This window comes from Paractinoplanes lichenicola (genome assembly GCF_016785085.1).
Lineage (GTDB): Bacteria > Actinomycetota > Actinomycetes > Mycobacteriales > Micromonosporaceae > Actinoplanes > Actinoplanes lichenicola.
In genome coordinates this window covers 169,253-223,811 of record NZ_JAENHO010000005.1, presented here as the reverse complement: position 1 = coordinate 223,811, position 54,559 = coordinate 169,253, and the positions used below count along the sequence as shown (strand labels likewise).

57 protein-coding genes, 2 tRNA genes and 1 pseudogene (2 of these 60 cut by a window edge) are annotated in these 54,559 nt (G+C 71.0%); 33 read left to right on the top strand and 27 right to left on the bottom strand.

Features of this window, described 5'->3' with window-relative positions; genetic code table 11:
• The 4 genes in view from JKJ07_RS18445 to JKJ07_RS18430 are tightly spaced (at most 56 nt apart) and all read left to right on the top strand, a layout consistent with a single transcriptional unit that may run on beyond the window.
• On the top strand, window positions 1-42 hold the 3' portion of the coding sequence (locus tag JKJ07_RS18445; RefSeq protein ID WP_202992828.1) for an ATP-binding cassette domain-containing protein. 642 nt of this gene lie to the left of the window's left edge; only the last 42 of its 684 coding nucleotides appear in the window; its start codon lies off the left edge, out of view; the stop codon is at window positions 40-42.
• Between the two features lie 56 nt (window positions 43-98).
• Window positions 99-1,775 carry a purine-cytosine permease family protein gene (locus tag JKJ07_RS18440; protein ID WP_202992827.1) on the top strand — a complete coding sequence of 559 codons (1,677 nt, stop codon included), beginning with the start codon at window positions 99-101 and terminating at the stop codon, window positions 1,773-1,775.
• Window positions 1,775-2,341 carry a TetR/AcrR family transcriptional regulator gene (locus JKJ07_RS18435; RefSeq protein ID WP_202992826.1) on the top strand — a complete coding sequence of 189 codons (567 nt, stop codon included), beginning with the start codon at window positions 1,775-1,777 and terminating at the stop codon, window positions 2,339-2,341. The genes JKJ07_RS18440 and JKJ07_RS18435 overlap by 1 nt, the downstream gene beginning before the upstream one ends.
• Window positions 2,338-2,895 (top strand): TetR/AcrR family transcriptional regulator, encoded by a 558-nt coding sequence (locus JKJ07_RS18430; protein ID WP_202992825.1) that lies wholly within the window; start codon window positions 2,338-2,340, stop codon window positions 2,893-2,895. Before JKJ07_RS18435 ends, JKJ07_RS18430 begins: the two co-directional genes overlap by 4 nt.
• Here the strand turns inward: JKJ07_RS18430 and JKJ07_RS18425 are convergent.
• From JKJ07_RS18425 to JKJ07_RS18395, 7 genes are all read right to left on the bottom strand, one after another.
• Window positions 2,892-5,492, bottom strand: coding sequence for an ATP-binding protein (locus JKJ07_RS18425; RefSeq protein WP_202992824.1), 2,601 nt, complete (start codon window positions 5,490-5,492; stop codon window positions 2,892-2,894). The genes JKJ07_RS18430 and JKJ07_RS18425 overlap by 4 nt on opposite strands.
• Window positions 5,493-5,531: 39 nt before the next feature.
• Window positions 5,532-6,653, bottom strand: coding sequence for an FAD-dependent monooxygenase (locus tag JKJ07_RS18420; protein ID WP_202992823.1), 1,122 nt, complete (start codon window positions 6,651-6,653; stop codon window positions 5,532-5,534).
• Between the two features lie 132 nt (window positions 6,654-6,785).
• Window positions 6,786-7,346 (bottom strand): PadR family transcriptional regulator, encoded by a 561-nt coding sequence (locus tag JKJ07_RS18415; protein WP_307834317.1) that lies wholly within the window; start codon window positions 7,344-7,346, stop codon window positions 6,786-6,788.
• 374 nt (window positions 7,347-7,720) lie between these two features.
• Window positions 7,721-9,340: a glycoside hydrolase family 3 protein gene (locus JKJ07_RS18410; protein WP_202992821.1), complete on the bottom strand. Its 1,620-nt coding sequence runs from the start codon at window positions 9,338-9,340 to the stop codon at window positions 7,721-7,723.
• A gap of 32 nt (window positions 9,341-9,372) precedes the next feature.
• Window positions 9,373-9,927, bottom strand: coding sequence for a flavoprotein (locus tag JKJ07_RS18405; protein ID WP_202992820.1), 555 nt, complete (start codon window positions 9,925-9,927; stop codon window positions 9,373-9,375).
• Window positions 9,928-9,930: 3 nt separating this feature from the next.
• Window positions 9,931-10,272 (bottom strand): hypothetical protein, encoded by a 342-nt coding sequence (locus JKJ07_RS18400; protein ID WP_202992819.1) that lies wholly within the window; start codon window positions 10,270-10,272, stop codon window positions 9,931-9,933.
• Window positions 10,269-11,456, bottom strand: coding sequence for an extracellular solute-binding protein (locus JKJ07_RS18395; RefSeq protein WP_202992818.1), 1,188 nt, complete (start codon window positions 11,454-11,456; stop codon window positions 10,269-10,271). Before JKJ07_RS18395 ends, JKJ07_RS18400 begins: the two co-directional genes overlap by 4 nt.
• A gap of 173 nt (window positions 11,457-11,629) precedes the next feature.
• On the opposite strand from JKJ07_RS18395, the gene JKJ07_RS18390 reads away from it, so the two are divergent.
• The 4 genes and pseudogenes from JKJ07_RS18390 (at window position 11,630) to JKJ07_RS18375 (ending at window position 14,364) form a co-directional block, all read left to right on the top strand.
• Complete coding sequence (locus tag JKJ07_RS18390) at window positions 11,630-12,187, top strand: DoxX family protein (RefSeq protein WP_202992817.1); 558 nt, start codon at window positions 11,630-11,632, stop codon at window positions 12,185-12,187.
• Between the two features lie 43 nt (window positions 12,188-12,230).
• Window positions 12,231-12,461, top strand: a pseudogene (locus JKJ07_RS18385) (mycothiol transferase); the annotation flags it as partial.
• Window positions 12,462-12,495: 34 nt separating this feature from the next.
• Window positions 12,496-13,431 carry an acyl-CoA desaturase gene (locus tag JKJ07_RS18380; RefSeq protein WP_438871418.1) on the top strand — a complete coding sequence of 312 codons (936 nt, stop codon included), beginning with the start codon at window positions 12,496-12,498 and terminating at the stop codon, window positions 13,429-13,431.
• Between the two features lie 15 nt (window positions 13,432-13,446).
• Complete coding sequence (locus JKJ07_RS18375) at window positions 13,447-14,364, top strand: lysophospholipid acyltransferase family protein (protein ID WP_202992815.1); 918 nt, start codon at window positions 13,447-13,449, stop codon at window positions 14,362-14,364.
• Here JKJ07_RS18375 and JKJ07_RS18370 read toward each other — a convergent pair.
• On the bottom strand, window positions 14,361-15,083 hold the full coding sequence (locus JKJ07_RS18370) for a PHP-associated domain-containing protein (RefSeq protein WP_202992814.1): 723 nt from the start codon (window positions 15,081-15,083) through the stop codon (window positions 14,361-14,363). The genes JKJ07_RS18375 and JKJ07_RS18370 overlap by 4 nt on opposite strands.
• A gap of 212 nt (window positions 15,084-15,295) precedes the next feature.
• Here JKJ07_RS18370 and JKJ07_RS18365 point away from each other — a divergent pair, with 212 nt between their 5' ends.
• Both JKJ07_RS18365 and JKJ07_RS18360 read left to right on the top strand, forming a co-directional pair.
• Window positions 15,296-16,093 (top strand): hypothetical protein, encoded by a 798-nt coding sequence (locus JKJ07_RS18365; RefSeq protein WP_202992813.1) that lies wholly within the window; start codon window positions 15,296-15,298, stop codon window positions 16,091-16,093.
• Window positions 16,094-16,172: 79 nt separating this feature from the next.
• On the top strand, window positions 16,173-18,473 hold the full coding sequence (locus JKJ07_RS18360) for a S8 family serine peptidase (protein ID WP_202992812.1): 2,301 nt from the start codon (window positions 16,173-16,175) through the stop codon (window positions 18,471-18,473).
• Window positions 18,474-18,634: 161 nt separating this feature from the next.
• Here JKJ07_RS18360 and JKJ07_RS18355 read toward each other — a convergent pair whose 3' ends face one another.
• Genes JKJ07_RS18355 through JKJ07_RS18345 form a run of 3 tightly spaced genes read right to left on the bottom strand, consistent with a single transcriptional unit; the run spans window position 18,635 to window position 22,186 of the window.
• Window positions 18,635-19,591 carry an Acg family FMN-binding oxidoreductase gene (locus JKJ07_RS18355; RefSeq protein ID WP_202992811.1) on the bottom strand — a complete coding sequence of 319 codons (957 nt, stop codon included), beginning with the start codon at window positions 19,589-19,591 and terminating at the stop codon, window positions 18,635-18,637.
• A gap of 3 nt (window positions 19,592-19,594) precedes the next feature.
• Window positions 19,595-20,542 (bottom strand): Acg family FMN-binding oxidoreductase, encoded by a 948-nt coding sequence (locus tag JKJ07_RS18350; protein ID WP_202992810.1) that lies wholly within the window; start codon window positions 20,540-20,542, stop codon window positions 19,595-19,597.
• A gap of 33 nt (window positions 20,543-20,575) precedes the next feature.
• A complete protein-coding gene (locus tag JKJ07_RS18345) occupies window positions 20,576-22,186 on the bottom strand; it encodes a GAF domain-containing sensor histidine kinase (RefSeq protein ID WP_202993296.1) in 1,611 nt (536 codons plus the stop codon).
• A 144-nt stretch (window positions 22,187-22,330) separates the two neighbouring features.
• On the opposite strand from JKJ07_RS18345, the gene JKJ07_RS18340 reads away from it, so the two are divergent.
• From JKJ07_RS18340 to JKJ07_RS18330, 3 genes are all read left to right on the top strand, one after another.
• Window positions 22,331-22,975: a response regulator gene (locus JKJ07_RS18340; protein WP_202992809.1), complete on the top strand. Its 645-nt coding sequence runs from the start codon at window positions 22,331-22,333 to the stop codon at window positions 22,973-22,975.
• Between the two features lie 461 nt (window positions 22,976-23,436).
• Window positions 23,437-24,279 (top strand): TIM barrel protein, encoded by an 843-nt coding sequence (locus JKJ07_RS18335; RefSeq protein WP_307834316.1) that lies wholly within the window; start codon window positions 23,437-23,439, stop codon window positions 24,277-24,279.
• A 158-nt stretch (window positions 24,280-24,437) separates the two neighbouring features.
• Window positions 24,438-25,442 carry a sugar phosphate isomerase/epimerase family protein gene (locus JKJ07_RS18330; RefSeq protein WP_202992807.1) on the top strand — a complete coding sequence of 335 codons (1,005 nt, stop codon included), beginning with the start codon at window positions 24,438-24,440 and terminating at the stop codon, window positions 25,440-25,442.
• 72 nt (window positions 25,443-25,514) lie between these two features.
• Here the strand turns inward: JKJ07_RS18330 and JKJ07_RS18325 are convergent, their stop codons facing one another.
• Complete coding sequence (locus JKJ07_RS18325; RefSeq protein WP_202992806.1) at window positions 25,515-25,802, bottom strand: hypothetical protein; 288 nt, start codon at window positions 25,800-25,802, stop codon at window positions 25,515-25,517.
• Between the two features lie 189 nt (window positions 25,803-25,991).
• Between JKJ07_RS18325 and JKJ07_RS18320 the strand changes: the two genes are divergently transcribed.
• The 13 genes from JKJ07_RS18320 to JKJ07_RS18260 all read left to right on the top strand — a co-directional run bounded on the left by JKJ07_RS18320 (window position 25,992) and on the right by JKJ07_RS18260 (window position 36,821).
• Window positions 25,992-26,064 (top strand) — tRNA-Asn (locus tag JKJ07_RS18320).
• A gap of 444 nt (window positions 26,065-26,508) precedes the next feature.
• On the top strand, window positions 26,509-27,696 hold the full coding sequence (locus JKJ07_RS18315) for a beta-1,3-glucanase family protein (protein WP_202992805.1): 1,188 nt from the start codon (window positions 26,509-26,511) through the stop codon (window positions 27,694-27,696).
• Between the two features lie 44 nt (window positions 27,697-27,740).
• The gene (locus tag JKJ07_RS18310) at window positions 27,741-28,253 is read left to right on the top strand and encodes a lytic polysaccharide monooxygenase auxiliary activity family 9 protein (protein ID WP_202992804.1); all 513 of its coding nucleotides are present in this window, start codon (window positions 27,741-27,743) and stop codon (window positions 28,251-28,253) included.
• Between the two features lie 2 nt (window positions 28,254-28,255).
• A complete protein-coding gene (locus tag JKJ07_RS18305) occupies window positions 28,256-28,972 on the top strand; it encodes a chitinase (protein ID WP_202992803.1) in 717 nt (238 codons plus the stop codon).
• 104 nt (window positions 28,973-29,076) lie between these two features.
• Window positions 29,077-30,225 carry an alpha/beta hydrolase family protein gene (locus tag JKJ07_RS18300; protein WP_202992802.1) on the top strand — a complete coding sequence of 383 codons (1,149 nt, stop codon included), beginning with the start codon at window positions 29,077-29,079 and terminating at the stop codon, window positions 30,223-30,225.
• Between the two features lie 143 nt (window positions 30,226-30,368).
• On the top strand, window positions 30,369-31,631 hold the full coding sequence (locus JKJ07_RS18295) for an NAD(P)/FAD-dependent oxidoreductase (protein ID WP_202992801.1): 1,263 nt from the start codon (window positions 30,369-30,371) through the stop codon (window positions 31,629-31,631).
• 79 nt (window positions 31,632-31,710) lie between these two features.
• Window positions 31,711-31,784 (top strand) — tRNA-Ile (locus JKJ07_RS18290).
• A 229-nt stretch (window positions 31,785-32,013) separates the two neighbouring features.
• A complete protein-coding gene (locus JKJ07_RS18285) occupies window positions 32,014-32,385 on the top strand; it encodes a type II toxin-antitoxin system RelE/ParE family toxin (protein WP_202992800.1) in 372 nt (123 codons plus the stop codon).
• Window positions 32,382-32,714, top strand: a complete 333-nt coding sequence (locus JKJ07_RS18280; RefSeq protein ID WP_202992799.1) for a helix-turn-helix domain-containing protein — start codon at window positions 32,382-32,384, stop codon at window positions 32,712-32,714. The genes JKJ07_RS18285 and JKJ07_RS18280 overlap by 4 nt, the downstream gene beginning before the upstream one ends.
• Window positions 32,715-33,455: 741 nt before the next feature.
• Window positions 33,456-33,878, top strand: a complete 423-nt coding sequence (locus JKJ07_RS18275; RefSeq protein WP_236029308.1) for a Uma2 family endonuclease — start codon at window positions 33,456-33,458, stop codon at window positions 33,876-33,878.
• A gap of 164 nt (window positions 33,879-34,042) precedes the next feature.
• Window positions 34,043-34,918 carry a Sco1979 family transcriptional regulator gene (locus JKJ07_RS18270; protein WP_307834315.1) on the top strand — a complete coding sequence of 292 codons (876 nt, stop codon included), beginning with the start codon at window positions 34,043-34,045 and terminating at the stop codon, window positions 34,916-34,918.
• 48 nt (window positions 34,919-34,966) lie between these two features.
• Entirely contained in the window at window positions 34,967-35,755 is a 789-nt protein-coding gene (locus JKJ07_RS18265; RefSeq protein ID WP_202992798.1) for an SAM-dependent methyltransferase, read from the top strand.
• Between the two features lie 64 nt (window positions 35,756-35,819).
• Entirely contained in the window at window positions 35,820-36,821 is a 1,002-nt protein-coding gene (locus tag JKJ07_RS18260; protein ID WP_202992797.1) for an NAD(P)H-dependent glycerol-3-phosphate dehydrogenase, read from the top strand.
• Between the two features lie 42 nt (window positions 36,822-36,863).
• On the opposite strand, the gene JKJ07_RS18255 is transcribed toward JKJ07_RS18260, so the two are convergent.
• The 7 genes from JKJ07_RS18255 to JKJ07_RS18225 form a co-directional block, all read right to left on the bottom strand.
• Window positions 36,864-37,040 carry a hypothetical protein gene (locus JKJ07_RS18255; RefSeq protein ID WP_202992796.1) on the bottom strand — a complete coding sequence of 59 codons (177 nt, stop codon included), beginning with the start codon at window positions 37,038-37,040 and terminating at the stop codon, window positions 36,864-36,866.
• A gap of 34 nt (window positions 37,041-37,074) precedes the next feature.
• Window positions 37,075-37,260, bottom strand: coding sequence for a DUF5808 domain-containing protein (locus JKJ07_RS18250; RefSeq protein WP_202992795.1), 186 nt, complete (start codon window positions 37,258-37,260; stop codon window positions 37,075-37,077).
• 53 nt (window positions 37,261-37,313) lie between these two features.
• Window positions 37,314-38,357 carry an amidohydrolase family protein gene (locus JKJ07_RS18245; protein WP_202992794.1) on the bottom strand — a complete coding sequence of 348 codons (1,044 nt, stop codon included), beginning with the start codon at window positions 38,355-38,357 and terminating at the stop codon, window positions 37,314-37,316.
• The gene (locus tag JKJ07_RS18240) at window positions 38,354-39,256 is read right to left on the bottom strand and encodes an acyltransferase domain-containing protein (RefSeq protein WP_202992793.1); all 903 of its coding nucleotides are present in this window, start codon (window positions 39,254-39,256) and stop codon (window positions 38,354-38,356) included. The genes JKJ07_RS18245 and JKJ07_RS18240 overlap by 4 nt, the downstream gene beginning before the upstream one ends.
• Window positions 39,243-40,424, bottom strand: coding sequence for a cytochrome P450 (locus tag JKJ07_RS51770; RefSeq protein WP_202992792.1), 1,182 nt, complete (start codon window positions 40,422-40,424; stop codon window positions 39,243-39,245). The genes JKJ07_RS18240 and JKJ07_RS51770 overlap by 14 nt, the downstream gene beginning before the upstream one ends.
• A 24-nt stretch (window positions 40,425-40,448) precedes the next feature.
• Window positions 40,449-41,492, bottom strand: coding sequence for a DUF2293 domain-containing protein (locus JKJ07_RS18230; protein ID WP_202992791.1), 1,044 nt, complete (start codon window positions 41,490-41,492; stop codon window positions 40,449-40,451).
• 129 nt (window positions 41,493-41,621) lie between these two features.
• On the bottom strand, window positions 41,622-42,143 hold the full coding sequence (locus JKJ07_RS18225) for a monooxygenase family protein (RefSeq protein ID WP_202992790.1): 522 nt from the start codon (window positions 42,141-42,143) through the stop codon (window positions 41,622-41,624).
• Window positions 42,144-42,184: 41 nt separating this feature from the next.
• Between JKJ07_RS18225 and JKJ07_RS18220 the strand changes: the two genes are divergently transcribed.
• On the top strand, window positions 42,185-42,577 hold the full coding sequence (locus tag JKJ07_RS18220) for an NUDIX hydrolase (protein ID WP_202992789.1): 393 nt from the start codon (window positions 42,185-42,187) through the stop codon (window positions 42,575-42,577).
• Here the strand turns inward: JKJ07_RS18220 and JKJ07_RS18215 are convergent.
• A complete protein-coding gene (locus tag JKJ07_RS18215) occupies window positions 42,537-43,175 on the bottom strand; it encodes a TetR/AcrR family transcriptional regulator (protein WP_202992788.1) in 639 nt (212 codons plus the stop codon). The genes JKJ07_RS18220 and JKJ07_RS18215 overlap by 41 nt on opposite strands.
• Window positions 43,176-43,277: 102 nt before the next feature.
• Between JKJ07_RS18215 and JKJ07_RS18210 the strand changes: the two genes are divergently transcribed.
• The 3 genes from JKJ07_RS18210 to JKJ07_RS18200 are packed head-to-tail and all read left to right on the top strand — an operon-like array spanning window position 43,278 to window position 46,672.
• Entirely contained in the window at window positions 43,278-44,060 is a 783-nt protein-coding gene (locus tag JKJ07_RS18210; RefSeq protein ID WP_202992787.1) for an SDR family NAD(P)-dependent oxidoreductase, read from the top strand.
• Between the two features lie 2 nt (window positions 44,061-44,062).
• Window positions 44,063-45,190 carry a DUF5938 domain-containing protein gene (locus tag JKJ07_RS18205; protein ID WP_202992786.1) on the top strand — a complete coding sequence of 376 codons (1,128 nt, stop codon included), beginning with the start codon at window positions 44,063-44,065 and terminating at the stop codon, window positions 45,188-45,190.
• 3 nt (window positions 45,191-45,193) lie between these two features.
• Window positions 45,194-46,672: an acyl-CoA synthetase gene (locus tag JKJ07_RS18200; RefSeq protein ID WP_202992785.1), complete on the top strand. Its 1,479-nt coding sequence runs from the start codon at window positions 45,194-45,196 to the stop codon at window positions 46,670-46,672.
• Here the strand turns inward: JKJ07_RS18200 and JKJ07_RS18195 are convergent.
• Window positions 46,666-47,739 carry a Gfo/Idh/MocA family protein gene (locus JKJ07_RS18195; RefSeq protein WP_202992784.1) on the bottom strand — a complete coding sequence of 358 codons (1,074 nt, stop codon included), beginning with the start codon at window positions 47,737-47,739 and terminating at the stop codon, window positions 46,666-46,668. The genes JKJ07_RS18200 and JKJ07_RS18195 overlap by 7 nt on opposite strands.
• 99 nt (window positions 47,740-47,838) lie before the next feature.
• On the opposite strand from JKJ07_RS18195, the gene JKJ07_RS18190 reads away from it, so the two are divergent.
• Both JKJ07_RS18190 and JKJ07_RS18185 read left to right on the top strand, forming a co-directional pair.
• Window positions 47,839-48,993, top strand: a complete 1,155-nt coding sequence (locus JKJ07_RS18190) for an extracellular solute-binding protein (RefSeq protein ID WP_202992783.1) — start codon at window positions 47,839-47,841, stop codon at window positions 48,991-48,993.
• Between the two features lie 49 nt (window positions 48,994-49,042).
• A complete protein-coding gene (locus tag JKJ07_RS18185) occupies window positions 49,043-49,375 on the top strand; it encodes a muconolactone Delta-isomerase (protein WP_202992782.1) in 333 nt (110 codons plus the stop codon).
• Here JKJ07_RS18185 and JKJ07_RS18180 read toward each other — a convergent pair.
• The 5 genes from JKJ07_RS18180 to JKJ07_RS18160 are packed head-to-tail and all read right to left on the bottom strand — an operon-like array spanning window position 49,339 to window position 53,521.
• A complete protein-coding gene (locus tag JKJ07_RS18180) occupies window positions 49,339-50,358 on the bottom strand; it encodes a LacI family DNA-binding transcriptional regulator (protein WP_202992781.1) in 1,020 nt (339 codons plus the stop codon). The two genes, JKJ07_RS18185 and JKJ07_RS18180, sit on opposite strands and share 37 nt — an antisense overlap.
• A complete protein-coding gene (locus tag JKJ07_RS18175) occupies window positions 50,355-50,828 on the bottom strand; it encodes a VOC family protein (protein ID WP_202992780.1) in 474 nt (157 codons plus the stop codon). Before JKJ07_RS18175 ends, JKJ07_RS18180 begins: the two co-directional genes overlap by 4 nt.
• Window positions 50,825-51,796 carry an alpha-ketoacid dehydrogenase subunit beta gene (locus tag JKJ07_RS18170; protein WP_202992779.1) on the bottom strand — a complete coding sequence of 324 codons (972 nt, stop codon included), beginning with the start codon at window positions 51,794-51,796 and terminating at the stop codon, window positions 50,825-50,827. The genes JKJ07_RS18175 and JKJ07_RS18170 overlap by 4 nt, the downstream gene beginning before the upstream one ends.
• Complete coding sequence (locus tag JKJ07_RS18165; RefSeq protein WP_202992778.1) at window positions 51,789-52,718, bottom strand: thiamine pyrophosphate-dependent dehydrogenase E1 component subunit alpha; 930 nt, start codon at window positions 52,716-52,718, stop codon at window positions 51,789-51,791. Before JKJ07_RS18165 ends, JKJ07_RS18170 begins: the two co-directional genes overlap by 8 nt.
• Window positions 52,719-52,750: 32 nt before the next feature.
• On the bottom strand, window positions 52,751-53,521 hold the full coding sequence (locus JKJ07_RS18160; RefSeq protein WP_202992777.1) for an SDR family NAD(P)-dependent oxidoreductase: 771 nt from the start codon (window positions 53,519-53,521) through the stop codon (window positions 52,751-52,753).
• 346 nt (window positions 53,522-53,867) lie between these two features.
• Here JKJ07_RS18160 and JKJ07_RS18155 point away from each other — a divergent pair, with 346 nt between their 5' ends.
• Complete coding sequence (locus JKJ07_RS18155; protein ID WP_236029306.1) at window positions 53,868-54,461, top strand: hypothetical protein; 594 nt, start codon at window positions 53,868-53,870, stop codon at window positions 54,459-54,461.
• On the opposite strand, the gene JKJ07_RS18150 is transcribed toward JKJ07_RS18155, so the two are convergent.
• Window positions 54,442-54,559, bottom strand: the final stretch of a protein-coding gene (locus JKJ07_RS18150; protein WP_202992776.1) for a DEAD/DEAH box helicase. The gene runs 464 nt beyond the window's last position; only the last 118 of its 582 coding nucleotides appear in the window; its start codon lies off the right edge, out of view; its stop codon occupies window positions 54,442-54,444. The two genes, JKJ07_RS18155 and JKJ07_RS18150, sit on opposite strands and share 20 nt — an antisense overlap.

The window sequence follows — 54,559 nt, the reverse complement described above, 5'->3', positions numbered from 1 at the left end:
TCGGCCGCCACCCCCAGCGTGCGAGCCGCCATGGCGATCTGAGCCGCCGTGACCCACGCCCGCAATGCCGTCGTAACACCGGACGGCGACGATGCCCTATGTCGACGGACAACGCACGCGCGGCCGCGGAGGACAGTCTCGAGGACTACGCCTTCCGCTATGTGCCGCGCACCTTCCGGCGCTGGAGTGCGGCGTCCGTCGGGGCGACCGCCCTCGGGTCCATCGCCTTCCTCGCCGACTTCTCGATCGGCGCGAGCATCGGCATCGACCACGGCACCGGCAACGCCGTGCTCGGCATCCTGTTCGCGTCGGTCATCATCCTCGTCGTGGGCGTGCCCGTCGCCTACTACGCCGCCCGCTACAACCTCGACCTCGACCTCATCGCCCGCGGCTCGGGATTCGGCTACTACGGCTCGGTGATCACGACCGTGATCTTCGCCGGCTTCACCTGCATCTTCTTCGCCCTGGAGGGCGCCATCATGGCGCAGGGGCTGCAGGTGGCGACGGAGCTGCCGCTGTGGCTCGGCTACCTCATCTCGACCGTCGTCGTGATCCCGATCGTCATCTACGGCATGCGTGCGCTGGAGCGCCTGCAGTTCTGGACCACACCCCTGTGGCTCGCCCTGGCCCTGCTGCCGCTGCTGTGGATCCTCGTCTCCGACCCCGAGTCGGTGCGCGCCTTCACGTCGTTCACCGGCGACTCCGACGGCTCGGTCAGCTTCGGCGCCGTGGTCTCGAGCGCGGCCGTGTGCTTCGCCCTCACGCCGCAGCTGGCGGAGCAGATCGACTACCTCCGCGCCATGCCGCCGCGTACGCGGTCGAACGCCCGCTCGTGGTGGACGTCGTTCGTGTTCTCCGGCCCGGGCTGGGTCGTCTTCAGCGGCACCAAGCAGGTGATCGGGGTGTTCCTCGCCGTCTACCTGCTGGTGAGAGTCGAACCCGCGCTCGGGGACCGCGCGGCCGAACCGGTGAAGCAGTTCGTCGGGATGTATCAGACCCTGATCCCCGACTGGCTCGCGATCATCCTCGCCGTCGTGCTCATCGTGGTCGCGCAGGTGAAGATCAACGTCACGAACGCCTATTCGGGCTCGCTGGCGTGGTCGAACGTCTTCACCCGGGTGGCCAAGCACTACCCCGGCCGTACGATCTTCGTGCTGTTCAACCTCGTGATCGCGTACGTGTTGATGATGCTGGACGTCTTCACCCTGATCACCTTCGTGCTGAGCCTGTACGCGAACGTCGTCATGGCGTGGCTCGTGACGATCGCCACCGACATCGCCATCAACAAGTGGGTGCTGCGCATCTCGCCGCGCTACCCCGAGTTCCGGCGCGGCATGCTGCACGACTGGAACCCGGTGGGGCCCGTGTCGGTCGGGCTCGCCTCGGTGCTGTCGCTGCTCGCGTTCGCCGGGCTGCTCGGCGCCGCCGTCAAGCCGTTCTCGGTGCTCATCGCGATCGGCGTCGCCGTCGTGGCCACGCCGGTCATGGCCGTCGCCACGCGGGGGCGCTACTACCTGCGCCGCCGCTCCGACGGCATCGACTCCCCCCGGTTCGACGAGGACGGCAACCCCTCGGGCGAGCGACTCCGCTGTCATGTCACCGGCTACACGTTCGAGCGGCCGGATATGCTGGCCTCGGCTGAGAGAGGGCCGCACGGCCAGGTGCAGTACGTCTCGTCGCTGGCACTCACACTCGACGATTCCGACCGCTACGTGCTCCCGCCGGAAGTCACCGGGCCCCCGCGCTGGGCGACCGCCCGGAAGAGGGGAACGTGATGGACGAGCCGGTCGACACCGCGACCGCCATTCTCGCGAGCGCCGCGGTGCTGCTGCGCGAGCGCATGTTCGACGACATCTCCTATCGTGCCCTCGCCGACGAGGTCGGCATCTCGGAGCGCACGATCTACCGCCAGTACCCCACGCGCGCGCACCTGCTCGCCGCGCTCTCGAACTGGATCGAGCAGACCCGTTTCCCGCTGCCGCCGTTCGTGACCGTGGCCGACTTCCGCGCCGCCGTGCACGAGCGCTTCCGGGCGTTCGACACGTTGCCCGCGTACGCGTACGTCGGCGCCCGGGCGTCCGCGATCTCGCCGACGATCGACACCGAGCCGGCCTACATCACCCGGGCGATCGAGGCGATGCTCGACGTGGCGGCGCCGGCGCTCAACCGGCGGGACCGGCGGCGGGTCGCGGCGTCCCTGCGCTACTTCTCGTCGGCGATGTTCTGGGCGCGCCTGCGCACGGGCTTCGACCTGGACGCCGGCGACATCTGCGACGCGTTCGACCGCGCCGTCGACACCGTGCTGGCCAAGATCCCCGACCCGGCGTGGGCGGAAGCGTGACCGTCCCGGAGCTGAGCGGCACGCAGACGGCCATCCTCGCCGCCTACGCCGAGCTGATCGAGGAGGTCGGCAGCGACGACGTGTCGTACCGGGTCATCGCGCGCCGCGCCGGCATCGCCGAGCGCACGGTGTTCCGCAACTATCCCACCCGCGTCGACCTGCTGCTGGCGACCGCGGCGTGGATCGAGGCGACGCTGTTCACCCGCGAGGAGTCGCATTCGATCTTTGACATCCCCCTCGCGATCCGCGACGCGATGCAGCGGTACGACGAGCGGCCGGAGCTCGCGCACGTCGTCGCCGAGACGGCCATGCGCGGCGTGAGCGGCGCGGCGCCCTCGCCCGGCCGGGCACACCTCGAGCGGCTGCTGGACGCCGAGGTTCCTGCGCTTGACCCGGCGCGGCGCACGGCGGTCATCGCGGCGCTGTCGCACCTCGACTCCGCCGGGACGTGGGTGACGTTCCGCCGCGAGTTCGGCATGGATCGGCGCGACATCGCCGACGCCGCCGCGTGGGCGGCCGAAGCGGTGCTCGACAGCATCCGCGCCCGCACCTAAAGCAAACCGCGGGCGCGGGCCTCGGCGGCGGCCTTGCCGCGGGAGGAGACGCCCAGCTTGGCCAGCACGGCCGAGACGTGGTGGTCGACCGTCTTGGCCGACAGGGTGAGGCGGGTCGCGATGTCGGCGTTGCTCTGACCCTCGGCCAGCAGCTTCAGCACCTCGCGCTGGCGGCCGGTCAAACCGGTCGGGTCGGCGGCCGTGGTGGCGCGCGGGCCGCGGGGCACCGGCAGGCCGCGTTCGCGCAGCGAGGCGCGCAGCTGCCGGGCCGGGGCGGTCGCGCCCAGGCGGTCGAAGACGCGCAGGGCCTCGGCCGCCGCGGACCCGTCGCCGTGGGCGAGGGCGCACGCGGCCATGTAATGGCTGCCCAGTTCGGTGAAGCGGGCCGCCGCGCCGGCCCAGTCGCCGGTGATCAGCAGGCGGAACGGCTCGGCCGTGCCCGGCGGGGCGAGGGACGGGTCGCCGCCGCGGTGCGCGGCCGGGCCGGGGCCGGCACCCGCGCGCCACTGCCAGAACGCCAGCTCGCCGATGAACCACGGTTGCTCGGCCCGCAGCGCGACCGTCAGCCCCCGGCGGGCCTCGGCGGCGGCCGCCGCGTGATCGCCGGCCAGCCAGTACGCCTCGGCCAGCACGGCCGCGGGCGGGCAGAAGAACTGGGACTCGCCCGTGGGGTAGCCGCGCTCGGTGGCCCGCCGCGCGTCGTCGAGGGCGCCCGGCTCGTCGCGCCGCACCCGCAGCGACGCCCGCGCGACCAGGGCCGGCACCAGGCCCCCGCCGTGCATGGCCGGGCCGGTCAGGGCCTGCTCGGCGTCGTCGGCGGCCGCCGCCCAGTCGCCGCGGGCCAGCTGCACGCGGGCGCGGTGGCCGAGCAGGTGGCGGGTGTAGCCGTCGAGGTCGCGGGCGATCAGGAACGGGATGATCCGGTCGAGGGTCCGTTCGGCCAGGTCGAGGTCGAACCAGTCGACGGCGCTGCTGGCCAGGTTGGTCAGGGCGCGCCCGGCGTGGTCGTCGAGCCCGGCCGCGACCGCCCGCTCGTGGGCCCGGCGCAGGTCGCCGACGCCGGCCGGGTCGCCCAGGTGCAGCCGGGCCGAGCCGATGTTGATCAGCGCGTGCACCTCGGTGTCGAAGTCGCCCAGCCGCCGGGCCAGCTCGGTCGCGCGCATGCCCCACTCGATCGCCGCGCCGTTCTCGTCGCGCAGCATGAAAAGCTGGGACAGGTTGCTGTAGGCGGCGGCCAGCTCGGGCCCGGGCGGCTGCCGCTCGAGCACCTCGACCGCCCGGAAGCCGATCCCGCGGGCCTCGTCGGGGCGGCCGTTCCACCAGCTCAGCCGGGACACCCAGCGCAGCGCGACCCCGGTCGGCACGGGTTCGCCGAGCTCGGTGCGCAGGGCCAGCGCGGCCCGGCTGGCGTCGAGGGCCTCGGTCAGCCCGCCGTGATAGGCCGCGACCGAATACTCCTCGAGAAGCGCCGCCCGATCCCGTACGGGATGCTCCGCGGCCAGCGGCAGGGCCAGCTCGTAATGGGCGGCGGCCTGCTTGTACGCCCCCAGCGACGCGGCCCGGCGCGCGGCGATCGGCGCCCAGCGCAGCACGGCCCCGGGGTCGCCGGCGTGATGGGCGTGGTGCACGAGCGCGGCCGGGTCGACGCCGGGCCGTCCCTCATAGACGCTCAGGATCTCGGCGTGCAGGGCCTGACGCCGTACGGGGGAAAGGTTTTGCTCGACGGCGCGCCGCAGCAGCTCGTGGCGGAACGCGACGCCGCCGCCGCGCGCGGTGAGCACGCCCCGGGCCAGGCACTCGTCGACCTCGGCCAGCCGGTCGCCGAGCAGCTCCAGGCCCGCGCGCGACGGCACCACCGACACCAGCTGGGCGACCTCGCGAGCGTTCCCGGTCAGCGTGGCCAGACGGCTCAGCACCAGATCCCGTACGGTCGGGGGAACGCCCTCGGCCGGCGCGGCCAGCACCTCCGTCACCAAAAGCGGGTTGCCGCCGGTCATCGCGTGCACACCCGGCGCCGCCCGGCCGGCGTCACGGGCCAGCTCGGCCACCGCGTCCGCGCTGAGCGGGGGCAGGCTGATCCGCCGCACCAGACCCGGCGGCAGCCCGGCCAGGACGGTGCGCAGCCGGTGGTCGGGGCCGATCTCGTCGTCGCGAAAGGTGATCAGCAGCAGGGCCCGGCACAACGCCAGCCGCCGCCCCAGGAACGCCACCATGTCGAGCGTCGCCTCGTCGGCCCAGTGCAGATCCTCCAGGACGACCACCGGCCGCGCGGCCTGCGGCGGCCGGTCGAGCGCCTCCAGCAACAGGTCGAAGACCTCACCGCGGGGCCCGTCGGCGATCCGCTCGCGCAGCCGCCCGCCGAGCCGCCGCGCGATGTCGTGCAGCGGCCCGAGCGCGCGCGGAGTCAGCAACGGATCGCAGGCGCCCCACAACATCTGCGCGCGCGGCCCCACCGCCTCGGCGAACGCGGCCGCCAGCGTGGACTTGCCCGCCCCGGCCTCCCCGCTGACCACGGCGACCCGCCCACCGGCGGCGCAGCCGGCGAGCAGGGCGTCGAGGGCACGCAGCTCGGCCGAGCGCTCCAGAAGCGGAGTCACGCGCCCAGCTAAGCAGCCGCGATCGGCCCCGCCTAGCGCCTATCGGACAGGTTCGGCCCAGTCGATCCGGTAGCGCAGAACCTTGTCGGGCCCGCCGAAGAGCCGGAAGAACACCGGCATCACGTACGGGAGCAGGGCGCGCGCGACCGGGCCGGGCACCTTGGCGTGGTTGACCTTCGCGGCCTGCGCGGCGATCGCCTCCACGCGCGGCCGGCGCAGGGACTCGTACGTGCGGAAGGCTTTTTCGACATCGGCCTCGTCGCGCAGGCAGCGGGCCAGCACGATCGCGCTCTCGATGGCCAGGCTGGCGCCCTGACCCGACGAGTTGGACGGGGCGTGCACGGCGTCGCCGGTCAGCACCAGGCGGCCGCGATGCCAGCGCGGCACCGGCGGCATGATGTGCAGCGGCCCGGTGACCTGCAGCTGGTCGGCGTGCGCGATCAGCTCGGCGCCGGGCGAGTCGTCGCCGTAGACCTCGCGCAGCAGGCCCGGCCAGTCGTCGGTGGTGAAGCCGGCCGGGCGGGGCACGTTGAGCCCGAACGTGGTGCCGCCGCCGGGCGCGGGCCAATACAGGTAATAGGCGCGCCGGCCGAAGGCGAACGTGATCGTGCCCGGCGCCACGTCGACCTCGGCCGTCGAGTGGCCCTCGACCGCGATCATCCCGGTGTAACGCGGGCCGGGCGCGTGCGGGTCGATCAGGCGGCGCACGGTGGAGCGGACCCCGTCGGCGCCGATCAGGATGTCGCCGGTGGCCGTGGTGCCGTCGGCGAAGGCGGCCGTGACCTGTCCATCGTGCTCGGTCGCGGAGACCAGCCGCTTGCCCGCGATCACGCCGGCCCGGTCCCGCAGGATGCGGTGCAGATCGCCGCGCCGGATCACGTGCGGCGCCGCCACCCCGGGCAGGGTGATCGTGCGGCCGCCGACGCTCATCACCTGGCGGTCGGCGGGCTGGGCCACGGCGCGGACAGCGTCGGCGGCCCCGACGAGCTCGAGGGCGGCCAGGCCGTTGGCCGCGACGGCGAGGGTGCCGCCGACGTCGTCGGCCGAGGAGTCGTAGGCCTCGAAGACGGTCGCCTCGAGACCGGCCTTACGCAGCGCGAGCGCGGCGACGGGCCCGGCGATGCCACCGCCGATGACGACGGCGGTGCGGATTGCGGACATGGTGGTTCCTTCCTGCGTCGGTGAACGGTTCACCGCGGAAGGACCCGGATATCCTGTGGTTGCCGCCTTTCGGGCCGGGCCGTTCCGCGGTCGTGCTCGAGGGGTTCCGCCCCGGTGGCCTGTTGCAGCAGGTCACCGGGGCTCGTGATGGCTCTTCCACACCTCCAGTCCGGGAAAGGCGCCGCTCGCGATCTCGTCGCGCAGCGCGCCGGTCCAGGCCGCCTCGGCCGTGGCCATGGCGATGTCGTATTCGAGCTCCACGAGGAAGAGCCGGGGCACGGTCTCGCGCTCCAACTGGTCGCGAAGCTCACCGATGCGGGCCGCCAACGCGTCGACGTGCTGTTGCAGCAGCACGACGGCGTCCCCCGGCGGCACGACCGAGAGCAGGGACAGCCCGGCACGGAAAGGCTCGCCGTCGGTGAGCAGCTCCCGCGTCCAGTCGAGCAGCTCGGCCCGACCCTCGTCGGTCAGGCGATAGACGGTGCGTTCGGGGCGGGCGCCCTCGCGCACGGTCTCGACCTCGGCGATCAGCTGGTGGCGGGCCAGGTTGCGGACGACCGTGTAGAGGGAGCCCCACTTGATGCCTAGGTCGCGATCCTTGCCCCAGCCGCGCAGGGTGCCGGCCATCTCGTAGGGGTGCATGGGCTGGTAGGCCAGCACCGAGAGCACTCCCAGCGCTAACAGATTGCCCACCCTACGTTTCTTCACGACCAACCCCTTATTCGCGTACGAGTATACGCCCGCGAGTAGGGTCGTAGATGATCTCCAGAGTCGGCCATCCCGAACCCCCGCCCACCACGGGGAGACGGCTGGGGACATTACGCCTTGTCAAGCGGGCGCGGATGGGGGCTGTGGATAACTCGGCGGGCGCGGCAGCCGTACGGATAGAGGCCGTCGCTCGTAAAGGGACGGCTTGGGGCGTTTCGCGTCAGCAAGCCGTATCGCCGGTGCGCCGCACCGCTTCGCGCAGGGCGGCGCAGGCACGACCGGGATTCGGGCTATGGATGGCTCGGGAGGCGCGGAATCCGTACGGGTAGAGGCCCGCGATCGTGACGAGGGGCAGTGGATCAGGGGGCGCGGTAGCCGTACGGGTAGAGGCCTTCGATCGTGACGGGGAGGCGGCCGGTCGACTTGGCCCGGCCCTGGAGGACTGCGGCCAGGGCGGCGATCGTCGGGGGCTGATACCCGTACGCGGCCACGAAGGTCTTCGCCGTTGGGAAGGAAGCTAGGTCGTACGGGGTGCCGGCGACGACGACCACGATGGGTTTGCCGGTGGCCAGGAGGGCCTGGACCAGTTTGACCTGGGTCGGGTCGGACCACGCGTTGGAGGTCGTGACCACTGTGACGTCGTGTTGCTGGGCGGCTGTGACGGCCTGGGCGATCAGCGCGTCGGTGGGGGAACCGGTGTAGAGGCGGGTGGCGCCGAGCGCGGCCGCCAGGTTGGTCGTGGTGCCTGCGCCCCAGCCGGTGACCAGCACTGTTTGGCCGGGGCGGAGCGGCAGGGCGGCGGAGCGGAGCGTGGTGATCGAGCGGGCCGCGATGCGGTTCATCGTGTCCACGGCGGCGGGGGTGCCTACGACGGGGGGCTCGGGGACGTACGGGGAACCGGTCTTGGTCTTGAGGATGCGGCGGACGGACTGGTCGATGCGGCGCTCGCTGAGCTGGCCGGATTCGACGGCGTCGAGCAGGATCCGGATCGCGCCGGGGACGCTGCGGGGCATCAGCAGCTGGTCGACGCCGGCCCGCACGGCCCCGATGATGACCTGTTCGTCGGTGTAGTCCTCGAGCGCCGCGGCCTCGAGCGCGTCGGTCACCACGACGCCGTCGAAGCCGAGCTGGTCGCGCAGCAGGCCGGTGATGATGGGGCGGGACAGGCTGGCCGGGACGCCGGTCGGGTCGAGCGACGGGGCGACGATGTGGGCGGCCATGATGCTCTCGGCGCCGGCCGCGATGATCGCCCGGAACGGCGGCACGTGGGTGCGCAGGATCTGGGCCCGGCTCTCGTCGGTGACGGCGACCCCGTTGTCGGTGTTGACCGTGGTGTCGCCCAGGCCCGGGAAGTGCTTGGCCGTGGTGCCGATGCCGGCCGCGCGATAACCCCGCTCGGCCGCGACGCCGAAGGTGGCGACATGAGCCGTACGGTCGCTGAAGGCTCGCACCCCGTCGGCGGCGTTGCGCGGGTTGGTGTTGACGTCGACGACCGGGGCGTGCGTGACGGTGATGCCGAGCGCGCGCAGTTCGGTGCCGCTCACTTTGGCCGCGTCATACGCCGTACGGGGGTCGAACGTGGCGCCGATGGCCATGTTGCCGGGCGAGATCGCCAGCGGCGCCCCGATCCGGTTGACCGTGCCGCCCTCCTGGTCGGTGCTGATCTGCAGCGGGATGCCGGTGTCACCCATCGCGGCGCGCTGCAGCCCGTTGGAGAGGGCCGCGATCTGCGGCGGATTGGCCAGGTTGCGGCTCCACGTGAAGTAGATGACGCCGCCCAGGTGGTATTTCTCGACGGCCTGGGCGCCGGTGGTGACGCCCGCGCCGAACATGGCCTCGTTGGCCGTGGCGTCGGCGGCCGAGACGCTGGTCGCCGACTCGCCGTAGACGTACGAGACGACCATCTGGCCGACCTTCTCGGCCAGGGTCATGCCGGCGAGCCGGTCGCGGGCCGCGGCGGTGACGGGGAACGCGGCCATGGCCAGGACGATAACCGGAATCAGGCGTCGCTTCACGCTCTCATGTGAGCGCGGCTATCGATTCTTGTCAAACCGAAGACGTCTTCGACCAGGTCGAGCGCCTTGATCCACGGGAAGGGCTCGGTGCTGCCGGGCACCCAGCCGTCGACCGGGCCGAACAGCACCCGGACGCCCTCGGCGCGCAGCTCGTCGAGGGAGCGGCGGAACGGGCGGCGGGCGGCCAGCGGCTCGTTGACCGCGGGCACCACGACGGTGGGCACGCCCCGGCCGATCACGTCGGCCATCGAGCTCAGGGCGTACGTGTCGGCGATGCCGTTGGCCAGCTTGTTGATCGTGTTGAACGTCGCCGGGGCCACGATCATGGCGTCGGCCGGCGGGGAGATGCGGGTGCCGTCGGCGGCGAACTTGTACGTGGTGCGGATCGGCCGGCCGCAGACCCGGGTGACCTCGGAGGGGTCCATGAAGTCGAACGCGTTCTTGGTCGCCGTGACGTCGACCGTCCAGCCGCGCTCGCAGGCGACCTTGATCAGCTCGAGGACACCCCCGGCGGCGCCTCCGCCGCACACGACCACTCGCAAATCACCCATAGCTCAAGATTCTCCTGGATCGTCGGGTTCCGGCGCTGGTTTACCGGCTTCCTCGGTCTGCTTGGTGACGGTGTTGTAGGAGCGGTAGGTGAGCCACAAGGCCACCACCGCGGCGACCGCGGCCGCCACACTGGACAACTGGTCGGCCCGGGTCGGCCCGAGCGCGGCCACGAAGACCACCACGGTCAGCACGACGAGCAGGCCGAAGCCGACCGTGCGGACCCGCTGCGAGGGCGGCCCGATGCCCCGATAGCGCAGCACCAGGTTGAACGCCGCCTCGACCAGCACCACGGCCGCGGTCACCAGAATCGGGATCTGCCAGGCGTCGAGCTCCACCCCGCTCATCCGAGCTCCTGCTGGATGTCGGAGATGAACCGCTGGGTCAGCTGCTCGCCGTCCTGCAGCAGGGCGCGCGTGTGCTCGGCGAAGACCCGCGCGAAGGCGGCGTAGTTCTTGTGCATCGGTCGCGGCCGGGACGACTCGACGGCGACCCGGATGTCCTGCAGGTGCGGCAGCGACTCGGCCAGCCGCTGGTTGATGTAGGCGTCGAGGCCGGTCGGGGCGAAGCCGTACTTGGTCAGCAGCAGCTGCGCGGACTTGCCGGTCAGGAAGCGGATAGCCGCCTCGGCCTCCTCCCGGTGGGGGCTGTCGGCCGAGACGGCCAGGCTCTGCCCGCCGATGATGCCGGTGGGCAGCCCGCCCAGGCGGATCTCGGCGGTGGACACCTTGGTGCGCTCGGCCCGCTCGACGGCCGGGAAGCTGACCGGCCAGTTGCGCATGTAGCGCAGCCCCGACTGCTGGAAGACCCGGGTGGTGGATCCCTCGCCGGCCTGGTCGAGCACGCGGCCCGCCTTGATCGCGGCGGCCACCGGGCCGAGCGCCTGGCGCCACTGCCCGAGGCTGAACGAGAGCACCCCGTCCTCGGTCAGGATCGCGTCGTCCTGGGCCAGCGCCTGCTCGAGGACGTTGACGACGAACGCCTCCTCGGTCTGCGGGCCGACCGTGTCGAGCTGCCCCGCAAACTGGCCGGGGGCCGTGGTCAGCAGATCCGCCAGCTTGGGCTCGGGATCGGCCACCCGCTTGTCGGCGATCCGGCGGTAGAGCATGCCGACGTCGGTGTTGAACGGGATGGCCCAGAAGTCGTCGCGGCCGGCCCGCTGGGAGAGCCGGCTCACCGCGGCCAGCGGCGGGTTCCCGTCGAGCGGGGTGATCGGCACGATCCGCTCGTCGTCGGCGAAGCGGGGGATGTGGATGACGTCGAGGTTGAAGATGTCGGCCTTGGTGCGGAGGAACAACTCGTACTGGTCACGGGTCGAGCTGTTGACCGTCTCCGTGTGGATCTGCACGTCCGGGTTGAGCTGATTCCACATGGTCACCAGGAGCTGGCGGCCCCCAGTGGGGTCGTTCCCGGTCGCCAGCACCAGATCGACCGGCTCGCGCCGGGTCAGCACATAGCCCGCGCCGGCCGAGAGCGTGCCGGACGTGAGCACGCCCGCGAGGAACGACCGTCGAGAGTAGAGCTCCGTCATCCGCACCTCCGTCCGCGCCTACGTACGGTACTCGCTTGATCGCCTTTACGTGACCCCGGTCACTCCCTGGCGGACGGGACTTTGGTCCTGCCGGGTCGGGAGCGACGGCCCGGGTGCGGCGCCTCCGGCAAGAGGAATCTCAGTGGTGAGAGATGACGATGAAGGAGGCAGAGATGACCACCATCCGCCGGGCCGCGGCAGACCTCGAGACTGTTGAGGCGCCGGGCGCCATGCTCACCAGGACCGCCGCGAGGGCCCTCGCCGTGCTGCGGGTCTCGACCGGCTTCGTCTTCCTGTGGGCTTTCCTCGACAAGACCTTCGGGCTCGGCTGGTCGACCCCGTGGGAGCGGGCCTGGATCAACGGCGGCTCGCCGACCAAGGGCTTCCTCGCGAGCGTCGAGGTCGGCCCGTTCCAGGGCTTCTTCCACTCGATCGCCGGGGCCGGCTGGGCCGACTGGAGCTTCATGCTCGGCATGCTCGCGATCGGCGTCGCCCTCATCGCCGGGATCGGCCTGCGCCTGGCCGCCGTCGGCGCCACCGCCATGATGCTCCTGATGTGGCTGGCCGAATGGCCCCTGGCCAGCGGTTCGAGCAACCCGGTGGTCGACTACCACTTCGTCTACGCGGTCGCTGCGATCGCTCTCGCCCTCACCTACGCCGGACACACCTGGGGCCTCGGCCGTTGGTGGGCCAAGCTCCCACTTGTGCAGAAGAACCGCTGGCTCATCTGAGCGCTCCCCCTGAGGCCCGGCCGCCCGGCCGGGCCTTTCGCGCGACCGGTGGTCTCGGCGCTCGGTGCCGCCGTCGACGATGAGCCTGCTGGGCCTGGTGCGGCACATGGGCCGGGTCGAGCACAACTGGTTCTACCGCTGCTTGCAGGGCCACGGCGACGTGGTGCGCATCTTCTGGACGGCCATCGACGGGCGTACGGGGCAATGGGCGGGATCTCCGGGGTTCACTTCTCCGCCGGGCGGGGTTGGCCGGGCGGCTGCCGGCGCGGCTTAGCGTGACGCGCAACCGGAGCCCTGGGGTGATCAGAGTGACCGAGTCCGCCCTGCCCAACCAGACCCGCAGGCCCAAGAGCCTGCTGAGCGGCCGCCGCCCGTTGCCCGCTCACGTCACCGTCTATCTGTTCGTCACCGTGCCGTTCGTCGCGCTGCTGGCCGCCGTGCCGGTGGCCTGGGGCTGGGGCCTGACGTGGCTCGACGTCGCGCTGGCCGTCGGCTGGTATGTCGTGACCTGCCTCGGTGCCACCGTCGGCTACCACCGCTACTTCACGCACGGGTCGTTCAAGGCCCACCGCCCGCTGCGGATCGCGCTCGCGGTGGTCGGCAGCATGGCCGTGCAGGGGCCGATCCTGCACTGGGTGGCCGATCACCGGCGGCATCACGCGTTCGCCGACAAGGAGGGCGACCCGCATTCGCCGTGGGCGTTCGGCACGTCGCCGGCCGCGCTCGTCCGCGGGTTCTGGCACGCCCACCTCGGCTGGATCCTCGACCGTGACCTGACCAACCAGGAACGGTTCGCGCCGGATCTGCTGGCCGACCGCGACATGCGCGTCATGCACCGGCTGTTCGGGCCGCTGACGATCGTCACGCTGGTCGCGCCGGCCGTCATGGGCGGGTTGATCAGCTGGTCGTGGGCGGGGGCGCTGACCGCGTTCTTCTGGGCCGGGCTGGTGCGGATCACGCTGCTGCACCACGTGACCTGGTCGGTCAACTCGGTCTGCCACATGATCGGCGAGCGGCCGTTCGCGACGCGCGACAAGTCGGCCAACTTCTGGCCGCTGGCCCTGCTCAGCATGGGTGAGGCCTGGCACAACCTGCACCACGCCGACCCGACCCAGGCCCGGCACGGCGTGCGCCGGGGCGAGCTCGACGTGTCGGCCCGCACGATCTGGCTGTTCGAGAAGCTCGGCTGGGCCTACGACGTGCGGTGGCCCGACCCCGAACGCCTCGTCCGGATCGCTCGCTAAGCCGGGGGTGGCGCGATGTCCTCGGCGTACTGGCTCGCCCATTCCGGAATCGCCGTGGTGGGGCGCACCCCGCCGCGGGTGCGGCACATGGTCGCGTCGACCGTCACGTCCGCCAGCTATCTGGGGTGGCGGTCCAAGCGGCTCATCACGCAGGAGAACATGGCCGTGGTGCTCGGGCTCCCGTACGGGCATCAGCTTGTGCGGCGGACGGCGCTGAGCTCGTGGAGCAAATACGGGCGTACGGCGGCTTCTCTGGTGTGCCTGCCGTATGTCGACCTGACCGATGTCGATGCGCGAATGACGGATCTGACTGTCGGTGCGCAATGGCACGAATATCTGCGGGCGGCGATGGCACCCGGCAAGGGAACGGTCATCACGACCGGCCATTTCGGCAGCTGGGATCTGGCCGGTGCGATCGCCGCGCAGCACGTTCCCCTGTCGGCGGTGGCCGACACGTTCAAGGACGAGCGGCTCAACGCGCTGTTGCAGGGGCATCGGCGGGAGAAGAGCGTCGACGTCATTCCGGTGACCGCGCCGCGCCGTATTCTGCGGGCGCTGAACGACGGCCGGGCGGTGGCGATCGTCGTCGACCGGCCGGTGTCCGAGCGGCAGGGCGTCGAGGTGACGTTCTTCGGGCGCCGCACCTTTGTGCCGGCCGGGTCGGCGGCGCTGGCGGTGAAGACCGGGGCGGCGATCATGCCCGGCTACATGTGGTTCGCGCCGGGCGGCGGCTATTACATCCGCACGTTTCCGGCGCTTTTTCCCCGTACGGTCGGCAGCAGCGCCGAGCGTGCCGCGGAAATTCAGCGGCTCACCCAATACATGCTCGACTGCCAGGAGGAGGTCGTGCGGCACTCGCCCGCGCAGTGGTTCATGTTCCGCCGTTTCTGGCCCGCCGCCTTCCCGGCCCCGGCCGCGCTGCAAGCGGCTTAGGAGGCTCGCATCCGGCGGATCGCGCGGCGCGGCGGATCGACGAACCAGCTCCACGCGCACTGGGCCACATAGGAGGCCGGATTGAGCCGGACCGGCGGGCGTTCCTGACCGCCGGCCCGCACCGTCCGCTCGGCGATCGCCCGGCTCAGCTCGTCGGGCGTGCGGCCGTCGAAAATGGTGTAGCCGGCGCCGATGTGCTGCCGGAAATGCGCGTCGCTGGACCCGATCTCGGCCAGCCCCCATTCCCGGTTGGCCGCGCGCACCTCGGCCCGCCGGGAGGCGTTGGCCGGGCTCGGGTTATAGATCTCGAGGCCGTCGATCGAATAGCCGGCGCCGAGCAGTTCGTCGATTCTCCGGCGGCTCAGGCTGGGCACGAGCCGGCCCATCGGATGCGGCACGACAACCAGCCCGCCCTGTTCCTTGATGAAGTCGATGACCTCGGGCACCGGGCGCATCGGGCGGGGCGCCTTGGTGACGAAAAGCCCGAGCAGATGCCCGCTGCGGGTCGTCACCTCGACCCCTTTGATCAGACGTACGCGGGAATTTCGCGCCACCAGCAACTCTTCGACCCGCTTGGCGCCCTCGAGATGGTCGTGATCGGTCACCGCGATCACCGACAATCCGGCCCGCTCGGCCTCGTTCACGACAGCGGCCGGACTGATCCAGCCGTCGCCGAGGTTGGTGTGCATATGCAGATCGGCCTGGCCTGGTTCGCGCACGCGGTCATGATATTCGCGGGAACGCGGGGCAGAAATAGATCAGTCCTACCATTCCGGGAATCCGCGATGACAATCCGCCGCGCGCCGGTTTAAACCTCGGTGTCGGAGAGCGGACAGCGCATTCCCGTGGCGATCTGTGTCGGCGGGCGCGCAGTCTGGGCCGGACACACTGCAGTGGGTCTCCGACTTCAACAAGCGGTTTGGAGCACAGGATGACCGATACGTTGACGAGGCCGGTCGAGGACATGGAGATACCCGACAGCCTCAAGAGCAAGAGCGAACAGATCAAGCAGACCGCGCAACAGATCCACGACAGGCTGGAGAGCGGCACGACGCTCTACCGCAGCCAGGTCCAGCAGATGGGCAAGCCGTCGGCGCTCGCGACACAGAACGGCCACAACGGCCGGTCCGGCAACGGCGGCCCGGCCGCCGAGGCGGCGGACGCGCAGGCCACGTTCGGCGGCGTGCCCTATCAGTTCTTCGACCTCATCGCCGTCGGCCCGTTCCAGCCGATCGGCCCGGTGGGCCCGTTCCAGCCCAGCCGCATCATCCAGACCGGCGAGCCGGCGTTCCTGATCGCGGCGATCTGGCGCAACCCGCTGCCGCTCGGCTTCACGCCGGGCAACCCGTCCGCGGCCCAGATCATGACCGGCCAGAGCTTCGCCGTCCAGGGCCTCACGGTCAACGTCAACAGCGTCACGCCCGGCCCCGTGCTCGGACCGATCACCAGCGTCTTCGGCGCCGGCAACATCAACCTGTTCGTGCTGCCGATCCCGTCGCTGCCGGCCCCGCCCGACCTGTCGCCGCGGGTGCTGGACATCACGCTGACCATCGATGTCAACGGTGTGGCGCCCTTCGCCGGCTACGCCTCGACGTGGCTGCAGCTCGACTCCGAGCCGCCCTTCGTGTTCCCGTTCCTGCCCGGCGCGGGCGGCGGCCCGGTCGTGGTGCCGGGTCTGACCCCGAGCTTCGTCCGGGACACCCCCGTCCGGGTGCTGATCTACCGATGACCGACCCCGATCGCCGGCGCGGGGGACGCCGGCGGTCCGTCGGCCGGTCGCACGGCGGCCGGTGCGAAGGAGATCCGACATGGCGAAGGTGGATCCGCGACTGCGCCTGCTGATCGACGAGATGAGCGGCCGGTCCGGGACGGAATTCGCGGCAGCCGGCGACGTGCCCCTGGGCGGGCGCATCGCCTGGGACGCCCGCGCGGACGGCGCCACCATCGAGGTCCTGGTCGAAGGGGTGGCCGAGGCCGATCTGGACGAGCTCGGCCCGGCCCTGCCCGGCGCGACGGTCGGTGCGGCCGGCTCGGTGCGCCGGGTCCGGCTGCCGGTGACCGAGTTGCCGGCGCTGGCCGGGCACGACGCGGTGGCGCGGGTCGAGGCGTCCCGGCCGCTGTTTCCCGAGCTCAACTGGTCCCGTACGGAATGCGGGGCCGAGACGCTGCACACCGCGACGCCCGGGGTGACCGGGTCGGGCGTGGTGGTGGCGGTGCTCGACTCCGGGATCGACTACACCCACCCGTGTTTCCGCCGCCCCGACGGAGGCACGCGGATCGTCGCGCTCTGGGATCAGGGCGCGGACCCGGCCGCCGGGTCGACGGTGCCGTTCGGGCGCGAATATCAGCGGGCGGACATCGACCGGGCGCTCGCCGCTCCCGACCCGCTCGCGGTGGTGCCCCACGAGGACAGGAGCGGCCACGGTACGCACGTAGCCGGCATCGCGGCCGGCGACGAGCGCGACCGGGGGCTGTTCACCGGGATCGCGCCCGGCGCCGACCTGATCGTGGTCGCGCTCGGCGAGGACGGGGCGTCGCTGGGCACCTCGACCCGGGTCGTGGCCGGGCTGGACTACGTGCGGCAGCGGGCGGCCGGCCGTCCGGTGGTGGTGAATCTGAGCCAGGGCACCAATATCGGGGGTCATGGCGGGGAGTCGCTGCTCGAACGGCGGATCGACGAGCTGAGCCGGCAGCCCGGGTTCGTGGTGGTCAAGTCGGCCGGCAACGAGCGGCAGTGGGGCGTGCACGCGGGCGGGTCGCTGTCACCCGGCGGGGACCGGTTCCTGGAGTTCGACGTGGCCGCGGGCAACCGCTTCGACGACGTCGTCGAGGTGTGGTTCAGCGGGCACGACGACATCGAGGTCGGTGTCACGCCACCGGCGGGGGCGCCGTCGTCCCGCGTACGGCCGGGGTCGTCGTTGTCCTTCGAGACGGGCACCGGCAATCAGGTTCGCATCGATGTGGACGAGGACGCGGACGACACCGGGGACCGGCGCGCGTCGGTGATCGTGCGGCGCGGCGCGGCCGAGCAGATCCAGCCCGGCCGGTGGAACGTGGTGCTGCGGGCCGGAACCGTGCGGAACGGCCGGTTCGACGCGTGGATCGAACGGGCGCCGCGCGACGCCGCGGGGGCCCCGGAGCAGAGCCGGTTCGCGCCGGGCGAGCGTGACCCGTCCCGGACGATCACCGTGCCCGGCTCGGCCCGCCGCGTTGTCACCGTGGGGTCGTACGTGACCAAGTCGCAGGTGCCGGCGGCGATCGGGCAGCTCTCCGAGTTCAGTTCGCTCGGCCCCACCCGCGACGGGCGGGACAAGCCGGAGCTGACGGCGCCGGGCGAGTTCGTCACGTCGGCCCGGGCGGGCTGGCGCGACGGCGGCGACAGCCACCGGAGCCTGATGGGCACGTCGATGGCGGCGCCCCACGTGACCGGCGCGACGGCGCTCGTCCTGCAGGCGGTGCCGTTGCTGACCGCCGAGCAGGTGAGCCAGGTGCTGCGTCGTTCGCTGCGCCCCGGCGCCAAGCTCGACGCCGTACGGGCCGTCGAGCTCGCCCGCACCGCGGTGTTCCCGGTCATCGTCTCGCTGCAGGCCGACGCGGGCCGCCTGACGGTCCGGACGGACATCGCGACCACGGCCGTCCTGACTGCCGACGGCCGCAGTCTCGCCGCCGGCTCCGCGACGACGCACACGTTCGACCTGCCGGCCGGGGCCGTCGCCCGTGGTTCGGTCGCGGTGACCGCGGCCGGGTGGACGACGTCGGCGGACGTGTCGGTGCGGACCGGGGACGACTTCGGCGGCATCGCCGGCCTCAACCCGGTGATCACGGAGCGGCTGGGCCGCAAGGGCATCGTCACGCTGAGCGGCCTGGCCGGCAGCACGCCGGAACGGCTGGCCTCGGTGACGGGCGTCCCGGTCGAGACCGTACGGGCCGAGGACTGGCCGGGGCAGGCCCGCAAGCTGACCCTGGGCGGCGGCCGCACGTTCGCGGTGGTCGCCGTGCCGGGCGACGACGAGTCCCTGGCCTACGAGGTGGTGGACGGCCGGACCCACGAGCGGGCCACCGGCCTCGACGGCGCCGGCCTGCTGTCCTTCCTGGAGGAACACGCTTAGGTCCTGTTTCGTAGTGGGGGTGGGAGCGAGGCCGGGTCCAGATTTCGTCTGGTGGTGGCCCGGGGAAGCCTGGCTCCCGGTGTTGGAACCTGGCTTTCACGGGACGCCGCCAGGCGGGATCTGGGCCCTGCCGCAGCCCCGCCCCCACTGCGAAACAGGGCCTAGCCGACGATGACGTCGGTGACGTCGCGGCGCGGGGCCGACGGGCCCGGGTGGCCGTAGCCGATGCGCAGGGCCAGCTGGGGGAAGCCGGAGCGGCGCAACGACCGGCGCAGCTGCTCGCGGGCGGCCGGGACCTCGATGGGCTGGCTGATCAGGGAGGCGGCCAGCCCGGCGTCGGTGACGGTCAGCAGCACCCGTTGCAGGGCCTGGCCGGCCAGCAGCTGGTCGGCCGGGCGGTCGCCCGCCGAGCCCAGCACCGCGACCAGGGGCTCCGGCTCGTAGTCGCGGCCGGGGGCCCGGCGGCGGTCGGCGAAGGCCCGCTGGGGCAGCAGGTCCTGGGGCTCGGGGGCGGGGGCGCCGGCCGCGACCGGCACGCCGTCGGGGGCGGTGTCGGCGTGGGCCCAGCCGGCCAGCTCGGTCTGGTAGCGGGTGTCGCGGTGCAGGACGCGGTCGGCGCTGCGGGCGATCTCGGCGAAGCCGGCCAGCGGGACCATGCCGACGAGCAGGTCGAGCCAGGCGTTCTCGGCCCGGGCGGCGTCGATGAGGCGGCGGCGGGTCTCGGCCGGCACCGGGTCGGGCCAGAACGGGGCGCGGTGGCTGTGCCGGCGCGGGATCGCGTCGAACAGGGCGCTCTCACCGTAGGTGGCCGGGCGGGGCGGCGCCGGGGTCAGCCGGGCCATCAGATCGGGGTCGGTGCGGTCGGGCCGGAAAGTGACCGTGGCCGGCTTTCCGAGAACGGCTAAAGCCAGCCGGGCGTTGCAGGTGGCCGCCCCGACCGCGATCCGCACCGCCCAGCCCGTGTGGTCGGCCACGGCGAGCCGGCGGGCCGGGTCGGCGAGGATCTCGACGGCGCCGTCCCGCAGCCGGAACTGCCACGGCTGCGTGTTGTGCAGGGAGGGCGCGCGGATGCCGGCCGCGGCCGCGCGCAGCAGATCCTGAACGCCGTAGCCGGCCATGACTCAGCCGGTGACGATCACGTCGGCGGCGACGCGCCGCGGGCGGGGCGGCAGCGGCGTGCCCGCGGCGGCGTAGCCCAGGCGCACCACCAGGTACGGCTCCCCCAGGCCGGCCAGCAGGCCACGCACCAGCAGCCGCGGCCAGGCGACCTCGACGGCGTCGCTGAGCGGGGCGGTGGCCAGGCCGTCGGCGGTCGCCGAGAGCAGCAGGGCCGAGAGCGCCTCACCACCGCGCAGCAGGTCGAGCCGCTCGTCGCCCCGGCCGAAGACGATCACGTACGCCGCGCCCTGGTCGTGCTCGGCGCCGACGGTGAGCCCAGGCGTGTCCTCCGGCGCGAAATCCCGTACGGGAACCCGGCGCAGCCCGGGCTCCACGGCGGTGTCGGCCGGCACGCCGTCCCCCGCGCCCGCCGGCCGGTGGGTCCACTCGCGCAGCTCGTCGCGGTAGTCGGGGTCGCCGAGCTCGGCGTCGCCGGCCAGCTCGGCCGAGATCGCCAGCGCGGGAATCTGGTCGGACGGCACCACGTGCAGGTAGGCGCCGTTCGCCTCGACGAGCAGCCGCAGCTTGGTCAGCTCGGCGTCGGTGACGGTGCGGCGGCCGAAGGCCCGCCGGTCCGTACGGCGTCGCGGGATCGCCTCGGCCAGCCGCTGCACCGCCGGGGTGGGCGGCGCCGGCGGGCCGAGCTCGATCCGGGCCACCGGGCCGGGGCCGGACAGCCGCTCGACGAAGTAGGACCAGCCGGCCGCGGCCAGCGCGGTCAGGGCGTGGTGCAGGGCGGCGCCGAGGCTCAGGATCAGCAGCCGGCCGTCGCGGTCGGTGGTCTCGAGCCGGCGGGACTCGTCGGCGTACAGCTCCATCGTGTCGCCGTCGATCCGCCAGCGCCACGGCTGGGTGTTGAAGACGGACGGCGCGTGCAGCGCGGCCTGGGCGGCTTGCTCGAGCGGTGTCATGAGTCAAGCGTGCGGCCACGGCCCCGTGCCCGTTCAGGGCCGAAAGTCCCGTCTCGCCGAGGAGATCGGCACCCGCCACGTGAGGACCGTCCCGCCGTCCGGGCCCGGGCCCGCGTCGAACGAGCCGCCCAGGTCGTGGGCCCGTTCCGCCATGTTGACAAGGCCGCCGCGGGCCGCCTCGGGGGCGAAGCCGACCCCGTCGTCGGAGACCTGCAGGATCACCTCGCCCTCGGCGGCCCGGACCGAGACCCGTACGCTCGTCGCCTTGGCATGCCGGGCCACGTTCGACAACGCCTCGCTCAGCACGGCCAGCAGCTCGGGCACGATGTCGTCGGGGATCGCGCTGTCGACCGGGCCGCTCGTGTCGAGGGTCGGCCGGAAGCCGAGCGCGGCCGCCTCGACCGTCTCGCGCAGCGCCGCCCGCAGCGACGGCCCGGCCGGCGTCCGCAGCTCGAAGATCGACCGCCGGATGTCGCGGATCGTCTCGTCGAGGTCGTCGACCGTGGTGTTGATCCGCCGGACGGTCTCGTCGCGCGACTTCTGCAGGGCCGCCCCCTGCAGCTGCATGCCGGTCGCGAACAGCCGCTGGATGACGACGTCGTGCAGGTCGCGGGCGATGCGCTCGCGGTCGGCCAGCACGGCCAGCAGCTCCCGCTCCTCCTGGGCGCGGGCCCGTTCGAGGGCGAGCGCGGCCTGCCCGGCGAATGTCGACAGCAGCACCGCGTCGTCGTCGGCGAGCGGCTGGCCGGGCGCCTGGCTGACGATGAGCAGGCCGTGCGGGGCGTCGGCGCCGGTCAGCGGGGCCACCACGGCCGGGCCGGCGGGCACCGGGGCGGGCCAGTCGGCGACCGCCCGCAGGTCGTCCAGCACCTGATAGCCGGCGAAGTCCACGGCGACCCGCTCCCCGGCCAGCCGGGTCCACGCCGGGTCGTCGCTGTCGGCGATCTCGATGCGGTAGGACGAGTCGTCGTGCAGCAGCACCAGCACGAGCGCGGCGCCGGAGACCTCACGGGCGCGCCGGGCGATCAGCTGCAGAGCCTCCGTACGGCGGACGGTGCCCAGCAGCACCCCGGTGATCTCGGCCGTGGCGGCCAGCCAGCGCTCCCGCCGCTGCGCGAGAGTGAACAGCCGGGCGTTGTCGATCGCCACGCCCGCGGCGGCGGCCAGGGCCACCACGATCTCCTCGTCGTCCTCGCTGAACTCGGCCGCGCCCTGTTTCTCGGCCAGGTAGAGGTTGCCGAAGACGTGGTCGCGGATCCGCACGGGCACGCCGAGGAAGCTGTGCATCGGCGGGTGGTGCGGGGGGAACCCGTACGAGTGGGGGTGCCTGGTGATGTCGGGCAGGCGCACCGGCTGCGGGTCGGTGATGAGCAGCCCGAGCACGCCACGGCCGTGCGGCAGGTCGCCGATCTCGGCGTGGGTCGCGGGGTCGATGCCGTGGGTGATGAAGTCGGAGAGCTGGGTGCGGTCGGCGCCGATCACCCCGAGCGCGCCGTAGCGGGCCCCGGCCAGCGCGCAGGCCGACTCGACGATGCGTTGCAGGGTGCTGCGCAGGTCGAGGTCGGTGCCGATGCCGACCACGGCGTCGAGCAGCGCGCGCAGCCGCTCCCGGCTGGTCATCACCTCGCCGACCCGGTCGAGCATCTCCTGCAGCAGCTCGTCGAGACGCACCCGGGAGAGGGGGCTCAGGCCGAGTTCGGGCTTCTTCTGCTCCGCCACGGCCCAAGATTACGGTGGCGGGACTTTAGACCCTTGGACCAGGCCTTCCGTACGCGATAGGAAGGTCGCATGATCCGAGTTTTCCTCCTCGACGACCACGAAGTGGTGCGCCGCGGCCTTGTCGACCTGCTCCAGTCCGGTGGTGACATCGAGGTCGTCGGCGAGTCCGGATCGGCCCAGGAGGCGGCCCGGCGGATCCCGGCCCTCAAGCCCGACGTGGCGATCCTCGACGCCCGCCTGCCCGACGGCAACGGCATCGACGTGTGCCGCGACGTCCGGGCGGTCGACTCGTCGATCCGGGGCCTGATCCTCACCTCGTACGAGGACGACGAGGCCCTGTTCGCCGCGATCATGGCCGGCGCGTCGGGCTACGTGCTCAAGCAGATCCGCGGCACCGACCTGGTCGACGCGGTCAGGCGGGTCGCCCAGGGGCAGTCGCTGCTCGACCCGGCGGTCACCCAGCGGGTGCTCGAGCGCATCCGCAACGGGGTGGAGCAGCCGCGCGAGCTGGCCGCGCTGACCGACCAGGAGCGCCGGATCCTCGAGTTCGTGGCTGAGGGGCTGACCAACCGCGAGATCGCCGGTCGCATGTTCCTGGCCGAGAAGACAGTCAAGAACTACGTGTCGAGCATGCTCGCGAAGCTGGGCCTCGAGCGGCGGACCCAGGCGGCCGTGCTGGCCACCCGGCTGCTCGGCGAGCATCCGCACGGATAAAGATCCAGTGCGATCGCCTCGTGCACGCCCGAATTTTCACATGGCGCACATCTGCGAGGTCCGGGGGAACCGTCGCGGCTGCTGTCTTGACGGCCCTACTGGCTGGTCACCATGCCCGCGTCGATCGAGATCGGCCAATTGATTCGGGCTCTCTCGATCATGTCTGCCCCGGTCATCGCGTCGCACGGCGCGTACGCCACTGATCCCGTGGACGCATGACTCTCGTATCCGAGGGCAGGTGTTTCCGAGGATGGAGGCGACATGGCAACGCGCAAGCCCGCCACGCGCGCGTCGAGCACAGGCCGCCGCATGGTCCATACTGGATCAGTAAGCACGTGCCGATGCACGTGCAGATGCGCCGGCTCTCTTGCTCGGGGAGGACAACGATGCGGCTGAGGCACCCTTCCGGCCGGATCGTGCACCTGTCCTGCGAGCTCGGCACCCCCTCAGCAGAGACGCCCGTGAATCTACCGAAGATCGTCTCGCAGCTCGACATGTACGGCGCGGTTCGCGCCCGGCTCGGCGCCGACCGGCTCGGCGTGAGCCTCTGGCTTCCCCCCTCGCTCGCCGCCGCCCTCGCCGTTGAGAGCCGCGCCCGCACCCGGCTTCGTGCCGAGCTCGACGCCCGCAGGCTCGAGGTCGTCACGTTGAGCGGCGCGCCCTTCGACGAGGGCGGCGGCGAGACCCCCGGCTGGACGGAGCCGGCCCGCCGCGAATACACGCTCGACCTCGCACGCATCCTGCTCGACCTGCTCGACGACGACGCGGTGCGGGGCACGGTGAGCACGATCGGCATCGGCCGGCGCGAGGGCTGGGCCGAGGCGGAGGAGAAGGCCGCCCTCGGCATCCTGCGCCGGCTCTCCCACGGGCTGGCCGACCTGGCCTGGCAGAACGGGCGGGCCGTGCGGGTCGGCTTCCAGCCCGCGCCCGGCCTCGTGCTCGACGACCCGGAGCAGACGGTGGCCGGGCTCAGCCGCATCGACAAGGACAGGCTGGGCGTCTGCCTCGACCTGGGGCACGCCGCGCGCAACTGGCCCGACCCGGCCGCGGGCATCGAGACCGTCACCGACGCCGGCCTGTCGATCGTCGAGGTCCGCCTGACCGCCGTGGCCGGCTCGACGACCGTGGCCTGGCGCGACGGGCTGCAGCAGCTGTTCGGCCACCAGGGCCCGCTCACCGAGAACCTGACGCTGATCAGCCACGCCGCCACGGTGGAGCAGATCGCCGGCGACGTGGCATACCTGCTGGCCGAGCTGGCCGCCCTCGGCCTCGCGCCGGAAAATGAGCCCTGCCCCGCGCGCTGAAACTCGTCTAGTGTCGGTGCTGGCACTGCCGTGCGGGTCGGACCGGAACGTGGGAGGCGCAACCCCCACCGGGCGCAACGACCCGGCCCCGGCCGTGCCGACAGGGCGGCCTTCCCTCGCCGCCCGCCCAGTGCTGTTCCGTTCTTGAGGGAGAAATCATGGCGCGACCCATCACGCTCTTCACCGGCCAGTGGGCCGACCTACCCTTCGACGAGGTCTGCCGGCTCACCTCCGAGTGGGGCTACGACGGGCTCGAGATCGCCTGCTGGGGTGATCACTTCGAGGTCGACCGGGCCCTCGCTGAACCCGACTACATCGACCGCAAGCGCGAGCAGCTCGCCAAATACAACCTGAAGGTCTACGCGATCAGCAACCACCTGGTCGGCCAGGCCGTGTGCGACCTCATCGACGAGCGGCACCAAGACATCCTGCCCGCCGACATCTGGGGCGACGGCGACCCCGAGGGCGTACGGCAGCGGGCCGCCGAGCGCATGAAGGACACCGCCCGGGCCGCCGCGCGCCTGGGGGTCAAGACGGTCGTCGGCTTCACCGGCTCGTCGATCTGGCACACGGTCGCGATGTTCCCGCCCACCCCCGCCGCGATGATCGACCGCGGCTACCAGGACTTCGCCGACCGGTGGAACCCCATCCTCGACGTGTTCGACGAGGTCGGCGTGCGGTTCGCCCACGAGGTGCACCCCAGCGAGATTGCGTACGACTACTGGACCACCCGCCGCACGCTGGAGGCGATCGGCGACCGGCCCGCGTTCGGGCTCAACTGGGACCCGTCGCACTTCGTCTGGCAGGACCTCGACCCGGTCAACTTCATCCTCGAGTTCAAGGACCGGATCTATCACGTCGACTGCAAGGACGCCAAGGTGCGTACGGGCGACGGGCGGCGCGGCCGGCTCAGCTCGCACCTGCCGTGGGCCGACCTGCGCCGCGGCTGGGATTTCGTCTCGACCGGGCACGGCGACGTGCCGTGGGAGGACTGCTTCCGGGCGCTCAACGCGATCGGCTACGACGGGCCGCTCTCGATCGAGTGGGAGGACGCCGGCATGGACCGCCTGGTCGGCGCGCCCGAGGCCCTGCAATTCGTCCGCCGGCTGGCCTTCGACGCCCCGACGGCGGCCTTCGACGCGGCGTTCTCCTCGAACGCCTGATCGTCTTTGACACAAGGCTGGGGCCGCCCTCGACGTTGAGGGCGGCCCCAGAGCCTGCGTGGTGCGCTGCTATCAGTACGTGGTGCTGGTCTTGTTCGTCGAGGCCAGCGGCTCCGTGGTGGAGTCGTCGCCGGTGACGTGCAGCTTCTCGCCGAGCTTGGACGACTGCAGCTTGTCCTTGCTCTCGGAGTAGAGCTTGTTGGCCTGCGCCTGGGCGACACCGGCGGCTTCCTGCACCGAAGGGTGCTCCCACACCTTCTTGGCGTTCGACCGGATCTCCTCGTACTTCTCCCGGCCGGCACGGCTGCCCAGGACGAAGCCCGCCGCGAGACCGGTGATGAACATCAGCTTTCCGCGCATGATGGCGGCTCCTTCCGTTCGATGACGCGCGTGCGTCGCTCAACCGTGCATACCCATGCTGCCGGTTTCGTATACCTGCCGTTCGCCTTTCCACCCCGCGGCGGCGTGCCGGGGAACCCCTTCGCGCCGGGGCCCACCGGTCATGTACTCTGTTCTCCGGCACCGAGGGAAGCCACGGTGTCAGCACGATCCCCTGTAGCTCAATTGGCAGAGCAGCCGGCTGTTAACCGGCAGGTTATTGGTTCGAGTCCAATCGGGGGAGCGTTTGGCGGAGGCCCTTGTTCGCGGAGAGCGCGAACCGGGGCCTTTCGCCATTTCTGCTCCGGGGGCCGAGCCCCCGGACACCCCACGGTGCGATGGTTTCGCGCGGCGCCTTGGTAACGGTGCGTTCGGTGTCCGGCTCCGCCGGATTTAAGCCCGTTGCCCTTTCGTCAACATTCTTTCCCGATCGTTCATCGCACCCCGTTGAGCTGCGAAGACGACCCCGAATTGCGGCCCTGGGGAAGTGTGCTACGGAGCGACCAAGGTCGATTGACATGACCGTACGGGCGGGGAATGGTGTTTCGAGAGCGCTCTACTTGCACGGAGCGTGACGGCCGGGATGCGTCCCCCTTCTGTGTCCGCCCCCGAAGCGTTCCGGCCGGTGCGGGATCCCTTCCGGCAGCGCCGGGCCTGTGCCATCCGGGGGCCGGACCGTGGAGTGCCTATGCGTCTGAACCGCAAATCCCTGCTCGGACTTGGAGTGGCGGCCGTGGCCGTCGCCGGAGTCGCCGCGGTTGTGCCGTCCGCCAGCGCGGCCGGGCCCGACCTGCTCCCCCTGACCGTCACGAACGACTCCGGCCGTGGTGAGGCCGTGAACCTGTATGTGCTCGGCGAGTCGGGCGGCAAGCTCGGCTACGTCAACGAGGGCGGCACGTTCACCGCGTGGCCGGCCGGCGGCAGCCCGCCCGTACCGGCGCCCGACGTGTCGATCGCCGGCCCGGCGAACGGCGCCAGCAAGACCATCCAGGTCCCCAAGGGCCTGTCCGGGCGCATGTACATGGCGTTCGGCGACAAACTCGACTTCCGGCTCTCGCAGGACGGCGGTCTCGTGCAGCCGGCACCCTGGGCCGGCGGCGACTCCAGCCGCGACGTGCTCTTCGACTGGAGCGAGTTCACCTACAACGACTCCGGCGTGTGGCTGAACAGCTCGCAGGTGGACATGTTCGCCGTGCCGCACGCGGTCAGCGTGACCGGCTCGGACGGGCAGACCCTCAAGACCGGCGAGCTCAAGCCGGGCGGGCACAACGCCGTCGTCGACGGGATCAAGGCCGACCCCGAGTTCGCCAAGCTGGTGCAGACCCGGGCCGACGGCACCGTGCTGCGGGTGCTGGCCCCGGGCAAGGGGGCCGACGCCGGCGGCTTCGACCCGGACTACCTGGGCGGCTACATCGATCAGGCCTGGGCCGCGTACGCGAGCAAGGACCTCACGGTCAAGCCGTTCGCCGAGCAACCCGACAAGGTCTTCACCGGCCGCACGAGCGGCGACGTCATGAACTTCACCGACGCGACCGGCGCGCAGGTCGCCAGCTTCACCAAGCCGACGTCGTCGAACGTGTGGGGCTGCGACGGCAACCTGGGCGCGCCGAACGACCTGGTCGTCGGGCCGATCGCCCGCAGCCTGTGCGCGGCGCTGTTCCGCGGCACCCTCGGCACGCAGGACGTCGAGCCCAGCACCGACCCGGGCACCTTCTATCAGAACAGCCCGGCCAACCTGTACGGCAAGTTGATCCACGAAAACATGGCCGACGGCAAGGCCTACGCGTTCGCGTTCGACGACGTGGCCAACCAGGAGTCGCTGGTGCACAGCGGCGACCCGGCGTCGATCGGGATCACCCTCTCGCCCTTCAACTGAGCCCCGGCGTCCCGCACGCCCTTCAGAACGAAGGAGTCTCTTCCATGCGTAAATTCGCACTGCCGGCGCTGACCGTCGGCGCCACCGTGGCCGCCCTGACCGTCGGCGTCTCCCCCGCCTCGGCCCACGGCTACATCTCCTCCCCGCCCAGCCGCCAGGCCAACTGCGCCGCCGGCGCGGTCGCCGGCTGCGGCGACGTCCAGTACGAGCCGCAGAGCGTCGAGGCCGCCAAGGGCTCGAAGGAGTGCAACGGCGGCGGCGGCCGGTTCGCCGAGCTCAACGACACCAGCAAGGCCTGGCCGCGGGCTACGGCCGGGCAGTCGGTGACCTTCGACTGGGTGCTCACCGCCCGGCACTCGACCACCACGTGGGAGTACTTCATCGGCGACACGCTGCTCGCGTCGTTCGACGACGGCGGCGCCCAGCCCGAAGGCGTCAAGACCCACACCGTGAACATGCAGGGCTTCACCGGACCGCAGACCGTGCTGGCCCGCTGGAACGTCGCCGACACCGCCATGGCGTTCTACGCCTGCGTCGACCTGAACATCGGAGCGTGAACATGAAGCGTAATCGTCTTCTGGCCGCGGCCGGCGCCCTGGCCGTCGCCGTCACCGCCGGCCTGGCCGCCCTGCTGCCGAGCACCGGCGCCTCGGCCGCGACCCTGCCGGTGTCCGAGGCCCAGTTCCAGCAGATGTTCCCGAACCGGATCCCGTTCTACTCGTACGCGGGCCTGGTCGACGCCATGAACAAGTTCCCCGAGTTCACCGGCGCCGGCGGCGAGGACGTGCAGAAGCGGGAGGCCGCGGCGTTCCTGGCCAACATCAACCACGAGTCGGGCGGGCTGGTCTACGTCGAGGAGCTGAACCAGGCCAACTGGCCGCTCTATTGCGACGCGGCCCAGCCGTACGGGTGCCCGGCCGGGCAGGACGCCTATCACGGGCGCGGCCCGATCCAGTTGAGCTGGAACTTCAACTACAAGGCGGCCGGTGACGCGCTCGGCATCGACCTGCTGAACAGCCCCGACCTGGTCAAGAACGACGCGTCGGTGGCCTGGCAGACCGGCCTCTGGTATTGGATGACGCAGACCGGACCGGGCTCGATGACCCCGCACGCCGCGATCGTCAACGGCGCCGGGTTCGGCGAGACGATCCGCAGCATCAACGGCGCCCTCGAGTGCAACGGCGGCAACCCGGCCCAGGTGCAGAGCCGGATCGACGCCTACCAGCGGTTCGCCCAGATCCTCGGGGTGGACCCGGGCAGCAACCTCTCCTGCTGACCATGGCTTGAGAAGGGGCCGTCCGTCGCCGGGCGGCCCCTTTTGCTGTCGACATCTATCCTCTCGGTGTATACCCTCAGCGTATACAGACACGGGGAGGACTCATGTTGATCAGCCGTCGCACCCTGCTCACCGGCACGCTCGCCGTCGCCGCGATCGGGAGCACCGCCGTCCCGGCCACCGCTGCTCCGCCGCGCCTCACTTTGCCCAGACCCACCGGCCCGTACGGGGTGGGCACGGTCGCGCTGCACCTGATCGACCGGTCGCGGCCCGACCCCTTCACCGGGCAGGCCGGGCACCGGGAACTGATGGCCGGGGTCTGGTATCCGGCCCGCGACACCGGCCGGCACCCGCGGGCGCCCTGGATGCAGCCCGACCTGCTGCGCAAATACCTGGTCGACGCCGGGTACGCGGCCGACACGGTGCTGACGCCGCTCACCTTCGGGCACGAGGGCGCGCCGGTCCGCCGTACGGGGGGAAGGTTGCCGGTCTTGATCTTCTCGCACGGCGCGGGCGGGCACCGCAACGAGCACTCGACGATGGTGCAGCAGCTCGCGAGCCACGGCTATGCGGTCGTCGCGATCGATCACCTGGGCGACGCCTACAGCCGGCTGCCCGACGGGCGAATCGTGGCGCCCACCGAGCAATCGGCCGCGCCGGAGGACTACGCGCAGGACGCCCGGTTCGTCATCGGCCGCATCGAGCAGCTGGCGGCGGGGCGCAACCCGGACGTCGACGGGCGGCGGCTGCCGGACGGGCTGGCCGGGGCGATCGACACCGGCCGGATCGGGATGTTCGGCTGGTCCAAGGGCGGCACGGCGACGGCCCGGGTGCTGCTGACCGACCCCCGCGTCAAGGCGGGACTGGCCATCGACGGGCCCATGCTGCCGGCGATGAGCGGGCGCATCGAGACGCCGTTCATGCTGATGACGGCCGAGTTCCCCAAAGCCACCGACCCGGCCGTCGCTCAGTTCTGGACCCAGTTGCACGGCTGGCGCCTCGACATCCAGGCCCAAGGCGCAGTGCATTCCTCGTACGGGGATCTGCAGGTGTTGATGCCGCAGCTCGCGAAGGTGGTCGGCATGGGCGACGACGAGCTGCGGGGCTGGATCGGGACGCTCGACCCGGGCCGCGCGGTGCGGATCGACCAGGCCTATCCCCTGGCGTTCTTCGACGAGCACCTGCGGGGGCGTGAGCAGCGCCTGCTCGACGGGCCGAACCGCGCTTTCCCGGAGGTGAGATACCTCCCGTGAGTTTCGTCAGCCGGGCCCTGGGGCAGCAACCCCTCGGGGAACCAGGGCCGGGCGACGAGGCGTACGTCTTCGTCTTTCTCCTGCCGTGACCACCCACCGCCGTTACGCTGAGTCTGCCTTGTTCGTCCCCTTGTGAGGTGCCCGTGTCGCAGCCCGTTGAGGTGGACGTCGTCATCGTCGGCGGCGGACTCGCCGGACTGTCGGCTGCCCGCCGGCTCGACCGCGCGGGCGTGGAATGGCTGCTCGTCGAGGGCTCCGACCGGATCGGCGGCCGGGTGACCACCGACGTCGTCGACGGCTGGCACTTCGACCGGGGCTTCCAGATCATCAACACGGCGTATCCGCGGCTGCCCGCGCTGGTCGACATCGACGCGCTCGACCTGCGCTACTTCACGCCCGGCGTGCTCGTGCGGCGGGGCGGCGAGCTGCACCGGCTCGAGCACCCGATCCGCGAGCCGCTCGCGGTCGCGCAGACCCTCACGTCGGGCGTCGGCACGCTCAGTGACCGGCTGAAGTTCGCCACGCTCGCCACCAAGTGCGCCACCCTGCCCGCGTCCCGGCTGCTCGAGGCCCGCGAGACGACGACGCAGGAGATGCTGCGCAAGGCCGGCCTGTCGCACCGCATGATCGAAGAAGTGATGCGGCCGTTCCTCTCCGGCGTCTTCGGCGACCGCTCGCTCGACACGTCGAGTCACGTGTTCGCGATGATCCTGCGGTCGTTCGCGCGCGGGCGGATGGGCGTGCCCGCGGCCGGCATGGCGGCCCTGCCCGCGGCGATCGCCGGTCCCCTGCCCTATCCCCAGCTGCTCATCGGGGCCAGCACGCTCTCGGTCGGCCCCGGCGTGGTCGTCACCGAGGGCGGCGAGCTGCGCTGCCGGGCCGTGATCGTCGCGACCGACCCGGTCTCCGCGTCGGAGCTGCTGCCCCAGCTGCCCCGCCCCGACATGCACGGCCTGACCACCTTCTACTTCGGGGCCGACCGCGCCCCCATCGACGAGCCCACCCTGCTGCTCGACGGCGACCGGCGCGAGATCATCGCCAACACGATCGTCCTGTCCAATGCCGCGCCCGAGTACGCACCCACCGGCAAGTCCCTGATCGCGGCCTCGGTGGTCGGCGTGTCAGCCCCCTCCGCGGCCTCCGAGACGGTGATCCGGGTGGAATTGTCCCGCTTGTACGGGGTGCCGACCGACGACTGGGAGCTGCTCGAAACCGTCAGCATCCCCAACGCCCTACCGTCGGCCCGGGTGCCGCAGCTCAACCTGCGCAAACCGGTAGACCTCGGCGAAGGCCTGTTCGTGGCCGGCGACCACCGCGACAGCCCCTCCATCCAGGGCGCCCTGGCAGGCGGATGGCGCACGGCGGGGGCTGTGCTTTCCTGGCTGGGAACCCACGTCCACGCCTGATTCGTCGGCGCTCCCTGCTCTCGGCGCAGGAGATCGCTGGCTGCGACTGTGCGGCACGGGTTAGGATCGCCGCCGGTAAGGGGCGGTAGCTCAGTGGGTTAGAGCAGGGGACTCATAATCCCTCGGTCGCGGGTTCGAGTCCCGCCCGCCCCACTCAACTAGCCTGGGGGCGACCCCCAGACCCCACGTTACGGTGGGCGCGGTCGACCGGGCCGGTCGCGCCCTCGTCGGCTTGCGTCCTCCGGCCGGTTCAACGCCGTTCCGGTTTCCCTGCTGCAGCAGCGGGCTGACCGACGATGGAAACGGCCCATGATCTCGATCCTGACGGCAAACTGCTGACGCGCGGCGGTTATGGGATATAAGTTGAGCTTATACTGGGCTCATGTGGGAAGTGCGGTTGCACCCCGAGGTTGAGGCATGGTTCCTCGACCTCTGTGAGACCGATCCGATCACTGCGGACCTGGTTTCGGAGGCGATCGACGTCCTGGCCGAGCAGGGACCGGCGCTCGGCCGGCCATTGGTGGATCGCCTTAAGGGCAGTGCGTACCACAACATGAAGGAGCTTCGTCCCGGTTCGTCAGGAACGACTGAGGTCAGGATGATCTTCGCGTTCGACCCGGTCCGGGAGGCGTTATTCCTGGTGGCCGGCGACAAGTCGGGGCGATGGCAAACCTGGTATCGCGCGGCTATCCCGCTGGCTGACAGTCGCTTCGCCGAGCACCTGACCAGCCTGAAAGCAGAGGATGAATCATGACCGAGGCATCCAACTGGCGCGATGTGAAGGCCAAGGCTCGTGCCCTTGACCCGACCTGGGACAACAGCGATCGCGTGGCCCGGCGGCAGCAGATGCGGGAACAGATGCTCGCTTCCGTGAGCGGCGCCCAGCTGGCCGAGATCCGCCAACAGCTCGGACTGACCCAGGCGCAACTGGCCGAGGCAGCCGGACTGTCGCAGGCACGCATCAGCCAGATCGAGAACGGCGACGCCGTTGGGCTCGACTCGCTGCGCGCCTACGTCGTCGGGCTGGGTGGCCACCTCGACATCGTCGCGCGGATCGGAAACATCCAACTCAACGTGGCCTAGTCTCGCCACACCGTTGCCGCCGAACCGTACGCTTGCGTCTCGGGTTGTGCAGAGCCTCTGAGCCCGCCGGACCACCTCGACTGAGCTGGACCTGACCGCCTGCGCGAACCGCGTCAGCGGGAGGCCGATTTCGTGATGTGGTCCCGAGAATCGAGCTGATGACGTCAGGGGATTCGGGCGAGCTGAGCTACAGCGCGACACCAACCCCACTCCTGGACAGCGACAGCCCTCATCACGGGCGAAGCCAAAGGGCCGCGAAGACCCCCAGCAGTTGCGGATAGGCGAGCGGAAGCCGGGAGCCGGCAAGCAAGGGGGACGAGTGGCTGGCAGCCACCGCGGGTTCGAGGCCGCGGCACTCGACAACGAACGGGCCGCAAAGCTGGAAGAGCAAATCGGAAAGGAGCGACAAGACTTGCAAGATGAAAAAGCGGAAGTGCGCGCTCGCTTGGCGGAGCTGAGTGGTCGAGATCCAGACAAAAAACGAAGTCAGTGTCGCGTAAATTAATCTTGGTCGCGCCGAATACGCCCGGCTGCTTTTCCGGACATTCTACAGCCGTCCGACTCGCGCTTTTGAGGTCACCCAAGGCACCCAAGACAGGGCGAGCCGACTCGGTGGCCTTCTCCCACGTCGTCGGACTCAGCCTCAGCGCGCACCAGCAGCACAGGGGTGCTCTCGGGTGAACAGGGTCAGGCCGGTCAGCGGATTCGCGAGGGGATAACGCGGGCTCGTACGACGGGCTCATGAGCGCGGCGAGCGTTGGCAGGCACATGCCCGCCGTGGTGACGCTCGACGATCTGGCGGCCATGAACGCGGCGGATCCGAATGGCCATCGTTACGAGACGAGCCCCGAGGGTGTGCTGTCTGTCTGGCCGGTCGCGGACTTTGAGCACGCGCAGATCGCTAGCCGGCTCTTTGCTTGGCTGCTCATGACGGGGTGGCCAGCCGAGCAAATCCTTCAGGTTGCCGGCATTCGCGTTCCGGGGAGTGAGCGCGACGGGGGCCGGATCCCCGATATCAGCGTTTGGAGTGAATCGCCGCCGCGCGCGGTCTGGCTTGATGTCACTGAGCTCCTGCTCGCCGTTGAGATTGTGTCGCCGGGATCGGAGGCGATGGACGAGGTGACCAAGAGGCGCGAATACGCCTCGGCGGGCATTCCTCAGTGACTCTCTACCAGCTCTCCTCGGACGCCGGCTACACCGAGCGCGCGAAGATGCCGTTGGCGTGGCTGTTGCAGACCAGTCCCAGCGACCATCTCGAGTGAGTGCGGGGTAGTGGCCGGGGTCACACGGTGTCATGCTGCTTCCGTGGATGGACAGGGGGGCGAGCGGTGAGCGGGGAGGGCGAAGGCCCGACCGTTGCGCGGATTCTGCTCGGGTCGCAGCTGCGTCGCCTGCGGGAGGAGCACGGGGTGGCTCGGGCGGAGGCGGCCGAGGCGCTCGGTACTGCGGACTCGACTGTCAGCCGGATGGAGCTGGGCCGGGTCGCGTTGAAGGAAACTAACGTGGCGGTTCTGCTCACGCTCTACGGGGTGGACGACGAGGAAGAACGCGCCGCCTTTCTCGCGCGGGTGCGGGAGACCAATACGCAGTGCTGGTGGCATCCGTACAGTGATGTCACGCCGAACTGGTTGCAGCGGTACCTGGGGCTGGAGGCTACGGCTTCCGTCATTCGTACGTACGAGGCGCAGTGGTTGCCGGGGTTGTTGCAGACCGAGGCGTACGCCGAGGCGCTGATCCGGCTGGGCACCTACAGCCAGCGCGATGATGAGGTCGCGCGGCGGGTGCGACTGCGGTTGGAACGTCAGCAGGTGCTCAGTCAGCCGGATCCGCCGACGCTGTGGGCGGTGATCGACGAGGCGGCCCTGCGGCGGCCGGTCGGTGGTCCGCGAGTGATGCGGGATCAGATCGAGGCGCTGGCCGTGCGGGAGAGCAAGAACTCCAAGGTGATGATCCAGGTGATGCCGCTGGCGGCGGGCGGGCATGCGGGGGCCGGCACCTCGTTCACCATCTTGCGCTTCCCGCAGAAGGAGATGCGCGACCTCGTCTATGTGGAGCAGCTGACCAGCGCGCTCTATTTGGACAAGCCGGCCGACATCGACTGCTATTTCGACGTCATGAACCGGCTCTCCGAAGAGGCGGCGACTCCACAACAGACACCCGAGATTCTGGACCGGATTCTGGCCGACCTCGGCCGGGCGGCGTGACGGTAGTCTCAGCGGCCGACCGGCAGTTGAAACCTCAAGGGAGCTCTCATGACTGATGCCCCGAAAATCGACTCCTCTGTTCCGCAGACGGCGCGGGTCTGGAACTACTGGCTGGGCGGCAAGGACAACTACGCCGTCGACCGTGACCTCGGCGACCAGATCGCGGCGGAATACCCGATCATCGTGGAGATCGCTCGCGCCGACCGGGCCGTGCTCAACCGGGCCGTACGGTATCTGGCGGGCGAGGCCGGTGTGACCCAGTTCCTCGACATCGGCACCGGGCTGCCGACGACCAACAACACGCACGAGGTGGCGCAGTCGGTGGCCCCGGAGTCGCGAATCGTCTACGTCGATTACGACCCGCTCGTTTTGGTGCACGCGCGGGCGCTGCTTTCCAGCGGTCCCCACGGCGCCACCGACTACGTCGACGCCGATCTGCGCGACACGGAAACGATCCTGCGCGAAGCGAGCCGGACCCTGGACCTGAGCAAACCGGTGGCGCTGATGCTGTCCGGGATTCTGGCCCACATGCCGACCGCCGAGGAGGCCCGGGCGATCGTCCAGCGAACCATGGCGGGCCTGGCTGCGGGCAGTTACCTGCTCGTTGTCGACGGCGCCAACACCAACCCTGTGCTCAACCAGGTCATGGAGATCTGGAATGCCACGGCCAATCCCCCGTACGCGATGCGCAGCCCGGAGGAGATCGCGAGCTACTTCGACGGCCTCGAATTCGTCGAACCGGGCCTGATCGACGTGACCGAATGGCGCCCCGACACCGGCGACGCGCAGCCGGCCCAGCGGCTGGACAACCTCATCGGCCTGGCCCGCAAACCGTAGGGCAGCTGACCCGGCGCTGTTCTAGATTCTCCGTACGCACGTTTGCGCTGGTGAAAGGGGAAGTATGCGGATCACCGTGCTGGGGGCGGGCTCCTGGGGGACCACGGTCGCGTCGGTGTTGACTCGGCGGGATCATGAGTCGCTGATCTGGGCGCGGGATCCGGCCGCGGCGGACGAGATCAACGCCAAGCACACCAATGAGCGTTACCTCCAGGGGTTCACGCTGCCGGAGCGGCTGCGCGCGACCGCGGACCTGGCCGAGGCGGCGGGCCACGCGGAGTTGCTTGTCGTCGGCGTGCCCACGGGCGCATTTCGCGAGACGCTGGAACGCGTACGGCCTGATCTGCACCCCTGGATCCCGGTGGTGAGCCTGAGCAAGGGGCTGGAACGCGACTCCCTGCTGCGGATGACCGAGGTGATCAAGGAAGTGCTGCCAGGGCATCCGGCCGCCGCGCTCACCGGGCCCAACCTGGCCAAGGAGATCATGGCTGGGATGGCGGCCGCGACCGTGATCGCGACCGAGGATCTCACTGTGGCCACGGAGATCCAGCGGGTGTTCCGCCGGGGGCTGCTGCGGGTCTACACGAACCACGATGTGATCGGCTGCGAGGTCGGTGGGGCGCTGAAGAACGTCGTGGCCATCGCTACGGGCATCGCTCAGGGTCTGGGCGTCGGCGACAACACCCGGGCCGGCGTGATCTCGCGGGGGCTGGCCGAGCTGACCACACTGGCCGTCGCGATGGGTGGCGAGCCGACGACGCTGGCCGGGCTGGCCGGCATGGGTGACCTGGTGGCGACGTGCATCAGCCCGCACAGCCGCAACCGGTACGTCGGTGAGCAGCTCGGCCGCGGGCGCAGCCTGGACGACATTTTGGCCGAGATGGGCCAGGTCGCCGAGGGCGTGAAGACCGTGCACGCCGCGGTTCAGCTGGCCGACCAGCACGGCCTGCCGATGCCCATCACCCGCACGATCCACCGCGTCATCACCGGCGACATCACGGCCGAATACGCCTACGACGGCCTGCTGCGCTCCCACCCAGCCGGCCACGAATCCGAACCCGGCTGACGAAGAAAGACGGCCGGGACGAGATCGCCCCGGCCGTGCTGGTCAGACGTTGATCGAGCCGATTACTGCGGCGTTGGTGGTGCCGTTTGCGGCGCGGTCGCCGGCGGCTTTGATCTGCGCCGGGGTGGCGCCGCGGGCCATGGCTTTGGCTACGGCCTCGTTGCGCTGCAGTTCGATCCTGTCTTGGCGCCTCTTCTTGAACCAGCTCCAGATAGACATGCATTAGATCTTCCCGGTGTGGGGCGCGGGAAACTCAGGAGCGGGCCTCGAGCAGGGTGGCCAGGATCGCGAGCAGGGCCATCGTCGCGAACAGGGCGGTCAGGACCCAGCGGGCCGCGGGGTGGGCGAAGTTGAGGGTCAGGCCCAGGCCCGAGCGGCGCGGCACGAACAGGCGTGGGTCGCGCGCGTCCGAATAGAACCAGCCCTGCCATCCACTCACCTGTCCAGTATCCGCCGTCGCGGGCGCCGGCAAAGCAAGGCCGAATCCGGGATTTACGCGACGCGGCGGCCGCGGGCGATTACTGCGCGGGGGCGGGCGAGTGTGCTGAGGTCGAGGCGGGGGTCGGTGTCGAGGACGAGTGCGTCGGCTGGGGCGCCGTCGGCCAGGCCTGCGAAGCCCAGGTAGGAGCGGGCCATCCACGATGCCGCGGCCAGGGCCTCGTGGGGTGGGACGCCGGCGGCGACCAGGGCTCTGATCTCGTCGGTGATGCGGCCGTGCGGACGGGAGTCGGTGCCGGCCAGGACGGTGACTCCGGCCTCGACAGCGGCCGCGGTCAGGTTGGGGTGGGCGGTCGCGCCGGAGACGTACCAGTCCTTGGCCGGGCCGTCGGGGGACTGCCGTTTACGGGCCAGCGAAGAGGTGATCACGGAGAGGGTGGGGGTCAGCGCGGTGCCCTGGGCGGCCATGCGGGGCAGCAGCTCCGGGTCCAGGCACATGCCGTGTTCGATGGAGTCGACTCCGGCCTCCACGGCGACCGCGCCGCCGGCGGCGTGCTGGGAGTGGACCGCGAGCCGCCCGCCCGCCGCGTGCACGCGGGTGACTGCCTCGCGCAGGATGTCGACCGGGAGCACATCGTCGCCGTACTGCCAGTCGATGACAACCTTGGCCCACCCCGTACGGGCGGCTTGTTCGGCGGCTGTCCGGGGCAGGTCGGCGGGGTCGGGGCGGCGTCCCCAGCCGGGGAAGAACTGGCCGGGCTGCGCGATCCACTCCCCCGCGTGCAGGGCGCGGGGGCCGTCCTCGTCGCGGCCGAACCAGTCGGGCGGCTCGCCGGACAGGCCCGGTGAGCGGATCAGCGTGACCCCGGCGGCCAGGTGTGCCCGCAGGTCGTCGCGCAGGGTCGTGTCGTCGAGCGGCTCGCCGAGCTTTTCCGCGCCGGGGTGCGTGTGCGCGTCGACCAGACCGGGCAGCAGCCAGCCCTCGGCGACCAGTTCGGCGCCCGGCACCGGGTCGGTCGTCCAGCGGTCGCCATCGGCGTACAGGTCGATGGGTTCTGCCTCGGGAAGCCCGAAACCGCGGATCCGGAGAACGCTCACGCCGGGAAGGTACCGCGACGCCACTGCCAATGGTGGCCCGCCCGCAAGTGGTCGATGACGGCGCGTTGCAGGGCGGTGCGGCGCGGGAGCTGATCGAGGGGTGTGGACAGCGTACGGAAAGTGAACCGCAGGACCTCGACGTCGCAGTCCAGCCCCTCCGGTTCCTCGTACGGGGAAAGGTCGAAACGCTTTTGGAAGCCGATGATGTTGGAGTCGCCGGGCAGGTAATCGCGCAGCTGGGGGTCGAGCAGCCACGAACCGCAGGAGAAGCTCGGGTACGGCTCGTCAGGGAAATGGCGGGGGAAGAATGCGCGCGCCTCGGCCAGGGAGGCGTCGATCGCGGCCGGGGTCAGCGGGCCCGACTCGGGAATGTGCAGGCCGAGAGTGGCGTCGCCGCGCTGGAATTGCAGCCGGCCGAGCTCGTAGAGGCCGCCGCGGACGTGCAGGGTGAGCCAGCTCTGCATGACCGGCCAGCCCTCGCCGTTCATCCGGCGATCGACGGCGAGATTGCGGCCCAGGTCGGCCAGCGTGGTCCAAGAGACCGCGTCGGAAATGCCGTGGTCGCGGTGATAGCGCCGGACGTCGTCGAGCAAAGCCAAATAGGCGTACACGAAATAGCGCGGCAACTCGGGGCCGGGGGCCAGCCAGTCGTAACCGCCGAGGTCGGCCCGGACCAGCGCGATCGAGCGGTCAAGCAGCCAGCGCAGTTCGGGTGTCCACTGCGGAGACGGCCAGTTCGCCAGAATGTCGCGGGCGTCCTCCGGGCGTACGGCTAATCGGTCGAGAATCGCGGCGGCGTCGGCCCTCTGCGGCAGTGGAGCCGACGGCCGGTCGACGGCGAGGCGCTCGATCTCGGCGACGGGAACGGCGAGCCGGGCGGCGATGTCATCGAGATCCACCGGGGAATCGTAAGGGCAATTCGTTGGGGCCGTGGGTCCCGATGGCCGGGCGCCACGTCACCTTGCCCGCGATCACCGGCGGGCCGAAACGGCGGGTCAGAATGGGCAGGGCCTCGGCCAGTTCGGTCTGGGCCAGCGCGGCGCCGAGACAATAGTGCGGGCCCGCGCCGAATTGGAGCAGCGGCGAATCCCGTACGGCGGTGATGTCGAAAACGTGGCCGCCGGGAAAGGCGCGCGGATCCCGCTGCGCGGTCTGCACCGCCATCGTCACGAAGGTGCCGGCGGCGATGGGCAGACCGCGGAACTCGAAGCTCTCGGCGGCGCGGCGGAAAACGCTGGCCGCGGACGGACGCCAACGCATCGACTCGGTGACTGCCCGGGCGGCCAATTCCGGACGATCGCGCAGCAGCAGCCATTGCCCGGGGTGCTCGGCGAACGTGACCATCATGTTGGAGAGCTGGTGGCGGGTGTTGTCGTGCGCGCCGAAAACCAGGGTGACCAGCAGGTTGCGCAGCTCGGCGCGCGTCACCGTGTCGTCCACTTGCCAGGCGGCGACCATCGCGGAGACGAGATCATCGGCCGGGCGCTTCGCCTTCTCGTCGATAAGACCTTCCACGTACGCATCCAGGCCCGCGACCGCCCGTTCGACGCGGGCCGCCGTGTCACCGCCCGCGGCCAGCGCGAAGATCAGGCCGATGTCGCCGGCCCAGGCGCTGAAGAGCTCGTGGTCGGCTTCGGGCACGCCGAGCAGCTCGCTCAGCACCGCCAGCGGCAACCGGTCGGCGAACGTGGCGACGAAATCGGCGCCGTCGATCTCGTCGGCGAGGCGCTCGGTCGTGGCCCGGACGAACGGGCGCAGGGCGTCGACCGTACGGGGTGTGAAGGAACGGCTGACCAGGGTGCGCAACCGGCGATGGTCGGCGCCGTCGTGGTTGACGATCATCGGGACCCACCAGTCGTGGATCGGTTCGGCGGTGATGCCGTTGCCCCGCAGATAACTGTCGCCGCCGTGGTCGAGCCGGCGGTCGCGGAGCAGCTCGTACGTCTCGGCGTGCCGCAGCACGAGCGGGCCCAGCGGGCAGTCGGCATACCAGCCGGCCGCCTGAGCAGCGAACACCTCCGGCGCCGTGAAGTCGAACGCCGGATCGACGACGTTGAGAAACGTCACCGATCGAGTGTCGCGCGCCGGCCCTCAAGAACGCCATGCCGCCAGGACACGGTCGATCGTCTCGCGGATCTGCTGCCGGGCCTGATCACGTGGCACGCCCGCCATCAACAATTCGTCGTACGGGGTGTCTTCGTGCCGGATCGAGGCGACGACCGCGCGGGTCACGGCGTCGGGGTCGAGGGCCCGGCCGGCGGCGCTGCGACCCACCCGGCCACTCCCCCGCACGGCGGTGTGCTGGCTGATCTCGGCCGCGCGATCCGCCGGGCAGCCCGGGAACAACTCGCCGATCAGCCCGGCCAGCTTCTGCTGGAACGCCTCGTCGGCGACCTCGCGGCGTTCCCGGTCACGCTCGCGGCGGCGGGCCCGGGCGTCCTCGTCGGACAGACACTGCTGCTCGGCCTGCTCGACCGCGGCCCGTTCGACCAGCAACCCCTGGCGTTCGTTGCGTTTGCGGGACTTGTTGAACCGCACCACGACCGCCGACAACCGGCTGGCCTGCTTGGCCCGGCGGGTCAGCGCGGCGTCGCCGGCCGCCAGGAACACCAGATGGCCGAGGTCGGCGCAGCCGAGGCAGATCGGCCCGGCGTCCTCCATCATGAGCAGGTCGGCGTCGGTCTCCCCGCAGCTGGCACAGGTGAACGGCCGCGTCGCCATGAGCACCACCAGATCCGGCGGCTTGCTCTGCCGGGTCGTGATCCGCTCCTGCTGCTTCTCCGTCAGATCGGCGGCCAGCCAATGCGTCCGGTAGGCCTCGTCGATCCCCTTGTCGCTGAACCGCAGCGGCCGCCGGTCGCGGGTGGCGGCCACGTATTCGACCTCGCTCGGCCGCAGGCCCTGGCTCTTCACCCAGCGGTGGAAGATCTCGAGCGCGTCGGCCAGCCGCTCCTCGGAAACCGCGGCGACGCTCTCCAGGTGCGGCACGCGGCCCTGCCGCCAGTCGGTCACCCGCCCGGGCGGCAGCCACCCCATCCCGGCCAGCACATCAAGCGGACTCACATAACGCTGCCGCTTCAACGCCTCCTCGGCGGCGGCCACCACACGACGTTCCAGCTTGGAGACGGGCTGCATGACCCTGCACGCTACCCCGGAATCAACCGCCCACCGGCCGAGTAGCGCACCGGAGGCATGACCACTCCCGCGGGTCTGCTTCGGCTTGCTTGCCCGTCATTCTGGAACGTCCAGGCAAACGGAGGCGGGTCAGCGACCAGGGTCCTGGGGATAGAGCTCCTCCTCGGTGACGACCGGGGCGGTGTTGTCGTGGGGGCGGCCGATGCGGGTGGCTGAGCCGAACATGGGGCCTCGGGCCGGCTGGAGCGGGGCGAAGGCGGCGAAGCCCCGATGCTGCGGGATGTCGTCGTAGATCGCTTCCATGCCGCCGCGGAGGAGGTACGTCTCGTGCCAGAAGCCGGTGCCGCCGCTGTTGCGGAGGAAGTCGCGCCACCAGAGGCGGTGGGGTTCGGAGCGGGCCCAGGCCAGCAGCGACGGCAGGTCACGCCAGTATTGGCGGATGCCCATGTGCATGGGGAACAGCGACCACATAAGGGATTCGTGGCGGAGCAGGCCGTCGGGGTTGCCCGCGGCGGGGTTGCCGATCTGCGGGCCGTAGCTCATCAGGGTGCGCAGGCCGTAGAGGCGGTTGACGCGCATTCCCAGATAGACCACGACCAGGTCGGGATAGGACGACAGGTCCACCGTCTGCCGATTGACGCGAGTAGCCATGCCCCGAGAGTAAGAGGCGGCACTGACTGGATACTGAACTCGTGATCGACAAGGTGGCCTGGATCCGGCTCGAAGACCAGCAGATCCTGAGCTCACGGTCGCGGGGCAAGGACGTCTTCTACCTGCCGGGCGGCAAGCGGGAGGCCGGGGAGAGCGACCTCGACACCCTGGTCCGCGAGGTCGAGGAGGAGCTGAGCGTGGCCCTCGAGGTGGCCGGCGCCGAGCACGTGGGCACTTTCAGCGCGCAGGCGCACGGGCACCCGGACGGCGTCGTCGTGCGGATGACCTGTTATTCGGCGGGCTATCGCGGGATTTTGAAGGCGGCGAACGAGATCGAGGAGTTCGCCTGGCTGACCTACGCCGACCGGCCGCGCGTCTCCCCGGTCGACCAGATCATCTTTGACCACCTGTACGGGTCGGGTCGGCTGCGCTGACCAGCAAGGGCATTACCGTACGGACTTGGGCGGCCAGACCGTCGAGCACGGGCTCGCCGGAGGTGGTGTAGGCCAGCAGCGCGCCCTGGAAGAGGCCGTCGAGCATTGCGTACGCCGTGGGGGCGGGCACCGACGGGCGGGCGTCGCACAGGGTCGCGTAGCGGTCGATCACTCGCCAGATCATGGCCTCGAGCGTGCCGTCGATCTCGGTGATGGCCTCGCGCAGCGACTCCTCGAACATGCTCTGGGTGCGCAGGTCGTACCAGAGGCGGTGCATCGGGGCCTCGTCGCGGATGGTCTGGGCCAGCTTGGCCGCGAAGGCGTCGACCAGTTCCCCGGGTGTGGTCGAGTCGCTGACCACGGCGTCGTAGCGGGTCACGCAGCGGGCCTTGTAGTGGCGGACGCTGTAGATGACCAGCTCGGTCTTGTCGGAGAAGTAGTAGTGGACCACGCCGTGGCTGAACGGGGAGTTGCCGGCGATCTCGCGCAGGCTGGCCCGGGCATAGCCCAGCTCGCCGAGGGTCAGCAGCGCGGACTCGGCCAGCTCGTCGCGGCGCCGGTCGAACTTGCCGGCCGGGCGGTCCTTCACAGGAGGCACGACGCCATCGTACGTCTTGACGCTCGTCCAAAGTTTTCTTGACAAGTGTCAAGGAGAGGCATGTGATGTAGGTCTCCCCAACGCCCGGGCAAAGGAGCCCCCATGACACAGATCGATCTCACCGGCCGCCGCGCGCTGGTCACCGGCGCCGCGCAGGGCCTGGGCGAAGGCATGGCCCGCGCCCTGGCCGCCGCGGGCGCGCACGTCGTCGTGGCCGACCTGCGGGACGACCTCGGTCCCAAGGTCGCCGAGTCGCTGGGCGACGGCCACGGCTTCGTGCACCTCGACGTCACCGACGACGACAGCTGGGCCTCCGCCGTGGGGCGGGCGACCGCGATCCTGGACGGGCTCGACATCGTGGTCAACAACGCCGGCGTCGAGATCACCAGCCTGATCGTCGACCTCGACCCGGTCGCCGTCCGCAAGCAGCTCGAGGTCAACCTGCTCGGCACGGCGCTGGGCATCAAGCACGCGTTCCGGGCCATGCGCGAGCAGCAGAGCGGCGTCGTGATCAACGTGGCCTCGGTGGCCGCGACCATCGCCTTCCCGGGCATCTCGGTCTACTCGGCCACCAAGTCCGGCGTCGACCGGCTCACGCGCGTGGCCGCCATGGAGAGCGGCAAGCTGGGTTACGGCGTACGGGTCAATTGCATTTATCCCGGTCTGGTGCCCACGGCGATGGGTGCGGGGCTGGCCAACGACGTCGCCCGGATCGGGTTGTTCGGCTCGCCCGAGGAGGCGGTCGGCGCGGTTGTCGAGCTGACACCGAGCGGCCGGCTGGGCGAGGTCACCGACATGGCCGACGCGGTGGTGTTCCTGGCGTCCGACGCGGCGCGGTTCATCAACGGCGCGGGCCTGCCCGTCGACGGCGGAATGGGGATGTGACCATGACCGACAAGCCCGTCGTCGTCTACGGCGCCTCCGGCTACACCGGCCGGCTGATCTGCGAATACCTCCGCGAGTACAACGTCCCGTTCGTCGCCGCCGGGCGGGACGCGGGCAAGCTCAAGCAGTCGATGCAGGAGAACGTGGCCGGCATCGAGACCGCCGACTACGAGACCGTCGAGGTCACCCACGACACCGAGGCGCTGACCGACCTGTTCGCCGGGGCGTCGGTCGTGTGCAACACCGTCGGGCCGTTCAGCGTCTATGGCCCCGAGGTGGCGGAGGCGTGCCTGGCCGCGGGCACGCACTATCTCGACACCACCGGCGAGCAGGACTGGATGATCACCTGCGACGAGAAGTACGGGAGCGACTTCGCGGCGGCCGGGCTACTGCTGGCGCCGGGCATCGCGCAGATGTACACGACCGGCGAGATCGCGGCCGAGCTGTGCCTGGAGAAGCCGGGACTGGACACGTTGGACATCGCGGTGTTCTGGGGCGGCAGCCCGACCATCGCGTCCACGCTGACGATCCTCGTCAACGCGGCAACGTCCGGCGCCTTCCGGCTCGAGCAGAACCGGTACGAGGCCTGGGATCCCGACGCCGGGCTCTATCAGCTGGTGCTGCCCGGCCAGCACGAGCTCGCCCTGGCCCTGCCGTGGGGCGGCACGTCGCATCCCGTCTGGTATCGCCGCGATCCGCGCGTCGCCAACGTCAAGGTGCTCGGCGGCGTGTTCAACCGGGCGCTGATGAACGGCGTACCGCAAATTGTGTCGGCGGCCGTCGAGGCGACCAAAGACATGCAACCCGAGGAGCGGTACGCGGCCCTGACCGCCACCGCCGCGCAGGTGATGAACGTGATGCCGCCGCGCGAGAACCCGCGGCTGAACAAGTCGGTCGACTCGGTGCACGCCTCGGGGCCGCTCGGGCGCGCGCACTGCGTCATCTACGGCAACTCGAATTACAAACAGACCGGTCTGATGCAGGCGTACGCGGCCTATCACCTGCTGCAGCAGCCGCCGCGCCGGGTCGGGTTCGCCTCGGGCTGCCAGGCGTTCGGGCATCGCGAGCTGCTCGGGGTGCTGGAGAGCTTCGGTCTCGTACGGGAACCGACTGTCACGGTCGAGCGCTGAGTCATGCGGCTCGTCGACTACCTGGACAAGGGCGCGTCGCTCGATCCCGGCGCGCCCTGTTTCACGACAGACGGACAGACCCGCACGTACGGGGAGGTCCAGCGGCTCAGCGAGCGAGTGGCGGCGGCGCTGGCCGCGCACGGGGTCGCGCCCGGCGATCGGGTGGCGGTGCTCTCCGGCAACGATCCGACCGCGTTCACCTGCGTGTTCGGGATCAGCCGGGCCGGCGCGGTGTGGTGCCCGATCAACCCGCGCAACGAGGCGTACGAGAATCGGGAGTTGCTCGAGCTGTTCGGCTGCCAGGTGCTGATCTATCACAAGGCGTTCGCGCCTTTGGTCGAGAAGATCAGCGACGGGTTGCTCTGCCTCGAGACGGAGGGGCTGGCCGCGGACGGCGTCGTCGACCGGCCGGCCGTGGACGACCTCGCCATGATCGTGGGCACCGGCGGCACGACCGGGCGACCCAAGGGCGTCGAGCTGACCGGGGCCAACCTCGAGGCGATGACCGCGATCACGCTGATGAGCTATCCCTGGCCGGACCGACCGGTCTATCTGGCCCTGGCCCCGCTCACCCACGCGGCCGGGGTGCTGTGCTTCCCGGTGCTGGCCCGGGGCGGCGAGATCGTCATCATGCGCAAGCCCGACGTCGGCGAGTTCCTCACGCTGCTCGAACGGCACCGGGTGACCCACACGTTCCTGCCGCCGACGCTGATCTACATGGTGCTGGCGCACCCGGCGCTCGACCAGGCCGACCTGTCGTCGTTGCGCTGCTTCTGGTACGGGGCGGCACCGATGTCGGCGGCGCGGCTCGAGGAGGCGCTGCGCCGGATCGGGCCGATGGCGCAGCTGTTCGGCCAGACCGAGGCGCCGATGATGATCTCGACGATGGCGCCGGACGACCACTACCGGCCGGACGGCAGCGTCGCCACCGACCGGCTGTCCTCCGCCGGCCGCCCGTCGCCGCTGGTCACCGTGGCCATCATGGGCGCCGACGGCGAGCTGCTGCCCCGCGGCGCGACCGGCGAGATCGTCTGCCGAGGCTCGCTCGTGATGCGGGGCTATCACCGCGATCCGGCGGCCACCGCGGCCGCGTCGGCGCACGGCTGGCACCACACCGGCGACATCGGCTACCTCGACGACGAGAACTACCTGTTCATCGTGGACCGGGCCAAGGACATGGTCATAACCGGAGGTTTCAACGTGTATTCGACCGAGGTCGAGCAGGCCCTGATGCAGCATCCGGCGGTGCAGGACTGCGCGGTCATCGGCCTGCCCGACGACAAGTGGGGCGAGCGGGTGACCGCCGTCCTGCAGCTGCGGGAGGGCGCGACGGTCGACAAGGCGGAGGTCGCCGCCTTCGTCAAGGAGCGCATCGGCAGCGTCAAGACGCCCAAGCAGATCGAGGTCTGGGACGACCTGCCCCGCTCCAAGGTGGGCAAGGTGCTCAAGGTCGACCTGCGCACCCGCCTCGCCGGTCAGTAGCTCTCGACGGCGCCCGAGGCGAGGGAGGCGTAACAGGTCTCGACGAGTTGCAGCGTGCGCAGCCCGTCGGCGGCCGTGGTGGGGGCGGGGCCCCGGCCCGCGATCTCGAACATCAGCGCGCGCATCGGGCCGGCGAACGCGTCGGGGATCCAGCGCGTGGTGACGGGATAGGGCAGCCAGCCGTCGGTCGGCAGCCGCTTCGAGTTGACCTCGACGGTGTCGGGGCGGCCGTGCGGATAGTCGTAGAGCAGGCCGATCGTGCCGCGGATGGAGCCCTCGGAGCCGTCGATGCGGAACGTCGCGGACTGGTCGCCGGTGTGGTTCTCGTGGTTGACCTTGACCAGGGCCCGGCGGCCGTCGTCGTACGCCAGGGTGGTCAGCGTGCGCGTCTCGCCCGCGACCGCCTGGCCGGGGCGCCGCCCGCCGACGCAATAGACCGAGGAGGGGTCGCCCAGCAGCGCGCGCACGGTGTCGAAGTAGTGGATCGAGTGATACATCAGGTCGAGCCGGGGCGACGTGACCAGCCAGTCCCACGCCGTGAAGTCGGTCTCGATGTCGACGTCGATGATCACCGCGGTCACGTCGCCGATCCAGCCCGCCGCCGCCATCGCGCGGGCCGCGGCCATGCCCTCGCCGTAGCGCATCTGGTGGTTGACGACGAGCGAGCGCCCAGCCGTACGCGCGGCCTCGACCAGCTCGGCGCCGAGCTTCGAATCGACCGCCAGGGGCTTCTGCGCCAGCACGTGCTTGCCCGCGTCGAGCGCGCGCCGCACGATCTCGGGCTGCGCCTCGGGCACGACGGCCACATCGACGATCTCGACCGTCTCGTCGGCCAGCATCTCGTCGAGCGTGTACGTGCGCGGCAGGCCGAAGTCGCGGCACGCCTGCTCGGCCCGCTCCGGCGAGAGGTCGCTGATGCCGGCCACGGTCAAACCCGCCTTCCGGTACGCCGGGAGGTGCGCGACCTGCGTGATGGCGCCCGCGCCGACGACGCCGATCGTCTTGCGCAGCTCGGCGGGGACGGTCAGGTCACAGGCTTGCGCGATGGGCTGCAGCTGCTCCAGCACGATGATTCTCCAGGTCGGGCGGCAAGGGACTTGTTTCCAATACGACCACCGCGTGTAAGCTTAGTCAATCGTTTGAACGACTCCGGTGGGAGGCTTTTGATGCACGACGGTCATCGGCTCGAAATCTTCGGCCGCGCCTTCGACGGGTTCGAACGCAGTCTCACCGACCAGCTCGGCCGCGTCCAGGTCGAGGCGGGCCATCGGCTGCTCGAGATCGAGGACCTGCAGCGTGAGGTCGTCGAGGGCACGCTGGCCACCGACGGCCGGGCCGACGTGCTCATGCTGATCACCGACTGGCTGCCCTCGCTGATCGAGTCGGGCAAGATCCTGCCGCTCGACCAGCCGCAGGAGGATTGGGTGCCCGCCCTGCGCGCGCTGCAGACCGGCGCCGACGGCCGGTCGTACGGGGTGGCCTATCACGACGGCCCCATGCTGTTCCTCTATCGCACCGACCTCTACGGCGACGAGCGCGAGCGGAAGGGCTTCGCCGACCGGTTCGGCTATCCGCTGGCCCCGCCGGTCGACTGGGCGCAATATCGCGACCAGGCCCTCTGGTTCGACCGGCCCGGCGAGCAGCGGGGCACGCTGCTGGCCGGCCACCCCGACGAGCACAACAACGTCTACGACTTCCTGACCCACCTGTGGAGCCGGGGCGGCGAGCTGATCGAGGCCGGCGGCACGTCCGGGCTGGGCAGCGCGGCCGCCGCCGAGGCCGTCGACTTCCTGCACGGCCTGTGGCACGTCGACCGGGTGGTCGACCCGGCCGCCGCGGGGTGGGACAGCGTGAGCTCGGGCGTCCACTTCGCCGCGGGCGAGGCGGCCATGATGGTGAACTGGGCGGGCTTCGCGTCGATGTGCGACTCCGGCACGGTCGGCTGCGCGCCGGTGCCCGGCTCGGTCACCATGAACGCGTACTGGGTGCTGACGATCCCGGCCGGCGCCCGCGACCCGGAGCGCAGCGCCGAGCTGATCCGGCAGCTCACCACCCACGAGATGGACGTGATCACCGCGGTCTCGGGCGGCTCGGCGACCCGGCGCGACAGCTGGGCCGACCCGCGGGTCCGGGCTCTGGCGCCCTATTACGCGGTGCTCGAGGACGCGCACGACAATTCGCGGTCGGTGCCCGTCGACGCGCGCTGGCCCCAGATGGCGGCCGTGCTCAACGAGATGATGCGGGCCGTGGTCGAGGATGCCGCGGGCCGGGCCGCCCTCGACAAGGCACACGCCGAGCTGAGCGAGCTGCTGGCGCGATGAATCAGCTGATCACGACACTCCCGGCCGGCCTGAGCGAATTGCTCGCGCGATGAAGTTCCTCGTCCGGCTGACCACGACGTTTCCGGCCGGCCTGAGCGACGACGAGCGTGCGCGGTTGCTGGCGGCGGAGTCGGCGCGCGGGCGGGAGCTGGTCGCGGCGGGCACGATCGAGCACCTGTGGCGGCTGCCCGGGCGGCTGGCCAACGTGGGCGTGTGGTCGGTGCGCGACGCCGACGAGTTGCACGCCGCGATCGCCTCATTGCCGTTGTGGCGCTTCATGGACGTACGGGTGGAAGCTCTGGCCTCTCACCCGCTGACCGAGGGCGCGGCCGAACCGCTCGCCTCTCAGCCCGCGGCCGGGGGCGCTGTCGACTCGCGGTAGACCAGCTCCATCGCCGTGCGGACGACCTCGGCCACCTCGTCCTCGGGCGAGCTGGCCAGCAACAGGTCGACGGCTCGGGCGCCGAGATCCTGCAGCGGCATCCGTACGGTCGTGAGCGCCGGCACCAGATGCTCGGCCAGGGGCAGGTCGTGCACGGCCACGACCGACACGTCCTCGGGCACGCGCAGATCCGCGCGCCGCAACGTGTCGAGCACACCGACCGCCATCGCCACGTTCGCCACGAAGACCGCCGTCGGCTCCGCCCCCTTGCGCAGCAGCTCGGCCATGGCCTCGGCGCCACCACGCGGGGTGTAGTCGCCGCGGGCGATGTCCTCCGCCCGTACGGGAATGTCGGGGACTCTCATCGCCTGGCGATAACCGGTGGCACGGCGGCGGGCGGTGTCGGCGCCGAACGGGCCGGCCACGTGCACGATCTTGCGATGGCCCAGCTCGAGCAGGTGCTCGACGGCGAGCTTGGCCGCCTGCGCGTCGTCGAGGATCACGTAGCGGTGGTGCTCGCCGGTGTCGCGGCGGTTCACCATCATCCAGGGCAGGCCCAGGCTTTCCAGCTTCTGCTGCTCGGCGGCCGTCGTCGGGCCGGCCAGCATCAGGCCGTCGACCCGGCCCTGGCCGAGCAGGTCGAGATAGCGGTCCATGCTCGAATGCGCGCCGGTCGACGAACCGGTCACCAGCACGTGCCCCTTGGCCAGCGCGGCGCTCTCGGCCCCGGTGATGATCTCGGCGTAGACCGGGTTGGCGAAGTCGGGGATGACCAGCCCGAGCGTGCCCGCCTTGGCCGTGCGCAGGCTGCGGGCGGCCACATTGGGCCGGTAGCCCAGGTTGCTGATCGCCTCGAGCACCCGCTCGCGCGTGTCGGGCCGGATGACCAGGCTGGGGTCGGCGTTCACCACGCGCGAGACGATGGCTTTGTCGACGCCCGCCAGCCGCGCGACGTCCACGAGCGTCACGCGACGCGTCTTCATCCCCCTGCTCCCCTGTCCGGTGGTTGCACCAATTCGAGCGTGATGTCGTCCGGGTCGGTGAAGTAGCACGTGTACCCACCCCGGTTGACGCCCGCGGTGATCTCTTGCGGCGGGCTCACGAACCGCACGCCATTATCAACGAGCCGCGCGTGCTCGGCGAGCGCGTCCTCCACACACATCGCCAGGTGCGCGGCGCCGGGGCGGTGCCGGGTGCCGGGGCCGAACGGCTCGCCGCGCGGCGTACGGTATTCGACCAGCTCGAGATCGTGGGTCGACAGACCGCGGGGCTGGCCGGGCACGCGGAGCTGAGCGATGCGCAGATCGGCGTCGTCATAGCCGACCAGCCGGCGGGTGTAGTCGTTGTTCTGCTCCTGCTGGTGCACGAGTTCGAAGCCGAGCAGGTCGCGATAGAACGTCACCGAGCGGTCGATGTCGGCCACCGTGAAGCTGAAATGCCAGACGCCTTTCACCTCGTCATCGCTTTCAGCGCGGCGGCGATCTCGTCGGTCTGCGGCAGCACCTCGCGGGCGAGCTGGACTGCGGCCGGGATGCGGGAGTCCTTCGCGCCGACCCTTTTCGGCGGGGTCTTCAGCGGCACGCCCGACTCCGTGACTCGGGCGACCACCTCGGCCCCGAAACCGCCGGTCAGGTTGGCCTCGTGCACGACCAGCAGCCGGCCCGTGCGGCGGACGCTGGCCAGCACGGCCTCGGTGTCGAACGGGTTGAGCCAGACGGCCTCGATCACGTCGGCGCTGACCCCCGTGGCGTCGACCGCGGCCTCGACCGACGAGGTGATCGCACCCCAGGTGACCACGGTGATGTCGTCGCCCGCGCGGCGCAGCCGGTGCCCGCCGATCGGGGCGATCTGACCGCCGATCTGCACCTCGGCCTTGGCCCCGGCGTACAGCGTGCGGTTCTCGATCACGACGACCGGGTCGTCGCAGGCCACCGCGGACAGGGTGAGGTCGTACGCGTCCTGCGCCTGCACCGGCATGGCCACGCGGATGCCGGGCACGTGCAGCAGCAGGGCCTCGAGGTTTTGCGAATGCTGCGCGCAGGCGCCGGGCGCGTTGCCCTGCTGGGTGCGGATGGTCATCGGCGCCGACAGCCGGCCCTCCGACACGTAGCGCACGTTGGCCGCCTGGTTCACGATCTGGTCGAACGCGACGAGCATGAAGTCGGCCCACATGATCTCGACGATCGGCCGCCGCCCCATAATCGCGGCCCCGACCGCCGCCCCGAGCATCGCGGTCTCCGAGATCGGGGTGTCGAAAACCCTTTCCCCGTACGCCTTCCGCAGCCCCCGGGTCACGCCGAACACCCCGCCCGGCAGCGCCACGTCCTCGCCGAACAGCAGCGTCTCGGGCATCTGGTCGAGGCTGCGGGCGAGCGCCGCGTTGATCGCTCCGCCGTACGTGAGCTTGGCCGTCTCAGACATACAGGTGCTCCCGGGCAGTGGACGGGTCGGTCAAGGGTGCGGCCAGCGCACGCTCGGTGGCGGCGGCGATCTCGTCGCGGGCGCGCTGCTCGGCCTTTTGGGCTTGCGCCTCGCCCAGCTTCTGGCCCAGCCGTACGAGGGGCTCGTTCTTCTCGTCGGCCTCGAGCTCGCCGGCCGGCCGATACGTCTGCGCGTCGCCGATGTAGTGCCCGGTGATCCGCCGCGTCGCCGCCTCGATGAAGGTCGGCCCGCGCCCGTGCTCGGCGGTGGTGACGGCCAGCCCGACCGCCGCCGCCACCTCGGCCGGGTCGTTGCCGTCGATGCGGACGGCCGGGATGCCCAGCGCGTGCGCCCGCGCCGACAGGTCGGGGTTGCGGACCATGTCGTTGATCGGGGTGAGCTCGGAATACTTGTTGTTCTCGCAGACGAAGACGACCGGCAAATCCATGGCCGCGGCCAGGTTCATCGCCTCGGTCACACCGCCCTGGTTCATCGCGCCGTCGCCGAAGACGGTGAGCGCGACGCGGCCGCTGCCGTCGAACTTGGCCGCGAGCGCCGCGCCGACCGCGATCGGGGCACCGGCGCCGACGATCGAGTTCTCGCCGTAGAAGCCGTACTCCGGGGCCGAGAAATGCGCCGACCCACCGCGGCCGCCGTTCACCCCGGTGCGGCGATAGAGCAGCTCGGCGAGGATCTTTTCGGGCGGGACGCCACGGGCCAGCGCCCAGCCGTGGCCGCGATAGGTGCTGAAGACGGCGTCCTGCTTGCGCAACCGGCGGCACGCCCCGACCGCGATCGCCTCCTGCCCGTTCTCGAGGTGCACGGAACCGACGACGTCACCGTCGAGCCGCAGCCGCAGGATCGTCTCCTCCAGCACGCGGATCCGCCACATGGCGTGCAGATCGGCCAGTTCTTGACTCATGTGCGGCTCCTGTTGGTTGCGAGCGCGGTGCATCAATCCATCTCCAGTCCGCCGTCGACGTTGAGCGCCTGGCCCGTGACGAACGAGGCGAGGTCGCTCACCAGGAACGCGACCGCGTTGGCGAGCTCATCGGGGTCGCCGACCCGGCCCAGCGGGGTGCGCCGGCCGACGTCGTCGAGGTATTGCCGCCCGGCGCCCGGCCCGAACTCCCGATCCCGGTCGGCGAGAATGCCCGACCACATGTCGGTGAGGAAAACGCCCGGGCAGACGGCGTTGACCCGGACCTCGGGCCCGTACGCCAGGGCGGCCGACTTGGTCAGGGACAGCAGGGCGGCCTTGCTGGCGGCGTAATCCATCGCGTCGGGCCGCCCGGACCGCCCGGCGACCGAACTGAGCGTCACGATGCTGCCGCCGCCGTTTTCCTTCATTCGCTGAGCCGCGGCCCGGAGCGTGTGAAAAACTCCGGTCAGATTGACATCGAACGTCCGCTGCCAATCCGCATCACCGATCTCGGCGGGCGGCCTCGTCTTCATGATGCCGACCGCGTTGACCAGAATGCTCAGCTCCCGGCCGGCCTTGGCCACGGCTGCCCCGACCACATCCCGGCAGTTCGCCGGATCGGACAAATCGGTCCCGACGGCGGGCACACCGAGCTCGGAGGCCGCTTTGTCGAGCCGCTCCCCCGGCAGGTCGGCGATGACGACCGTCGCGCCGCCCTTCAGGAGGGCCTGAGCCACGGCTTTGCCGAGGCCGCCCCCACCCCCGGTGACGAGCGCAGCCCGCCCGTCGAGGTCAACCCGCATGCCGTCCACCTAGGCTCGTTCAATCGTTTGACCGACCCTATGCCGCCGACCGCGAAACAGTCAAGAAATCAACGACCTCCCCGCAATGCCGCCGCAAGCCGCGGTGTGACACCGATCGATACCCTGAGCCGACGACCGACCCCTGCGCCAAGTCGCGAATCGGAGAGTCGATGACGCAAACCCCTCGGCGGCGGCCGCCATGACCGGCCGCCGCAGAAGCTCCCGCCGCGGCGGCGACCGCACACCACGCAGCTTCTCCGAGGCGCAGGATTTCACCGACGACACCGCGTATGTCGGACGACCCGATGCCGCCACGTTTCTGCGGCGACGCGAGCTGGACTGATCGATGATGCGGCTGCGCGCCGACCGCCCGCAGCGGCTGGCGACGATCTCTTACCGGGCCGCCGCGCCGGGTGGCGGGACCGAGGGCGCGCGGCTGGCGGTCGAGCGATTTCGGGTGGATGCTCTGCCCGGAGGCTACGACGCGATTGTCGCGGCCGGCGACCTGCAAGGAATCGCCGTGTCACCACTCGGCGGCCGGCCCGGGTTGTTGGGCATAGCCGTCGCCGACTACCTGGGTGTCTGGGCAGACGACGGCCTGTTGCCGCCCCCGGACCGGGTCGGAGTGCTGCTGACCGGTGATCTGCATTCGGCGCCCGAGGCCGACAGCCGCGGGGCGTCGGGCCCGGTCGGCGATATGTGGTTGGCGTTCGTGGCCGCGGGCTGTCCGATGGTCTTCGGGGTGGCCGGCAGCCACGACGAGGTGACGACCGAGCAGGTCGGCGCCCTGGGTCGCGATATCGCCCTGCTCAAGCCGCGCGCACCTGGCCTCGCCCTGTGTGGTCACGTCTCGTGGTCCGAACCCGCGGCCAGGCTGGGCGGCGGCCACGTCGTCAACGTCGACAGCCGGGTCGCGGTCTTCACCGCGGGTCCCGGCTAGCGACCTCCCGGAAGCCCAGCGCGCGATATCCGGACCTGCGGCAACGCAGGGCGGCGGCCAGGTTCGGGATCGCCGGGTCGTGGTAGTCGTGCACCTCG

What these genes read in the sequence shown, in the direction of transcription:
- JKJ07_RS18155 (WP_236029306.1), top strand. Translation starts at nt 53,868, where the DNA reads ATGATGCGGCTGCGCGCCGACCGCCCGCAGCGGCTGGCGACGATCTCT.
- JKJ07_RS18170 (WP_202992779.1), bottom strand. Translation starts at nt 51,796, where the DNA reads ATGTCTGAGACGGCCAAGCTCACGTACGGCGGAGCGATCAACGCGGCG.
- JKJ07_RS18280 (WP_202992799.1), top strand. Translation starts at nt 32,382, where the DNA reads ATGACCGAGGCATCCAACTGGCGCGATGTGAAGGCCAAGGCTCGTGCC.
- JKJ07_RS18165 (WP_202992778.1), bottom strand. Translation starts at nt 52,718, where the DNA reads ATGAGTCAAGAACTGGCCGATCTGCACGCCATGTGGCGGATCCGCGTG.
- JKJ07_RS18440 (WP_202992827.1), top strand. Translation starts at nt 99, where the DNA reads ATGTCGACGGACAACGCACGCGCGGCCGCGGAGGACAGTCTCGAGGAC.
- JKJ07_RS18285 (WP_202992800.1), top strand. Translation starts at nt 32,014, where the DNA reads ATGTGGGAAGTGCGGTTGCACCCCGAGGTTGAGGCATGGTTCCTCGAC.
- JKJ07_RS18225 (WP_202992790.1), bottom strand. Translation starts at nt 42,143, where the DNA reads ATGGCTACTCGCGTCAATCGGCAGACGGTGGACCTGTCGTCCTATCCC.
- JKJ07_RS18230 (WP_202992791.1), bottom strand. Translation starts at nt 41,492, where the DNA reads ATGCAGCCCGTCTCCAAGCTGGAACGTCGTGTGGTGGCCGCCGCCGAG.
- JKJ07_RS18315 (WP_202992805.1), top strand. Translation starts at nt 26,509, where the DNA reads ATGCGTCTGAACCGCAAATCCCTGCTCGGACTTGGAGTGGCGGCCGTG.
- JKJ07_RS18260 (WP_202992797.1), top strand. Translation starts at nt 35,820, where the DNA reads ATGCGGATCACCGTGCTGGGGGCGGGCTCCTGGGGGACCACGGTCGCG.
- JKJ07_RS18325 (WP_202992806.1), bottom strand. Translation starts at nt 25,802, where the DNA reads ATGCGCGGAAAGCTGATGTTCATCACCGGTCTCGCGGCGGGCTTCGTC.
- JKJ07_RS18190 (WP_202992783.1), top strand. Translation starts at nt 47,839, where the DNA reads ATGCACGACGGTCATCGGCTCGAAATCTTCGGCCGCGCCTTCGACGGG.
- JKJ07_RS18210 (WP_202992787.1), top strand. Translation starts at nt 43,278, where the DNA reads ATGACACAGATCGATCTCACCGGCCGCCGCGCGCTGGTCACCGGCGCC.
- JKJ07_RS18180 (WP_202992781.1), bottom strand. Translation starts at nt 50,358, where the DNA reads ATGAAGACGCGTCGCGTGACGCTCGTGGACGTCGCGCGGCTGGCGGGC.
- JKJ07_RS18200 (WP_202992785.1), top strand. Translation starts at nt 45,194, where the DNA reads ATGCGGCTCGTCGACTACCTGGACAAGGGCGCGTCGCTCGATCCCGGC.
- JKJ07_RS18405 (WP_202992820.1), bottom strand. Translation starts at nt 9,927, where the DNA reads ATGGGTGATTTGCGAGTGGTCGTGTGCGGCGGAGGCGCCGCCGGGGGT.
- JKJ07_RS18185 (WP_202992782.1), top strand. Translation starts at nt 49,043, where the DNA reads ATGAAGTTCCTCGTCCGGCTGACCACGACGTTTCCGGCCGGCCTGAGC.
- JKJ07_RS18305 (WP_202992803.1), top strand. Translation starts at nt 28,256, where the DNA reads ATGAAGCGTAATCGTCTTCTGGCCGCGGCCGGCGCCCTGGCCGTCGCC.
- JKJ07_RS18350 (WP_202992810.1), bottom strand. Translation starts at nt 20,542, where the DNA reads ATGACACCGCTCGAGCAAGCCGCCCAGGCCGCGCTGCACGCGCCGTCC.
- JKJ07_RS18400 (WP_202992819.1), bottom strand. Translation starts at nt 10,272, where the DNA reads ATGAGCGGGGTGGAGCTCGACGCCTGGCAGATCCCGATTCTGGTGACC.
- JKJ07_RS18310 (WP_202992804.1), top strand. Translation starts at nt 27,741, where the DNA reads ATGCGTAAATTCGCACTGCCGGCGCTGACCGTCGGCGCCACCGTGGCC.
- JKJ07_RS18395 (WP_202992818.1), bottom strand. Translation starts at nt 11,456, where the DNA reads ATGACGGAGCTCTACTCTCGACGGTCGTTCCTCGCGGGCGTGCTCACG.
- JKJ07_RS18300 (WP_202992802.1), top strand. Translation starts at nt 29,077, where the DNA reads ATGTTGATCAGCCGTCGCACCCTGCTCACCGGCACGCTCGCCGTCGCC.
- JKJ07_RS18390 (WP_202992817.1), top strand. Translation starts at nt 11,630, where the DNA reads ATGACCACCATCCGCCGGGCCGCGGCAGACCTCGAGACTGTTGAGGCG.
- JKJ07_RS18160 (WP_202992777.1), bottom strand. Translation starts at nt 53,521, where the DNA reads ATGCGGGTTGACCTCGACGGGCGGGCTGCGCTCGTCACCGGGGGTGGG.
- JKJ07_RS18435 (WP_202992826.1), top strand. Translation starts at nt 1,775, where the DNA reads ATGGACGAGCCGGTCGACACCGCGACCGCCATTCTCGCGAGCGCCGCG.
- JKJ07_RS18275 (WP_236029308.1), top strand. Translation starts at nt 33,456, where the DNA reads ATGAGCGCGGCGAGCGTTGGCAGGCACATGCCCGCCGTGGTGACGCTC.
- JKJ07_RS18410 (WP_202992821.1), bottom strand. Translation starts at nt 9,340, where the DNA reads ATGGCCGCGTTCCCCGTCACCGCCGCGGCCCGCGACCGGCTCGCCGGC.
- JKJ07_RS18420 (WP_202992823.1), bottom strand. Translation starts at nt 6,653, where the DNA reads ATGTCCGCAATCCGCACCGCCGTCGTCATCGGCGGTGGCATCGCCGGG.
- JKJ07_RS18205 (WP_202992786.1), top strand. Translation starts at nt 44,063, where the DNA reads ATGACCGACAAGCCCGTCGTCGTCTACGGCGCCTCCGGCTACACCGGC.
- JKJ07_RS18255 (WP_202992796.1), bottom strand. Translation starts at nt 37,040, where the DNA reads ATGTCTATCTGGAGCTGGTTCAAGAAGAGGCGCCAAGACAGGATCGAA.
- JKJ07_RS18265 (WP_202992798.1), top strand. Translation starts at nt 34,967, where the DNA reads ATGACTGATGCCCCGAAAATCGACTCCTCTGTTCCGCAGACGGCGCGG.
- JKJ07_RS18345 (WP_202993296.1), bottom strand. Translation starts at nt 22,186, where the DNA reads ATGCTCGACCGGGTCGGCGAGGTGATGACCAGCCGGGAGCGGCTGCGC.
- JKJ07_RS18330 (WP_202992807.1), top strand. Translation starts at nt 24,438, where the DNA reads ATGGCGCGACCCATCACGCTCTTCACCGGCCAGTGGGCCGACCTACCC.
- JKJ07_RS18355 (WP_202992811.1), bottom strand. Translation starts at nt 19,591, where the DNA reads ATGGCCGGCTACGGCGTTCAGGATCTGCTGCGCGCGGCCGCGGCCGGC.
- JKJ07_RS18365 (WP_202992813.1), top strand. Translation starts at nt 15,296, where the DNA reads ATGACCGATACGTTGACGAGGCCGGTCGAGGACATGGAGATACCCGAC.
- JKJ07_RS18375 (WP_202992815.1), top strand. Translation starts at nt 13,447, where the DNA reads ATGTCCTCGGCGTACTGGCTCGCCCATTCCGGAATCGCCGTGGTGGGG.
- JKJ07_RS18360 (WP_202992812.1), top strand. Translation starts at nt 16,173, where the DNA reads ATGGCGAAGGTGGATCCGCGACTGCGCCTGCTGATCGACGAGATGAGC.
- JKJ07_RS18340 (WP_202992809.1), top strand. Translation starts at nt 22,331, where the DNA reads ATGATCCGAGTTTTCCTCCTCGACGACCACGAAGTGGTGCGCCGCGGC.